At 70.5% G+C, this 44161-nt stretch carries 39 protein-coding genes and 1 riboswitch (1 of these 40 only partly in view); of the genes, 20 read left to right on the forward strand and 19 right to left on the reverse strand.

Translation table 11 applies throughout. The features are described 5' to 3' along the window. A protein-coding gene (glsA, locus tag AB0D18_RS05910) for a glutaminase A (RefSeq protein ID WP_362413333.1) crosses the window boundary here: on the reverse strand, positions 1-1122 show its 5' portion. The gene continues 213 nt to the left of window position 1, outside the view; 1122 of the gene's 1335 nt are visible here — the first part of the coding sequence; its start codon is at positions 1120-1122; the stop codon falls past the left edge of the window. Between the two features lie 267 nt (positions 1123-1389). Here glsA and AB0D18_RS05915 point away from each other — a divergent pair, with 267 nt between their 5' ends. From AB0D18_RS05915 to AB0D18_RS05930, 4 genes are all read left to right on the forward strand, one after another. Beyond that, positions 1390-1986 (forward strand): dihydrofolate reductase family protein, encoded by a 597-nt coding sequence (locus tag AB0D18_RS05915; protein WP_362413335.1) that lies wholly within the window; start codon positions 1390-1392, stop codon positions 1984-1986. Between the two features lie 123 nt (positions 1987-2109). After that, entirely contained in the window at positions 2110-3441 is a 1332-nt protein-coding gene (locus tag AB0D18_RS05920) for a MerR family transcriptional regulator (protein WP_362413337.1), read from the forward strand. Then, entirely contained in the window at positions 3374-4066 is a 693-nt protein-coding gene (locus AB0D18_RS05925; RefSeq protein WP_362413338.1) for a hypothetical protein, read from the forward strand. Before AB0D18_RS05920 ends, AB0D18_RS05925 begins: the two co-directional genes overlap by 68 nt. Positions 4067-4075: 9 nt before the next feature. Next, on the forward strand, positions 4076-5500 hold the full coding sequence (locus AB0D18_RS05930; protein WP_362413340.1) for a serine hydrolase domain-containing protein: 1425 nt from the start codon (positions 4076-4078) through the stop codon (positions 5498-5500). Positions 5501-5625: 125 nt separating this feature from the next. Here the strand turns inward: AB0D18_RS05930 and AB0D18_RS05935 are convergent, their stop codons facing one another. The 3 genes from AB0D18_RS05935 to AB0D18_RS05945 all read right to left on the reverse strand — a co-directional run bounded on the left by AB0D18_RS05935 (position 5626) and on the right by AB0D18_RS05945 (position 7709). Beyond that, positions 5626-6135, reverse strand: coding sequence for a GNAT family N-acetyltransferase (locus tag AB0D18_RS05935; RefSeq protein ID WP_362413342.1), 510 nt, complete (start codon positions 6133-6135; stop codon positions 5626-5628). 18 nt (positions 6136-6153) lie between these two features. Beyond that, positions 6154-6612, reverse strand: coding sequence for a MarR family transcriptional regulator (locus AB0D18_RS05940; RefSeq protein WP_362413344.1), 459 nt, complete (start codon positions 6610-6612; stop codon positions 6154-6156). 215 nt (positions 6613-6827) lie between these two features. Next, entirely contained in the window at positions 6828-7709 is an 882-nt protein-coding gene (locus AB0D18_RS05945; protein WP_362413346.1) for a GNAT family N-acetyltransferase, read from the reverse strand. Between the two features lie 337 nt (positions 7710-8046). On the opposite strand from AB0D18_RS05945, the gene AB0D18_RS05950 reads away from it, so the two are divergent. Continuing rightward, on the forward strand, positions 8047-9318 hold the full coding sequence (locus AB0D18_RS05950; RefSeq protein ID WP_362413348.1) for a globin domain-containing protein: 1272 nt from the start codon (positions 8047-8049) through the stop codon (positions 9316-9318). A 74-nt stretch (positions 9319-9392) separates the two neighbouring features. Here the strand turns inward: AB0D18_RS05950 and AB0D18_RS05955 are convergent, their stop codons facing one another. The 4 genes from AB0D18_RS05955 to AB0D18_RS05970 all read right to left on the reverse strand — a co-directional run bounded on the left by AB0D18_RS05955 (position 9393) and on the right by AB0D18_RS05970 (position 12652). Beyond that, positions 9393-9872 carry an NUDIX hydrolase gene (locus AB0D18_RS05955; RefSeq protein WP_362413350.1) on the reverse strand — a complete coding sequence of 160 codons (480 nt, stop codon included), beginning with the start codon at positions 9870-9872 and terminating at the stop codon, positions 9393-9395. Between the two features lie 59 nt (positions 9873-9931). After that, entirely contained in the window at positions 9932-10828 is an 897-nt protein-coding gene (locus tag AB0D18_RS05960; protein WP_362413352.1) for a LysR family transcriptional regulator, read from the reverse strand. 283 nt (positions 10829-11111) lie between these two features. Next, on the reverse strand, positions 11112-12266 hold the full coding sequence (locus AB0D18_RS05965; RefSeq protein ID WP_362413354.1) for a cystathionine gamma-lyase: 1155 nt from the start codon (positions 12264-12266) through the stop codon (positions 11112-11114). Positions 12267-12271: 5 nt separating this feature from the next. Then, complete coding sequence (locus tag AB0D18_RS05970; protein WP_362413356.1) at positions 12272-12652, reverse strand: phage holin family protein; 381 nt, start codon at positions 12650-12652, stop codon at positions 12272-12274. Between the two features lie 90 nt (positions 12653-12742). Here AB0D18_RS05970 and AB0D18_RS05975 point away from each other — a divergent pair, with 90 nt between their 5' ends. The 4 genes from AB0D18_RS05975 (at position 12743) to AB0D18_RS05990 (ending at position 15120) form a co-directional block, all read left to right on the forward strand. Beyond that, positions 12743-13060, forward strand: coding sequence for a cupin domain-containing protein (locus tag AB0D18_RS05975; protein ID WP_362413358.1), 318 nt, complete (start codon positions 12743-12745; stop codon positions 13058-13060). 184 nt (positions 13061-13244) lie between these two features. Beyond that, positions 13245-13472 carry a DUF5326 family protein gene (locus AB0D18_RS05980; protein ID WP_362413360.1) on the forward strand — a complete coding sequence of 76 codons (228 nt, stop codon included), beginning with the start codon at positions 13245-13247 and terminating at the stop codon, positions 13470-13472. Between the two features lie 161 nt (positions 13473-13633). Next, positions 13634-14587 carry a helix-turn-helix domain-containing protein gene (locus tag AB0D18_RS05985; RefSeq protein ID WP_362413362.1) on the forward strand — a complete coding sequence of 318 codons (954 nt, stop codon included), beginning with the start codon at positions 13634-13636 and terminating at the stop codon, positions 14585-14587. A 98-nt stretch (positions 14588-14685) separates the two neighbouring features. Next, positions 14686-15120, forward strand: coding sequence for an SsgA family sporulation/cell division regulator (locus AB0D18_RS05990; protein WP_362413443.1), 435 nt, complete (start codon positions 14686-14688; stop codon positions 15118-15120). Positions 15121-15221: 101 nt separating this feature from the next. Here the strand turns inward: AB0D18_RS05990 and AB0D18_RS05995 are convergent, their stop codons facing one another. After that, positions 15222-16568 (reverse strand): YibE/F family protein, encoded by a 1347-nt coding sequence (locus AB0D18_RS05995; protein WP_362413364.1) that lies wholly within the window; start codon positions 16566-16568, stop codon positions 15222-15224. 71 nt (positions 16569-16639) lie between these two features. Further along, positions 16640-16775: riboswitch (TPP riboswitch) on the forward strand. Between AB0D18_RS05995 and thiC the strand changes: the two genes are divergently transcribed. After that, positions 16768-18534: a phosphomethylpyrimidine synthase ThiC gene (thiC, locus tag AB0D18_RS06000; RefSeq protein ID WP_362413366.1), complete on the forward strand. Its 1767-nt coding sequence runs from the start codon at positions 16768-16770 to the stop codon at positions 18532-18534. It overlaps the preceding riboswitch by 8 nt. A 105-nt stretch (positions 18535-18639) precedes the next feature. Here the strand turns inward: thiC and AB0D18_RS06005 are convergent, their stop codons facing one another. The 3 genes from AB0D18_RS06005 to AB0D18_RS06015 form a co-directional block, all read right to left on the reverse strand. Further along, positions 18640-19467, reverse strand: a complete 828-nt coding sequence (locus tag AB0D18_RS06005; RefSeq protein ID WP_362413368.1) for a hypothetical protein — start codon at positions 19465-19467, stop codon at positions 18640-18642. 183 nt (positions 19468-19650) lie between these two features. Then, positions 19651-20856: a metallophosphoesterase gene (locus AB0D18_RS06010; protein WP_362413370.1), complete on the reverse strand. Its 1206-nt coding sequence runs from the start codon at positions 20854-20856 to the stop codon at positions 19651-19653. 232 nt (positions 20857-21088) lie between these two features. Next, positions 21089-22210: a LacI family DNA-binding transcriptional regulator gene (locus AB0D18_RS06015; RefSeq protein ID WP_362413372.1), complete on the reverse strand. Its 1122-nt coding sequence runs from the start codon at positions 22208-22210 to the stop codon at positions 21089-21091. Positions 22211-22579: 369 nt separating this feature from the next. Between AB0D18_RS06015 and hisC the strand changes: the two genes are divergently transcribed. The 5 genes from hisC to AB0D18_RS06040 all read left to right on the forward strand — a co-directional run bounded on the left by hisC (position 22580) and on the right by AB0D18_RS06040 (position 31869). Beyond that, entirely contained in the window at positions 22580-23686 is a 1107-nt protein-coding gene (gene hisC, locus AB0D18_RS06020; protein ID WP_362413374.1) for a histidinol-phosphate transaminase, read from the forward strand. A 244-nt stretch (positions 23687-23930) separates the two neighbouring features. Then, complete coding sequence (locus tag AB0D18_RS06025) at positions 23931-25439, forward strand: cytochrome ubiquinol oxidase subunit I (RefSeq protein ID WP_362413376.1); 1509 nt, start codon at positions 23931-23933, stop codon at positions 25437-25439. Positions 25440-25455: 16 nt separating this feature from the next. Then, the gene (gene cydB / locus AB0D18_RS06030; protein ID WP_362413378.1) at positions 25456-26457 is read left to right on the forward strand and encodes a cytochrome d ubiquinol oxidase subunit II; all 1002 of its coding nucleotides are present in this window, start codon (positions 25456-25458) and stop codon (positions 26455-26457) included. Positions 26458-26514: 57 nt separating this feature from the next. Continuing rightward, positions 26515-30006: a thiol reductant ABC exporter subunit CydD gene (gene cydD, locus AB0D18_RS06035; RefSeq protein WP_362413380.1), complete on the forward strand. Its 3492-nt coding sequence runs from the start codon at positions 26515-26517 to the stop codon at positions 30004-30006. Positions 30007-30132: 126 nt separating this feature from the next. Beyond that, positions 30133-31869 (forward strand): GAF domain-containing protein, encoded by a 1737-nt coding sequence (locus tag AB0D18_RS06040; RefSeq protein WP_362413382.1) that lies wholly within the window; start codon positions 30133-30135, stop codon positions 31867-31869. 134 nt (positions 31870-32003) lie between these two features. Here the strand turns inward: AB0D18_RS06040 and AB0D18_RS06045 are convergent, their stop codons facing one another. Next, positions 32004-32915: an HAD family hydrolase gene (locus AB0D18_RS06045; protein ID WP_362413384.1), complete on the reverse strand. Its 912-nt coding sequence runs from the start codon at positions 32913-32915 to the stop codon at positions 32004-32006. A gap of 139 nt (positions 32916-33054) precedes the next feature. Between AB0D18_RS06045 and AB0D18_RS06050 the strand changes: the two genes are divergently transcribed. After that, positions 33055-33837: a hypothetical protein gene (locus AB0D18_RS06050; RefSeq protein WP_362413386.1), complete on the forward strand. Its 783-nt coding sequence runs from the start codon at positions 33055-33057 to the stop codon at positions 33835-33837. Positions 33838-33960: 123 nt separating this feature from the next. On the opposite strand, the gene AB0D18_RS06055 is transcribed toward AB0D18_RS06050, so the two are convergent. The 6 genes from AB0D18_RS06055 to AB0D18_RS06080 all read right to left on the reverse strand — a co-directional run bounded on the left by AB0D18_RS06055 (position 33961) and on the right by AB0D18_RS06080 (position 40202). After that, positions 33961-34866 carry an LLM class flavin-dependent oxidoreductase gene (locus AB0D18_RS06055; RefSeq protein WP_362413388.1) on the reverse strand — a complete coding sequence of 302 codons (906 nt, stop codon included), beginning with the start codon at positions 34864-34866 and terminating at the stop codon, positions 33961-33963. 23 nt (positions 34867-34889) lie between these two features. After that, entirely contained in the window at positions 34890-35456 is a 567-nt protein-coding gene (locus AB0D18_RS06060) for an RNA 2'-phosphotransferase (RefSeq protein ID WP_362413390.1), read from the reverse strand. A gap of 134 nt (positions 35457-35590) precedes the next feature. Beyond that, positions 35591-36535 carry a MerR family transcriptional regulator gene (locus tag AB0D18_RS06065; RefSeq protein ID WP_362413392.1) on the reverse strand — a complete coding sequence of 315 codons (945 nt, stop codon included), beginning with the start codon at positions 36533-36535 and terminating at the stop codon, positions 35591-35593. Between the two features lie 96 nt (positions 36536-36631). Next, a complete protein-coding gene (locus AB0D18_RS06070; RefSeq protein WP_362413394.1) occupies positions 36632-37558 on the reverse strand; it encodes a metal-dependent hydrolase in 927 nt (308 codons plus the stop codon). Continuing rightward, positions 37555-39339 carry an SDR family oxidoreductase gene (locus AB0D18_RS06075; protein WP_362413395.1) on the reverse strand — a complete coding sequence of 595 codons (1785 nt, stop codon included), beginning with the start codon at positions 39337-39339 and terminating at the stop codon, positions 37555-37557. The genes AB0D18_RS06070 and AB0D18_RS06075 overlap by 4 nt, the downstream gene beginning before the upstream one ends. Then, positions 39336-40202 carry a M24 family metallopeptidase gene (locus AB0D18_RS06080; RefSeq protein ID WP_362413397.1) on the reverse strand — a complete coding sequence of 289 codons (867 nt, stop codon included), beginning with the start codon at positions 40200-40202 and terminating at the stop codon, positions 39336-39338. Before AB0D18_RS06080 ends, AB0D18_RS06075 begins: the two co-directional genes overlap by 4 nt. Positions 40203-40502: 300 nt before the next feature. Between AB0D18_RS06080 and AB0D18_RS06085 the strand changes: the two genes are divergently transcribed. Genes AB0D18_RS06085 through AB0D18_RS06100 form a run of 4 tightly spaced genes read left to right on the forward strand, consistent with a single transcriptional unit; the run spans position 40503 to position 44081 of the window. Further along, the gene (locus AB0D18_RS06085; RefSeq protein ID WP_362413445.1) at positions 40503-41537 is read left to right on the forward strand and encodes an ABC transporter ATP-binding protein; all 1035 of its coding nucleotides are present in this window, start codon (positions 40503-40505) and stop codon (positions 41535-41537) included. Further along, entirely contained in the window at positions 41527-42438 is a 912-nt protein-coding gene (locus AB0D18_RS06090; RefSeq protein WP_362413399.1) for an ABC transporter permease, read from the forward strand. Before AB0D18_RS06085 ends, AB0D18_RS06090 begins: the two co-directional genes overlap by 11 nt. Then, complete coding sequence (locus AB0D18_RS06095; RefSeq protein ID WP_362413401.1) at positions 42435-43346, forward strand: ABC transporter ATP-binding protein; 912 nt, start codon at positions 42435-42437, stop codon at positions 43344-43346. The genes AB0D18_RS06090 and AB0D18_RS06095 overlap by 4 nt, the downstream gene beginning before the upstream one ends. 15 nt (positions 43347-43361) lie before the next feature. Continuing rightward, a complete protein-coding gene (locus tag AB0D18_RS06100) occupies positions 43362-44081 on the forward strand; it encodes an ABC transporter permease subunit (protein ID WP_362413403.1) in 720 nt (239 codons plus the stop codon). Positions 44082-44161 lie beyond the last annotated feature (80 nt).

Genomic DNA, 44161 nt, shown 5'->3' on the forward strand with positions numbered 1-44161 from the left:
CAGCCCGCCGGGTGTGGCGGGGGTGGCGTGCGCCACGGCATTCAAGAGCTGTTCGGTCTCGGTGAACTCCAGATCGCCCTGGGCGCCGACGACGGCGATGCGCCGCCGGTCGCGGTCCAGGGCTGCGGCCTGTCCGGGATCGCGCACACGCGAAGACCGCGCTGCGTGCACGGTGTCGGTGACGGTGGCCGTCAGGTGCACCGGGGCGTGCATGAGGTGGAGCGCGAACCGTTCGGACATCTCGGTGAGGGCGGCCACGCCCCGTACGGAGTTGCCTTCCGCGTCCAGTGGCGGGCTGTAGAGCGCGACGCCGAAACGGCCGGGACTGCACGCGATCAGCCCGCCGGCGACGCCGCTCTTGGCAGGCAGCCCGACGTTGAGCAGCCACTGCCCGGCGCCGTCGTACATGCCGCAGGTGGCCATGATCGCCAGGGTCCGCACCGCGACGTCCTGGGTCACGACGCGTTCGCCGGTGACCGGGTTGAGGCCGCCCTTGGCCAGGGTCGCGGCCATGACCGCCAGGTCGGCCGCGGTGACCCGGACGGAGCACTGGCGGAAGTAGGTGTCGGTCACGGAGTGGGGGTCGTCGTCCAGCGATCCGGCCGAGCGCATCAGATAAGCCAGTGCGCGGTTGCGATCGCCGCTCTCGGACTCGGAGGCGTACACGTCCTCGTCGTAGTCGAGGCGGCGGCCGGCGAACGCCGACAGCCAGTCCAGGATGCGGGCGGACCGCTCTGCGGGGTCGGCTGCCTTGACCAGGGCAGTGGTGGCGATGGCCCCGGCGTTGACCATCGGGTTGGCCGGCCGGCCGGTGCCCGGCTCCAGGCTGATGGCGTTGAAGGCTTCGCCGCTGGGCTCGGCGCCGACGCGTCCGAGCATCTCGTCGGGCCCCAGGTCGGTCAGGGCCAGGGCGTAGACGAAGGGCTTGGAGACCGACTGGATGCTGAAGTGGGTGTCGGCCTTCCCGGCCTGGTAGCGGTGGCCGGCCATGCTGGTGAGGGCGATCCCGAAGTCGTCCGGGTCGGCCTGGGCGAGCTTCGGAATGTAGGAGGCGACTTCGCCGCCCTTCAGTGCGCTGATGCGCCTGTGGAGTTCGTGGAGGGAGTCCGTCACCGGATCCATGAATGCCTCGTGCTCTCTGTTCCCGCTTCACTCGCCCGGCGCGGACCGGCCGCTTCACTCGCCCGGCGCGGACCGGCCGCGACCGCCCTCAGACGGTAAGTACGGTCAGCTGGTCGTTACCGCCGGAGATGGCCCATATGGGTGTGCGGGTGCTGCGCGGTGCGTGATGTGGATCACCGTTGCTGGGCGCTGGGTGGGCGATGATTCCGGGGCGGCGCGGCAGTCTCCATTGCCGTAACCACCCAGCAGCGGAAGAGGGTCGGGACCATGCGCATCGTCATCAGTGAGTTCATCAGCCTGGACGGCGTCGTGCAGGCGCCGGGCGGCCCCGGGGAGGACGAGGACGGCGGATTCGCGCACGGTGGCTGGTCGCACCCGTTCTTCGACCCGGAGGTGGTGGGCGGCGCCTTCGACTGCGCGCTGAGCAAGGCCGAGGGGCTGCTGTTCGGGCGTCGTACGTGGCAGACGATGGCGGGGGCGTGGCCGGAGCGGGCGGGCGACCCGTTCGCCGACCGGATGAACTCCCTGCCCAAGTACGTCGTTTCGCGGACGCTGGGCAAGTCCGACCTGACCTGGGAGAACAGCAGGCTCGTACCCGGTGACGAGGCAGTCGCCCGCATCAGGGAGCTGCGTGAGTCCGAGGGCGGGGACCTTGTGGTCATGGGGAGCTCCGCGCTCGTGCGCACGCTGCTGAGCGAGGGCCTGGCCGACGAGCTGCGGCTGATAGTCATGCCGGTGCTGCTCGGCGGCGGGAAGTCGATCTTCCCGGCCGACGGCGGGCTGCGGCCGCTGGAGCTGGTTTCGACGGTGACCAGTGAGGCGGGAGTGCATGTGTGCACGTACCGGCCGGTCGCTCAGGGGTAGTCGAGGGACTGAGTGAGGAGGAGGGTCGGCGCCTGATGTGGCGTCGGCCCTCTTCTTGCGTGTGGACCGCTCTGACCTGGGGGAATTGACCTTCAGGTGGCTTGAACGTCGACAATCGCGCTCATGGGAGAGACGGAAGCGGGTGTCGGCGGTTCCGCGGCGCTGCTGAGCATCGGCGCGTTCGCGCGGCGGGTGGGACTGGCGCCGAGCGCGCTGCGGTTCTACGACGACTGCGGTGTGTTGCGCCCCGAGCGGGTGGACGGAAGTACGGGCTACCGGTTCTACGCGCCGGGGCAGGTGGGGCGCGCGGTGCTGGTGCGGCGGCTCCGGGAGGCCGGGGTGCCGCTGGTGGACGCGGCGGTGGTGCTGGACGGTGCGCCGGACGACGCGCGGGAGGTGCTGCTGGGCCATGCGCGGCGGACCCGGGACGTGGCTCGGGCGGCGGGAGCGCTGATCGAGGAGATTCTGCGGGGGCTGCCGGCGGTGGCGGAGGCCAGCACTCCGGTTGTCGGGGGCCCGGCGGGTGGAGGGGTGGCCTCCGTTCGGTTGGGTGGTGCCGAACTGGCGAGCGCGGTGCGGCAGGTGGTGCCGGCGGTTGCTACGGGGACGCTGCGGGAAGAGTTCCCGGTGCTCGGGTGCGTACTGGTCGAGTGGGACGGGGGTGGGGACGGGGAGGCGGACGAGGTGCGGCTGGTGGCGACGGACCGCTACCGGCTTGTCGTACGGGTGTTGAGGGCCACGGCGACAGGGGGTGGCCCTGGCCGGGTGCTGGTGGGCGCGGAGGAGCTCCGTGAGGTCGGGGCGTGGGCGCTGCGGGCGGCCGAGGTCGAGTGGGAGACCGGTGGTGGCGGGCGCAGTGCGCGGGCCCGGGTGGCCGGGGAGGCCGTTGGTGCCAGTGAGGTGGGTGAGGCCGGTCAGTGGCGAGAGGTGGCGCCGTATACGGGCGGGGAGTTTCCGCAGTACCGGATGGTGCTGGACGGTCTTTCCGATGTACGTCACCGGGTGATCGTCGAGAGGGCCGCGCTGCGGGGCGTTCTTGCAGGTGGGGGCGGTCCTGTGGTGCTCACATCCGGTGCGGAGGGGGAGTTGGTCTGCGAGGTGCGGGGCGCGGGCCGACGGGAGGTGCTGCGCGCGGTGGTACTGCGCGCGGTGGTGCTGGGTGCGGTCGGCGCCGGGCCGGGGGCGGTGCGGGTGGCGTTCGATGCGGAGGTGCTGCTTCAGGCGCTCGATGTCGGGGTCGGACCTGACGTACTCCTGGAGATCGCGTCGGCGGTGGAACCGGTGGTGGTGCGGTCGGCGGACCAGGGGAGCTTTACGACGCTGGTGATGCCGGTGAAGGACGAGGGCGACCAGGACGGCGACGAAAGGGCTGGTGAGGGCTGTGGACGTGGAGAATCCGGTAGTGCTGCTGTGCGTGCGGGGAATGCAGGCGGAAGCGGAGGGGCGGGCCGATGAGGCGGGCCGGCTCTTCGTGCGGGCGTGGGAGAGCGCCGGTGACGACTACGACGCCTGCGTGGCCGCGCACTACCTGGCGCGGCAGCAGTCGTCACCCGAGGAGACGCTGCGGTGGAACCGCGAGTGCCTGGAGCGGGCGGACCGGGTGGGGGACGCGCGGGTCGCGGGCTTCTACGCGTCACTGCACCTCAACATGGCCAAGTCGTACGGCGAGTTGGGTGACGGAGGTCTGGCGCACGAGCACTGTGCGCGGGCGGCGGCGCACGTCGACACGGTGCCGGAGGGGGAGTACCGGGACTGGATGCGGTTCGCGATCGCGGAGGGGCTGCGGTCGGAGGCAGCAGCGGCAGCGGAGACGGACGCAGGGAGTCCGGCGGGTGGGGCAGGCGGTCCGCTGGACGAGCTGGTGACGCTGTGGTGTGCGCGGGCGGAGCTCAAGGCGCTGGGGCTGGTGCTCCCCGCCCACCTGGGCAATCTGGGGACGGCGGCTGACCGGGAACGGCTCGTACTGGTGCTGCGGATGGTGCATGCGGGGCGGTGGTTGCCGGAGGGGGAGCAGATGCTGCTGGAGCGGGCGATAGGGGTGCTGTCGAATGTGTTCGACGAGGAGTGCGCGGAGAGGTAGTTGTTGCGTATGACCACTCGTACGAACACAGCCCCCGACGTTCTTGATCTCTTGCCCACCACCCGCCGTGCTCTGCTGCACAGCGTCGCCGCCGCTCAGGCCGCCGGCCGGGCGCCCTCCCTGGTGGCGGCCGTGCAACGGGAGGGGCAGGTGGTGTGGAGCGGTGCGCGCGGGGCGTCGGCGACCGGCCGGACGGCGGATGTGGAGACGCAGTACCGGATCGGGTCGATCACCAAGACGTTCACCGCGGTGCTGGTGATGCGGCTGCGCGACGAGGGGCTGCTGGATCTCGCGGACCCGCTGGAGAAGTACGTGCCGGACACGGGCGCGGGCGACGCCACGATCTTCCAACTGCTCGGTCACACCAGCGGTCTGGCGGCCGAGACACCCGGTCCGTGGTGGGAGCGTACGCCCGGTGACCTGCGCCCCGAGTTGGCCGACGTCCTGGGCGACGTAGGGGCGGAAGAGGCACGTCCGCATCCGGTCGGGCGGGTGCACCACTACTCCAACCCCGGTTACACGCTGCTCGGTTCGCTCGTCGAGGCGGTGCGCGGAGTGCCGTGGGCGGAGGCGGTGCGGCGGGAGATCACGGAGCCGCTGGGGCTGACACGGACGAGTGCGCAGCCGCAGGCGCCGTACGCGGAGGGGTGGGCGGTGCACCCCTGGGCGGACGTACTGCTTCCGGAACCGGTGGTGGACCTGGGACTGATGGCGTCTGCGGGGCAGCTGTGGTCGACGGCCGGGGACCTGTGCCGGTTCGGCGCCTTCCTGGCTGCGGGGGACGAGCGGGTGCTGAGCGCGGATTCCGTACGGGAGATGCGGACGCCGGCGGCACCGCTGGAGGCCGGGGGCTGGGCGGGTACGTACGGGCTCGGGCTGCAGGTGATCAACGTCGGCGGGCGTGAACTGGTGGGACACGGCGGCTCGTTGCCCGGCTTCGTGGCCGGTCTGTGGGTGAGCGTGGCGGACGGAGTAGCAGCTTCCGCGCTGACCAACGCGACGTCCGGGCTGCAGGCGGGGGCGCTGGCGGCGGAGCTCGTATGCCTGGTGGCCGAGGCGGAGCCGGGTATTGCGGAGGAGTGGCGTCCGCTGCCGGAGGCCGAGGTGGACCAGGAACTGCTGGGGCTGACCGGGGCCTGGTACTGGGGAACGCTCTCCCACGGTCTGCGGCTGCTGGCCGATCGAGGGCTTTCGCTGGCGCGGCTGGACGGCGGCGCGGGGCGCGGCTCGCGCTTCCTGGCGAGGCCGGACGGGACCTGGGTCGGGCTCGACGGGTACTACGCGGGGGAGATGCTGCGGGTGGTGCGGCGGCCGGAGGACGGGTCGGTGAGCCATCTCGACCTGGCGTCGTTCGTCTTCACGCGAGAGGCGTACGAGCCTCAGGCGCCGGTTCCGGGCGGTGTGGACGCGCGCGGGTGGCGGGGGGTCGGGTAAGGCGCGCGAAGGGCCCGACGCCGCGACTTTTTCTCGCGGTGTCGGGCCCGGTTCGCTTGCTGCGGGGGCTGGTTGAGGGACGGGAGCGCGTAGGGCGGGCGGCTCCCGTTCCCTTGTCGGACGTGTCAGAGCTGGAGCTTGAAGCCCACGTGGGAGGCGGTGAAGCCGAGCCGCTCGTAGAAGCGGTGGGCTTCCTTCCGGCTGACGTCGGAGGTGAGCTGCACCAGCTGGCAGCCCCGGGCGCGGGATTCCTCGACCGCCCACTCCATGAAGCGGGTGCCGAGGCCGCTGCCCCGCTCGTCCGCGTGGACGCGCACGGCCTCGACGACCGAGCGGGTGGAGCCCTTGCGGGACAGGCCGGGGATCAGGGTGAGCTGGAGGGTGCCGACGACGCGGCCGGCGCGTTCGGCGACGACGACGAGCTGGTTCGGATCGGCGTCGAGGCGCTTCAGGGCGTCGATGTACGGGGTGAGGTCGTCGGGGGACTCGCGCTGTGCGCCGAGCGGGTCGTCGGCGAGCATCGCGACGATCGCGGGCAGGTCGGCTTCGGTCGTCGGACGTATCACCAGGCCGTCCGCCGGGCTGTGTGCCGGGGCGTCCGCCGGATCGATCGTCCGGTTGTTCTGAGAGGTCATGGGCGAAGGTTACGCAGGTCAGGCCGGGGTGCGCAGCTCTTCCACTGTGCGTACCAGGGGGGCGAGTTCAGGGTTCTCGGCGGCGGCGTCGAGGGCTTCACGCAGGGCGGTGTCGTTGGTGGGGCGGGCCTGGGTGAGGAGAGTGTGGCCGGTGTCGGTGACATCGGTGTAGATGCCGCGGCGGTCGGTGGTGCAGAGGTACCGGGTGAGCAGGCCGCGGTCTTCGAGGCGGGTGACCAGGCGGGTGGTGGCGCTCTGGCTGAGGAGGACGGCTTCGGATACCTGGCGCATCTGGAGGTGGCCGCCGGGTCCGTTGTGCTGGCGGCTGAGGACGTCGAGGAGTGAGTACTCGCGGACGCTGAGGTCGTGGCGGGCCTGGAGGGCCTTCTCGATGTGGGCCTCGATGCGGCTGTGCAGCAGGGAGAGGGCGCACCAGCCCTGGGCGAGGGCAGTGAGTGCGGGGTCGGTCGCGGTCATCCGGTGTCTCCTCGTCCCCTTGTGAGATGGGCGGAGCGGGCGGCTCCTGCGGGCGGAGCGGGCGGCAGGGGGTGCGGCCCGCCTTCCAGGATAGGCGACGGCCGCAATATCCCGCGCGTGCAATTAGTCTCGCCCCGTCCCCGTCCCCGTCTGCCTATGTGTCTGCGTTTCCGCCTCCGTCTGTACGCATGCCGACGGGCGCCGCCGTGCGGCCGTCAGCCCGTCGCGGTCGCCAGTGGGGCGAAATGGCGGCGGAAGTCGCCCGGAAGCGCGGGGGCGCCGTACGACATCACCGTGTTGAAGAGGACCGGGGCCAGACCATGGGCGCTCAGCCAGCCGCGCAGTTCTTCGTGACGTACGTCGACGTCGATGCGCAGGGGGCGGTCGGTGCCGGTGGCGAGGGAAGCGACCAGTGCTTTCGCGGTCTCCGTGTCCTGGGCGATCAGCGGGCCCACGGTGTGGGCGTCACGGTCCGGCCAGGCGGCGGCGTAGCCGAGGAGGCCGTCCTGGTCCTCGGCTACGCGGAGCTGGTCCGCGAAGGCGGGCAGCCTCGCGAGCATGGCGGTGCGGTCGTGGCCGAACACCTCGATGTCCATCCGGATGATCGCGGCGAGGTCGCCGGGGGTGGCCGGCCGGGTGGCGACCGAGGGCGGCGGGCCCGAGGGGCGGAAGTGGCCGCGGAGCATTTCGGCGCTGCTCGCGACGGTGAAGCCCAGCTGTTCGTACAGTCCCTGTCCGGCCGGGCCGGCGGACAGGGCGACCTGGGCCCGGCCCGCCTCGGCCAGGGCGTGCCGGATCAGCCGGCGGCCGATCCCCTGCCGGCCGTACCGCTCGGCGACCAGGACCATGCCGATCACGGCGTACGAGGGGTCGTGCGGTGCACCCGTGCCGTACGAGGTGAGAGTGCAGGCGGCGATCAGGCCCTTGCCGTCGGGGGCCTCCGGGTCGTCGATGCCGTAGCCGGTGCCCGCGGTGAGCAGCAGGCCCCATTTGTGTTCCGTACGGGGCCAGTCCCGGTCCTCGCCGAGGTCGGCGCAGGCGGTGAGGTCCTGCAGCGTCAGGCGGCGGACGGGGAGTTCGGTGAGGGGCGTGGGCATGGTCGCCAGGCTGGTGTACGCGCAGAGCGTTCGTCCAGCGCTTTAACGGAAGCTGTTTCACGTGAAACATCGCGTCCGAGCTCGTGCAGGGGCCCGGAAGGAATGGTGCCCGCGTTCCTGGGAATGCGCTGCCACAGACCGCGGGGTCACAGGCATGGGGCGAAAGCAGCCTAGAGGTAAGGAGAGATCGGAAACCAGGACTTCCCGGTCTTGGCCCGTTTCGAAGGACGGGCTGACACGCTGCGGCGACGGGAACTGCGGCCGACGCGCAGCCTTTTCCGCCTTGCTCTCAATGAGGGAGAAGCGCGACCACATGACGTTCGAGGCGAGGCACACAATGGACGCTCCGACCACCACAGCCGGGAACAACGGCGCCGAGGGCAACGGCGCCCCCGATGTGGGCAACGGCTGGTTCACCCCCACGCCTCCGGCAGAGCCCGGGGAGACGCCCTCCCCTCCGCCAGGCCCCGGGGAGACGTCCTCCCCTCCGGCTGCCCAGCCCTCCCCCGACGCGCTCCGGGTCCGTCGCACGCTGGCGGCGGTCGAGCCCGTCGCTGACCGGGCGACCTCGTACTTCTACGCGCTGCTGTTCATCCGGTACCCCGACCTGCGCCCGCTGTTCCCGCCCGCGATGGACACCCAGCGCGACCGGCTGTTCAAGGCGCTGCTCACGGCTGCCGAGCACATGGACACCCCGGACGTGCTGGTGGAGTACCTGCGAAATCTCGGATCGGGCCACCGCAAGTACGGCACGCAGCCCGCGCACTACCCGGCGGTCGGCGAGGCCCTGATCGGGGCGCTGGCCCGGTACGCGGAGGCGGTCTGGGACCCGGAGACCGAGGCGGCCTGGGTGCGTACGTACACGAAGATCTCGCAGGTCATGATCGACGCGGCGGCGGAGAGCGAGCTGCGCTCCCCCGCGTGGTGGCACGCCGAGGTCGTCGCGCACGACCTGCGCACCTCCGACATAGCCGTCGTCACGCTGCGCCCGGACCAGCCGTACCCCTTCCTGGCCGGGCAGTACACCAGCCTGGAGACGCCGTGGTGGCCGCGGATATGGCGGCACTACTCGTTCGCTGCGGCCCCGCGTGCGGACGGGCTGCTGACCTTGCACGTGAAGGCGGTCCCGGCGGGCTGGGTGTCGAACGCGCTGGTGCACCGGGCCCGCCCCGGCGACGTGCTGCGCCTGGGCCCGCCGTCCGGCTCGATGACCGTCGACCACACCACCGACAGCGGGCTGCTGTGCATCGGCGGCGGCACCGGCATCGCCCCCATCAAGGCGCTGGTGGAGGACGTCGCCCAGCACGGGGCGCGGCGGCCGGTCGAGGTGTTCTACGGGGCGCGCACCGACTACGACCTGTACGACATCGACACGATGCTGCGCCTGCAGAAGTCCCACTCGTGGCTGTCGGTGCGCCCGGTGGTCGACGACCGGGCCCAGTTCCCGGACGCGGTACGGCAGTTCGGGCCCTGGAACGCGTACGACGCCTATCTGTCGGGCCCGCCCGGCATGATCCGCAGCGGCCTGGACGCGCTGCGCACGGTCGGCATACCGGGCAGCCGGATACGCCACGACTCCATCGAGGAGCTCGTCGCGGCGGCCGACTAGGACGGGGCGGGCGACCGGGCCGGGACGCGTGACCAGGCCGGGGCGAGCGACCGGGGCGGGCCCGAGCCCCGCTCCTATCCCAGGTCGGGGGCGAGCAGCGCCCGCACGCCCTCGATGTTGCCGTCCAGATAGTGCCGCAGCGACAGCGGTACGAGGTGGACGGCGGCGATGCCGACCCGGCTGAAGGGCACGCGGACGATCTCGTAGTCGCCGAGCGGTTCGTCCACCTCCGGGCCGTGCCGCAGCGCGGGGTCCATGGATGCGAGCCGGCAGACGAAGAAGTGCTGCACCTTGACGCCCGCACCCGCGTTGCCCGCGATGTGCTCGACGGTGTCGACGAAGCAGGGCACCACGTCGGTGATCTTCGCGCCGAGCTCCTCGTCCACCTCCCGGTGCAGGGCGTCGACGACGGTGTGGTCCTCGGGTTCGACTCCCCCGCCGGGGGTCACCCAGTACGGGTCGACCCCGGGCTTGGTGCGTTTGATGAGGACGAGGTGGTCGCCGTCGAGGAGGACGGCGCGTGCGGTGCGCTTGACCACGGGACGTTCGGTCATGGCAATAACGTGGCCCGCCGGAGCCTTCCCGAAACTCCCGGGCACCTGTCGGCTCTCGTTCAGCCCCAGTCACCGGCGGCGCGCAGCAGCCATTCGTGCGCCCGCGCCAGGTGCGGCTGGGAGAGCGTGCCGGTGCGTACGGCGAGGAAGTAGGTGCGCAGCGGGGGCACCGCGGGGTCGTACAGGGCCACCACGTCCCCCCGTGCGAGCTCGTCCTCGCACAGATAGCGGGGCAGTACGGCGAGACCCGCACCGGCGGTGGTGGCCTGCAGGACGGCACGCAGGTCGGGGGCGATGACGGTGCCGGCGGCGGCGGGCGGGGTGTCGAAAACGGCGGCCCAGTAGCGGGCGACGAGCGGCAGGCTCTCGTGCACCTCGACGACGGGGAGGTGCTCCAGGACGACGGCCCCTTTGTCGGCCAGGAGTTCCGGGGTGAGGTGCTTGGCCCAGCGGGGGGCGGCGACCAGGACGTGCTCCTCGTCGCAGAGGGCGGTGGCGCTGAGGAGTCCGCCGCGCGGCCGGTCGGTGGTGATGGCCAGGTCGTGGTGGCCGGCGGCGAGACCCTCCAGGGTCTCCTCGGCGCTGCCGAAGGAGACGCGCAGCGCCAGGCCGTGCGCGGTGAGCGGGGACAGGGCGGGCAGGGCGCGCAGAGAGGTGAACTCCGGCGGCCCGGCCAGGTGGAGGGTGCGTACGCCGGACTGGTCGTCGAGGCCGGTCTCGGTGATCTCGACGAGGGCGTCGAGGTGCGGGGCGGCGCGGTGGGCGAGCTCGTCCCCGATGGCGGTGGGGGTGACGCCGCGGGCCCTGCGCAGGAACAGCGGGCGGCCCAACTGCCGCTCCAGCGTGCGTATCTGGCCGGTGACGGCGGGCTGGGACAGCCCGAGGAGAGCGGCCGCCCGGGTGAACGACCCGGCCCGGTGGACGGTCACGAAGGTGCGCAGCAGGGCCAGATCCATGTCATGCCTTCCGCGTTGCGCGGTGTCCGGGCGGGCAGGTCCAGGGGCGGCCGTCCGCCTTCTGGTCCCGCCGTCCAGGAACCGTGGTCCGGTCCCCGCCGGTGTCCCCGAAGACGCAGTATAAATATGTCGATAGGTCTCTGTCGCTAGCGTGATTGGACACTGACGCAGAGTCAACTAGCCTTGTGCAGGCGGTTCTTCGCGCGCAGAACCGGGGCGGTCCGAGCCACGAGGGGGGAGGCTCGGACCGCCCGTCCTACGCCATGCGGCTACGCAAAGCTACTTATCCGGCTGCCGCATCCAGTGGTCCGCCGGCTGCTTCCAGAGCCCGCAGCACGTCGACGGTCAGGTCGTCCACGTCCTCAGCGCCCACCGACAGCCGGATGAATCCCTCCGGCACGGCGTCGCCGCCCCACCGCCCGCGTCGCTCGGCCGTGGACCGTACGCCGCCGAAGCTCGTCGCGTCGTCGACCAGCCGCAGTTCCTCCAGGAACCGCTCCGCGAACGCCTTGTCGGGCAGGGTGAAGGACACCACGCACCCGAAGCGCCGCATCTGCCGCGATGCGATCGCGTACGACGGGTCCTCGGGCAGCCCCGGGTAGCGGAGGCCGGTCACGTACGGGTGGCCGTGCAGCGCCGTCGCCAGCACCAGGGCGCTCGCGCCCTGCCGGTCGGCCCGCAGCTGCAGGGTGGCCAGGGACCGGTGCGCGAGCCAGGCCTCCATGGGGCCGGGGATCGCGCCGACGACCTTGCGCCAGCGCCGTACCCGCGCCGCGAGTTCGGCGTCGCGGCAGGTCACGTACCCGAGCAGCAGGTCGCCGTGGCCGGTGAGGCCCTTGGTGCCGCTGGCCACCGAGAAGTCGGCGCCCAGGTCGAGCGGGCGCTGCCCGAGCGGGGTGGCGAGGGTGTTGTCGACGGCGACCAGGGTGTTGCCCTCGTGCGCGGCGTCGACGAGCCGGCGTATGTCGCAGACGTCGAGCCCCGGGTTGGACGGGGACTCGATCCACAGCAGCCGCGCCCCGGCCAGCTCGGCGAGCTGCGCGTCCCCCGCGGTGGGCGCGGTGCGCACGCTCACCCCGTACGCCTCCAGCTGCTCGCGCACCAGTGGCAGCGCCTGGTAGCCGTCGTCGGGGAGGACGACGGTGTCCCCGGCCTTCGCCTGCGAGAGGAGTACGGCGGAGATCGCGGCCATCCCGGAGGCGAAGACGACCGTGTGTGCGGCGCCACCGGGGTCCTCCAGCTCGCCGATCGCCCGCTCCAGATGGGTCCAGGTGGGGTTCTCGTCGCGGCCGTAGGTGTACGGGCCCTTCGGCTCGCCCGGGAGATGGAAGTGGGCGGCGAACACCGGCCCCGGGAGGGTCGGTTCGTACGCCACGGGGTCCGGCAGCCCGGCCCGGACGGACCGGGTGCCGTCGCCGTCCTCGTCGGATATCGGCACTTGGATCAGTCCCTTCCGTCGGGGAGCAGCATGTTCAGCGCCCAGGAGACGACGCTGATGATGAGGGCGCCGAGCACGGCGGTCCAGAAGCCGTCGACGTGGAAGGCGAGGTCGAACTTGTCGGCCAGCCATGACGTCAGCAGCAGCATCAGTGCGTTCACCACGAGCGTGAACAGGCCGAGCGTGAGCACGAACAGCGGGAAGGACAGGAGCTTCACCACCGGCTTGACCAGGAAGTTCACCAGCCCGAAGAGCAGGGCTACGACGATGAGCGTGCCCACCTTGCGGCCGGTGCTGTCGCCGGTGAGGGTGATGTCCTGAACGAGCCAGACGGCTACCCAGAGGGCGACCGCGTTGGCGATCGTCTTGACTGCAAAATTCATCATGTGTCTGATCGTGGCAGACATGATCGGGGAAAACAGTGCGGACGCTGCCGGAGTGGCACGGCGTCGGCGTGCGGCGAGGAGCAAGTGGGCATGAAGGCATTCCGACTGGACGAGCTGGAGGCGGAGCGTGCCGCGAACGACGGCGCGTATCTGCAGTTCCTCAAGGAGAGGAACATGTCGGCGGGCCTGTACGCGCTCGACGCGGGCGACACCGACCCGCAGCAGCCGCACAGCGAGGACGAGATCTACTTCGTGGTGAGCGGTCGGGCGGCCATCACGGTGGGCATGGAGACGTCGCAGATCGCGCGGGGCAGCGTGGTCTACGTGCCGGCCGGGACGGCGCACAAGTTCCACCACATCTCGGAGGACCTGCGGGTGCTGGTCGTCTTCTCCCCGCCGGAGAGCTGAGCGCATATCCGGCTGGGGGTGTTTCACGTGAAACAACCCCAGCCGGGGCCCGGGGTTCCCTAGGGGGCGGATCAGGGGTCTTCAAGGGCTGTGCGGCCCCCGCTCGGGGTGGCCCGCCGCCTAGCATCGGAGGCAGGGAAACACCGCAGATCCGGTAGGAACCGGACCGAAGGAAGGCAAGAAGATGGCTGCACGAGAGATGTTCGCGAGCCTGCCGGGCTGGGTGAAGTGGGTGGCGATACCGGCCCTCGTCCTGCTGGTGTTCGGCGGCGCGATCCTGACCGCGATCGGCACACTGATCGGCCTGCTCTTCAAGCTGCTGGTGCTGGTGGCACTGGTCGGCGGACTGATCTACCTCGTACGGCGCTTCAAGTCGTCCTCGTCGGGCGACTCCTCGCGCAGCGGTTGGTAGGCACTGGTTTCCCGTGCGGGCGTTAGCCCGCCGGGGGGAATCTGACACGTGAAAGCAATTGAGGCCCCGGGCAAGGCAGTTAGGGTGAAAAACCGCTGCCGTCACCCGGGACTCCCGCTCCCCGGCGACCGCATATCCCCTCGGGACCCCGGGAGTGCCCCATGGCCACGACCCAGCCCACGGCCCGGCAGACCGCCGCACCCGCATCTGCACCTGCCGCACCTGCACCTGCATCTGCCGCACCCGCACCCGCACCTGCCGTGCCCGCCTCCGCACCGGCTGCCCCCGGAGCCGGCTCCGGTTCCACTCCCACGTCCACCCCCGCCCCCACCCTGATCGGCTCGGTACAGCGCGCCCTGCGCCTCCTCGAAGCCGTCAGCGACCACGCCGACGGCGCCCCCGCAAAGCAGCTCGCCCGCGAGGCGGGTCTGCCGCTGCCCACCGCCTACCACCTGCTGCGCACCCTGACCCACGAGGGATACCTCCGTCGTGAGCAGGGTGTTTTCGTGCTCGGGGCCGCAGCGGGGCGGCTCGGGCGCGAGGGCGCCGGAGGCGCCGGGGGTACTGGGGACAGTGGGGAGGCCAGGGATGCCGGGCGGCTCCGCCGCGAAACGATCACCGAGACGATGGAGCGCTGGCGCGACACGCTCGGCGTCGCCGTGTACTTCGCGGTCTACCGCGACGGCGAGGTCGAACTGACGGCCCTCGCCCAGAGCCCCGCTCATCCCGCCGTCGAGGAGTGGGCCGACTTCCGCGAGACGGCCCATGCGCACGCGATCGGCCAGTGCCTGCTCTCCCAGCTGGACACCGGGACCCGCCGCGACCACCTCGACCGGCACCCCGTCGAGGCCATCACGCCCTACACGGTGCGGGACGGCGCCACCCTGCTGGAGCGGCTGGCGGCGATCGAGCGGATGCAGACCGTGCGGGAATGTCAGGAGTACGGGCTCGGGACGGCATGCGCGGCGGTGCCGATCACGATCGGGCAGACGGCCGCGGTGATGGCGATCTCCGTACCCCTCGCACAGGAGGCCCGATTGGAGCCCGCTATCGAACATCTGCGCAGCGAAGTCGGTGAGGTGGTCCGTTCGCTCATGTTCTCTATCAGTATCTGAAAACTCACTCCTTGTGATCTGCTAGTGCTTCCAGCACGATGGCGTCAAGAGGGCCGGAGGGGATCGTTCCGGCCACTTCTACTACGGCAGGGTTGGCGATGCGCGAGTCGGTTCAGGCAGAGGTCATGATGAGCTTCCTCGTCTCGGAGGAGCTCTCCTTTCGTATTCCGGTGGAGCTCATGTACCAGTCGAAGGATCCCTATGCGATCCGACTGACCTTCCATTTGCCCGGCGATGCGCCTGTGAACTGGGCTTTTAGCCGCGAGCTGCTGGTCGACGGAATCAATGAGCCCTGTGGTGAGGGCGATGTGCACATCTCGCCGAGCGACCCCGACGAACTCGCCGACGTCTACATCAGGCTTCAGGTCGGAGGTGACCGCGCGCTGTTCAGGGCGAGCGCGGCGCCGCTCGTGGCGTTCCTGGACCGCACCGACAAGCTCGTACCACTCGGCCAGGAGCACACGCAGAGTGACTATGCCGGATGCCTGGAGGGTGAGCTGGGCCGCATCCTGGCGGAGGAGAACGCGGGTTGAGAACGCGGTGGCAGAAGGCGGGCTGAGAGTGCGCCCGGCGACGACACGGAGCGGCGGCAGGGGAGACCCGGCCGCCGCTCCGTCATGTGCCCCCGGCCGTCTCAGCCCTTGCGGCGCCGACCGCGGCCGGTGCGTACCGGCGCCTTGCCGGAAGCGGAACCCGAGCGGTCGGCGGAGACGACCAGGGCGGCGAGTGCGGTGGTCACCGGGACCGAGGCGACCAGCCCGATCGAGCCGACCAGGGTGCGGACGATCTCCTCCGCGACAAGCTCACTGTTGGCGACCGTACCGACGCTGCTCTGGGCGATGGAGAACAGCAGCAGCAGGGGGAGGGCGGCGCCCGCGTAGGCGAGGACGAGGGTGTTGACGACCGAGGCGATGTGGTCGCGGCCGATGCGGATGGCCGCCCGGTACAGGGCGCGCGGGCCCATCGTCGGGTCGGCCTGGTGCAGCTCCCAGACAGCGGAGGTCTGGGTGACCGTCACGTCGTCGAGGACGCCGAGCGAGCCGATGATGACGCCCGCGAGGAGCAGGCCGCTCATGTCGATGGAGGGGTAGAGGGAGTGGATGAGGCCGGTGTTGTCGTCGATGTTGCCGGACAGGAACGCCCATCCGATGAACAGCGAGCCGAGCAGCCCGATCAGCAGCAGCGAGATGAGGGTGCCGAGGACGGCGACGGAGGTGCGCGCGGTGAGCCCGTGGCAGGCGTAGAGCGCGATCAGCATGATGGCGCTGGCCCCGACCACCGCCACGACCAGCGGATTCGACCCCTGGAGGATGGCGGGCAGGATGAACAGGGTCAGGATCGCGAAGGACGCGACGAGCGCGACCAGCGCCATGACGCCCTTCAGCCGGCCGACGACGACGACCGCGAGCGCGAAGATCCCGGCGAGCAGGGTGAGCGGAAGCTTCCGGTTCACGTCGATGACGGAGTACTGGAGCTCACGGGGCGCGTCCGGGGCGTACGCGACGACGACTCCCTGCCCCTGCTTCAACTGCCGGGACGCGCCGGGCTGGACGATCTCGACGAAGGTGCGGCCCTTGTCCGCGCCGCTGACGACCTCGACCGTCGCCTTCTTGCAGTCCTTGGCGCCGCTGCCGCTCTGGGGTGACGACGGGGCGGTCTGCGACTGCGGCTGTGGCGGCTCCGTGGCGACGTTGGCGCCCTTGCAGTCGATGGTCTCGACCTTCACGACACTGCCCTGCTCGGTCTGCCGGTCGAAGCCCACTCCGGTGCGTTCGTGGGCGGGCGCACCGCCCGGCCACAGGATCGCCAGACCGACAAGTACCGCGGTGGCGAAGGGGATCAGCACTGCCGCGATCACCTTGCGCAAGTGCTTGGAGACCGGTGCCGCGGGCCCGTGACTGTGACTGTGGCCGTGCGAATGAGCAGGTGGTGGCGGGGTCTGCGGGGGCGTCGGCGGGGACGGTGGCTGTGGTGGGGTCACCGCCCGATCATCGCAAGAACGAGGGGGGCCCTCTGTTCAGCGCGCCCGGCATGGCGCTAGCGTGGGGGCACCTTTGCACACGCGGGAGCTCGGAGCACCGGGCTGAGAGGGCGCTGACCTCCGTACACATACGTACGGAAGAGGCTGCGTCGACCGCCGAACCTGTTACCGGGTAATGCCGGCGTAGGGAGTAGGTCTCATGACCACGATGGATGCACGCACGCCTGTCTCCGGCCAGGACGGGCGCACGCCCGGCTGGCACAAGGGGTACGTCGAAGGATCGCGCCCCGACATGTTGGTGCCGGTCCGTCAGGTGCACCTGACCAACGGGAAGGACGTGACGCTGTACGACACGTCCGGCCCGTACACCGACCCGTCGGTCGAGACGGACGTACGGCGGGGCCTGGCCCCGCTGCGCGAGAACTGGATCATCGGGCGCGGTGACACCGAGGAGTACGCGGGCCGCCCGGTCCGCCCCGAGGACGACGGCATCAAGCACACCTCGCCGCGCGGGGGCCTGCGGAACCTCGACGCGGTCTTCCCCGGCCGCCCCCGCCAGCCCCGCAGGGGCCGCGACGGGCAGGCGGTGACACAGCTCGCGTACGCACGGCGCGGGGAGATCACCCCGGAGATGGAGTACGTGGCGATCCGGGAGAACGTTTCGCCCGAGGTCGTACGGGAGGAGATCGCCGCCGGACGCGCGGTGCTGCCCGCGAACGTGAACCACCCGGAGATCGAGCCGATGATCATCGGCAAGCGGTTCCTGGTGAAGGTCAACGCCAACATCGGCAACTCCGCGGTCACCTCCTCCATCGAGGAGGAGGTGGACAAGATGACCTGGGCGACCAAGTGGGGTGCCGACACGGTCATGGACCTGTCCACCGGCCGCAACATCCACACCACCCGCGAGTGGATCCTGCGCAACGCGCCCGTTCCGATCGGCACCGTCCCGCTCTACCAGGCCCTGGAGAAGGTCGACGGCCGCGCCGAGGCCCTGACCTGGGAGGTCTACAAGGACACGGTCATCGAGCAGGCCGAGCAGGGCGTGGACTACATGACCGTCCACGCGGGCGTGCGCCTCGCGTACGTACCGCTGACGGCGCGCCGCAAGACGGGCATCGTCTCGCGCGGAGGCTCGATCATGGCGGCCTGGTGCCTGGCGCACCACAAGGAGTCGTTCCTGTACGAGCACTTCGAGGAGCTCTGCGAGATCCTCGCGGCCTACGACGTGACGTACTCGCTGGGCGACGGGCTGCGGCCCGGTTCGATCGCGGACGCCAACGACGAGGCGCAGTTCGCAGAGTTGAAGACGCTCGGGGAACTCAACACGATCGCCAAGCGTTTCAATGTTCAGACCATGATCGAGGGTCCGGGACACGTCCCGATGCACAAGATCAAGGAAAACATCGACCTTCAGCAGGAGATCTGCGAGGAGGCGCCGTTCTACACGCTCGGCCCGTTGACGACCGATGTGGCCCCCGCCTACGACCACATCACCTCCGGCATCGGCGCCGCGATGATCGCCTGGTGGGGCACCGCGATGCTCTGCTACGTGACCCCCAAGGAGCACCTGGGGCTGCCCAACCGGGACGACGTGAAGACCGGCGTCATCACGTACAAGATCGCTGCGCATGCGGCGGACCTCGCCAAGGGTCACCCGGGTGCGCAGGAGTGGGACGACGCGCTGAGCGACGCCCGGTTCGAGTTCCGGTGGGAGGACCAGTTCAACCTGGCCCTCGACCCGGACACGGCCCGGGAGTTCCACGACGAGACGCTCCCTGCCGAGCCGGCGAAGACGGCGCACTTCTGCTCGATGTGCGGGCCGAAGTTCTGCTCGATGAAGATCTCGCACGACATCCGGCGTGAGCACGGGGGGACGGCGGAGGAGATCGAGGCCGGCATGGCGGAGAAGTCCAAGGAGTTCGCCGAGGCCGGCAACCGGGTCTATTTGCCGATTGCTGACTGAGCAGGCCTGGCCGGGGGTCCGGGGGGTGGCCCCCGGGTGGGCACAGTCTGCCGATCGCGGACTGAGCACCCTTGCAGCGGAGTTGACGGCTCCGGATCACTCCGGTTATTCCGGTTTGTGGTCCGGGCCGCCGTAGTCGGGGCTGGAGAAGTCCGGGCTGGAGTAACTGGGGCGGGTCTTGTGGCCGTTGCCGCTGTGCTCGCTGGGACTGCCGAAGTCGGGCCGTGAGTACCCCAGGCCGGGGATGCGGTTCTGCCGGGGCGGTTCAGGGACGGCGGGCGCGGTCTCGGGCGGATTGGCGAGGGCGTCGCGCAGGAAGGGGACGACGCCCCGCTCCAGCAGGGCCTCCTTCCAGATTTCCCTGGCCCGGTCGACCTCCTCGCTGCCCGCATCCCGGTGGCCGACCTGGAAAGCGGTCGAGCCGTTGCGCAGGGCGGTGAAAAGCAGTCCGACGGCCGCGCCGAGCAGCCCCGCCACCGTGAGCGCGCCGAACACCCAGCCGGCGGTCAACAGCGCTTCGGCGACGGCCGGTTCCGGTGTGAGCATGCTCAGCAGGTAGCCGACCAGCAGCAGTACCACGGCGGCGATGCCGGCCAGTACGGGAGTGAGGACGGCGACGACGGCGACCGCCCCCGCACCGGTGGCCTCCGCGTTCTCACCGACTCCGGGTGTGAACAGGGCGCCGGGCGTCGGGACTGCGGGTGCGCGCAGTTCCTCGCGCGTTTTGACGTAGTGGTCGTACTCGGCCGACGCGTGAGCGGCGATTATCGCGCTGGCGCTGAGCGCCATGGTGCGCAACTGCTCGCTGTTCAGCCGCTGTCCCAGCGCGGCGAGATCCGGGCGTTCGGGCGCGGTGCGCAGTGCTTCGTCGAGGGTCCGCTCGAACTCCGGGCGGTCCTCGGTCAGCAGGTGCGGAGCGCTGTTCATGTGCATCCCCCGATGCTCCGTATAGGGCCGGGTTGCCCGTTTCGGTGGGCGGTTGGGCGGAAACGGAGGAGAGCCTGCTACGGATAACCCGATGGTAGAGCGGTTACGGCACGGGGTGACAGGGGGTTTGCGGAAATTGGCCCGGTGGTGGGGGCGTGCGCTCCGGGCGCACGGTCGCCCTCGTAACGCTCAGTCACCCAGCGGGAGTTGAACCACCAGCAGCTTTCCGGCCATGGTCACACCGCCGTCCATGGCGATGGCCAGGGAGTCGGCGTAGACGTGCGGACCTTCGACGACCGGCCCCGAGCTGCCCTCTCCATCCCCGGAGTCCTCGTTGCCGACCTCGCCGAGGAGGTACGGAATGGGGCTGTGACCATGCACGATGCGCTCGCCGCCATATGCGGCCAGCAGTTCCCGTACGGCGTCGGAGCCGCCTTCGTCACGGAACGCGAAACGCTTGGTGAATTTCCGGAAGACGTCCCAGCACTCGTCCGCGTCGTTACGCGTGAGGATGGCGTGCACCGTGTCGTTGACGTCCTCGATGGTGGAGCCGTAGTCGAGGTAGGCGGTGGTGTCGGAGTGGGTGAGCAGGTGCCCGTCCTCCAGGGCCACCGCGTCGAGGCGGGCCATCCACTGGAGGTGGACGTCCTGGAGGCGCTCCATGTCGTGCTTCTGCCCGCCGTTGAGCAGCCAGGCCGCCTGGAAGGTAGCGGTTCCCGCACCGGAGTTGACGGGGGTGTCGCCGAACCTGCGGGCGCCGAGCAGCAGCAGTTCGTGGTTGCCCATCAGGGCCTTGCAGTAGCCGCCGGCAGCCGCCGCCTCGGCGGACAGCCGCATCACCAGGTCGATGACCCCGATGCCGTCCGGGCCGCGGTCGGTGAAGTCGCCGAGGAACCAGAGACGGGCGTTGCCGGCCGCCCAGTGGCCCTCGTCGTCGATGAGGCCCTGCTCGTGCAGGGCGTCCAGCAGCTCCACGAGGTAGCCGTGCACGTCGCCGACGACGAACAGCGGGCCCAGGCCCTCGCCGTCAGGCCGCTCCTCGAATTCGGGCTGCGGGATGCGCTGGGTGTCGCCCGGACCGGCGCGGTCCTCCCGGCGGATCACCGGGAGGTCGCGCTGAGTGGGCGTGTAGCCGTCGGGCTCGTCGCCCTCCTCGTACCCCTGCTCGGAGTCGTACGCCTGCTCGGAGTCGTACACCTGCTCCAGGTCGCGCTTCTGCTCCGGCCCGTATGCCTGCTCCGCGTCGCGCACCTGCTTGCTGTCGAATGCCTGCTTGGCCTCGAACGCCTGCTTGGTGTCGTACGACGCGACGGGAGCCTGGGCATACGGAGGCACCCGGAAGTCCCGCAACGTCGCCGTACGCACCGCGGGTCCCTGACCGGCCCCCTGAGTCATTGACCCCTCCACCACCGTCGCACCGCCGTACACCTTGGGGCCCCACCTGGTCTCGGGTGGTCCGCCGTGTCGTGCGCCCATCATAGGAATGCGGCCCGCGCTGTGTGAGGCACCAGGGGTGGTGAATCCGGGTACACCCCCAGTTCACCGGTTGTTTCGTCCGTATTGCGGAGATCGGTCCCGGTGTTGATTTCGGGGCGGCACTCCGCTGCCGCCCCGACGGGCCCTCCCGTCAGTCCCCCGAGGGCGAGCGCGGGGCGCTCACGGTGGTGCGCGGGGGGCGTCGTTGGGAGGACGTACGGATGATGAGTTCGGTCGGTATCACCTGCTCGATGGGCTGTCCGGTGTCGAGTCCCTCGATGGCGTCGATGAGGAGCTGGACGACGGCAGTGCCGATGCGGCGGGGCTTGAGTGAGAGCGTCGTGATGGGCGGTTCGGTGCTCGCGTACACGGTCGATTCGGAGCAGCAGACGAGAAGCAGGTCCTCGGGGACCCGCAGCCCGTAGCGGCGGGCGGCGGCCAGCAGGTCGGTGCCGTTGGGGTCGAAGAGTCCGTACACGGCATCCGGGCGGTCCGGGCGGGCGAGCAGCCGGTCGGCTGCGACGGCGCCCGCGCACGGGTCGTGGGCCGGGTAGGACTCGTACACCGGATCCTGTCCGACGCGCTCGCACCAGCGCAGATAGGCGGTGGTGGAGAGCCGGGTGTACGTGTCGGTGGTGGTGCCGGTGAGCAGGCCGATGCGGCGTGCGCCGGCGTCGGCGAGGTGGTCGAGGAGTTCGAGTACGGCGGCCTCGTGGTCGTTGTCGACCCAGGCGGTGACCGGGAGGGCCCCGGACGGGCGGCCGTCGGAGACGACGGGCAGACCCTGGCGCATGAGCTCGGTGACGACCTGGTCGTCGTCGGAGGGGTCGATGACGACGGTCCCGTCGAGTGCGACGTTCTGCCACACGTCGAAGGGGCTGTGCCGGGAGGAGGCAGGGAGGATGACGAGGGCGTAGCCGCGGGCGAGCGCGGCCGAGGTCGCGGCTCTGGCCATCTCCGCGAAGTACGCGAATTCGGTGAAGGTGAAAGGTTCATCCCCGTACGTGGTGACGGTCAGGCCGATGAGGCCCGACTTACCGGTACGGAGCGTTCGGGCCGCTGCGGACGGGCGGTAGCCCAGCCGGTCGGCGACCTCGCGGACGTGGCGGCGGGTGGCGTCCGGGAGCCGGCCCTTGCCGTTGAGGGCGTCGGAGACAGTCGTGATGGAGACACCGGCCGCGGCGGCAACATCCCGGATGCCCGCACGTCCTGGCCGACTGCCTCGCCGGGGTGTCTCGGTCCGGCTCACCTGATGCTTCCCTGCTGCTGTCATGGCGACCCGATAGTAGGGCGCAGAGGGCCGGTTGGCGTCAGCGCATATGCGCGGATTGACAGGCACGTTTCTGCACTGGGGAATGTGCTCAATGACCATGAAAGCCAAGGGAATTGGGGGGAGTGGGGCCGTAGAGTCCGTCGGCTGGTGGTGTGCGTCCGGCATCTGGCCGAGGTCTCGGAGAGGTCTCAACTCACCACTTCGGGGGACGCGCGCCACGGCGTGAGCCACCGGCGCGCGCAGAAGGCAGGGGCGCGCCCCCTGTCTGTTGCGCCGCCCGGAACGGACTTCTGCGGCCCCTTCGCAGGGCCGCCCAATCCTCATAGGGTGAGCAGTATTGGCGGTACGTACGGTCGAGGAGGACCTTAAGTGAGCGAGACGAGCGGTACGAGCGCGACGAGCCCCAAGCTGCGCGCGGTGCTGGACGGCATCCCCACGTACAAGCCAGGGAAGCCGGCCGCGGCCGCCGACGCCGACGGCCCGGCGGCGTACAAGCTGTCCTCCAACGAGAACCCCTATCCCCCGCTCGCGGGCGTGATGGAGCGTGCGATCGCTGCGGCCGGTGACCTCAACCGGTACCCGGACATGGCCTGCACGGGGCTGATGGAGGAGTTGGCGAAGCGTTTCGGCGTTCCTGTTTCGCACCTGGCGACAGGTACGGGCTCGGTCGGCGTCGCGCAGTCGCTGCTGCAGGCCACCTCGGGTCCGGGCGACGAGGTGATCTACGCCTGGCGGTCCTTCGAGGCGTACCCGATCATCACGCAGATCAGCGGGGCGACGGCGGTGCGGGTGCCGCTGACCGACGGCGACGTGCACGACCTGGACGCGATGGCGGACGCGATCACCGAGAAGACCCGGCTGATCTTCGTCTGCAACCCCAACAACCCCACCGGCACCGTGGTCCGCCGGGCCGAGCTGGAGCGCTTCCTGGACCGGGTGCCGAAGGACGTCCTGGTCGTGCTGGACGAGGCGTACCGGGAGTTCATCCGCGACGAGCAGGTGCCGGACGGCATCGAGCTCTACCGGGACCGGCCGAACGTCGCGGTGCTGCGGACCTTCTCCAAGGCGTACGGACTGGCCGGGCTGCGGGTCGGCTTCGTCGTGGCGCACGAGCCGGTCGCGGCGGCGCTGCGCAAGACGGCGGTGCCCTTCGGCGTGAGCCAGATCGCGCAGGAGGCCGCCGTCGCGTCGCTGCGTGCGGAGGGCGAGCTGATGGAGCGGGTGGACGCGCTGATCACCGAGCGGGCCCGGGTGTACGAGGCGCTGGTCGGGCAGGGCTGGACGGTGCCCGTGACGCAGGCGAACTTCGTGTGGCTGCGGCTGGGGGAGCGTACGACTGACTTCGCGGCGGCCTGTGACAGGGCGGGTGTCGTGGTGCGGCCGTTCGCCGGTGAGGGCGTGCGGGTGACGATCGGTGAGACCGAGGCGAACGACCTGTTCCTGAAGGCGGCGGAGGCGTTCCGCAAGGAGCTGTAGCGCTGTCGCCGTGGTGCGCCTGGTGCCCCTGTGAGCCGTGAGTGGCTTGTGGGGGCATCGGCGTTTTTTTGGGGACCCCCCTGGATCCCTCCGAATGGACGTGCGACATAATGCTTGTGAATGTGAACGCGTTCACAAGCGTGTCCCTGTTCGTCCCCTCGTTTGTTGGATTAAAGGGGCAAACTGCCGCTGTGACCGTGCCCGTGACAGCGGATGTGGCTTCGGCGACGTAAGGAGAGACGACGTGGAGCTGGCTCTGGCGCCAGAGACCCTGGCGCGATGGCAGTTCGGTATCACCACCGTCTACCACTTCCTGTTCGTCCCCCTGACGATCTCGCTCGCCGCGCTCACCGCCGGCCTGCAGACCGCCTGGGTGCGGACCAACAAGGAGAAGTACCTCAAGGCGACCAAGTTCTGGGGAAAGCTCTTCCTCATCAACATCGCGATGGGGGTGGTCACCGGCATCGTGCAGGAGTTCCAGTTCGGCATGAACTGGTCCGACTACTCGCGCTTCGTCGGCGACATCTTCGGTGCGCCGCTGGCCTTCGAAGCACTGATCGCGTTCTTCTTCGAATCGACCTTCATCGGGCTGTGGATCTTCGGCTGGGACAAGCTGCCCAAGAAGATCCACCTCGCCTGTATCTGGCTTGTGTCGATGGGCACGATCCTCTCCGCGTACTTCATCCTGGCGGCCAACTCCTGGATGCAGCACCCGGTCGGCTACCGGATCAACAAGGAGCGCGGGCGGGCGGAGCTCACCGACTTCTGGAAGGTCCTCACCCAGGACACCGCGCTCAACCAGTTCTTCCACACCATGACCGCCGCGTTCCTGGTCGGCGGCGCGTTCCTGGTGGGCATCGCCGCCTTCCACCTGGCGCGCAAGAAGCACATCGCGGTGATGCGGACGTCGCTGCGGCTGGGCCTGGTCACCGTGGTGATCGCCGGACTGCTGACGGCGGTCAGCGGCGACCTGCTCGGCAAGGTCATGTACAAGCAGCAGCCGATGAAGATGTCGGCCGCCGAGGCCCTGTGGGAGGGCGAGGCGCCCGCGCCGTTCTCCATCTTCGCGATCGGTGACGTCGACAAGGGCCACAACCGGGTCACCGTCGAGATTCCCGGAATACTGTCCTTCCTCGCCCACGACAACTTCACCGAGTACGTCCCGGGCATCAACGAGATCAACAAGGCCGAGCAGGAGAAGTTCGGGCCCGGCGACTACCGGCCCAACATCCCCGTCGCCTACTGGGGCTTCCGCTGGATGATCGGCTTCGGCATGGCGTCCTTCGGCCTCGGTCTGCTCGGGCTGTGGCTGACCAGGAAGAAGTTCCTGCTGCCACCAGGACTGCGGACGGGCGAGGACGAAGTGCCGAACCTGGTGCTCTTCCGCAAGAAGGCACTCAGCCCACGCCTCGCCTCCCTCTACTGGGTCGTCGCCCTGTGGACCATGCTCTTCCCGCTGATCGCCAACTCGTGGGGCTGGATCTTCACCGAGATGGGCCGTCAGCCCTGGGTCGTCTACGGCGTCCTGAAGACCTCGGCGGCCGTCTCCCCCGGCGTCTCGCAGGGCGAGGTGCTCACTTCAATGATCGTGTTCACCCTGCTGTACGCGGTCCTCGCGGTGATCGAGGTCAGGCTGCTCGTGAAGTACGTCAAGGCCGGCCCCCCGGAGCTCACCGAGGCCGACCTCAACCCGCCCACGAAGATCGGCGGCGACGACCGCGATCCCGACCGGCCGATGGCCTTCTCGTACTGAGGACTGGGGAACTGCTGTGGAACTCCACGACGTCTGGTTCGTGCTCATCGCCGTCCTGTGGATCGGCTACTTCTTCCTGGAGGGCTTCGACTTCGGGATCGGCGTACTGACCAAGCTGCTCGCCAAGGACCGCAAGGAACGACGGGTCCTGATCAACACCATCGGGCCCGTCTGGGACGGCAACGAGGTGTGGCTGCTGACCGCGGGCGGCGCGACCTTCGCCGCCTTCCCCGAGTGGTACGCCACTCTCTTCAGCGGGTTCTACCTGCCGCTGCTACTCATCCTGGTCTGCCTGATCGTGCGCGGAGTCGCCTTCGAGTACCGGCACAAGCGGGACGAGGAGCGCTGGCAGACCAACTGGGAGCACGCGATCTTCTGGACCTCGCTGCTGCCGGCCTTCCTCTGGGGCGTGGCCTTCGGGAACATCGTGCGGGGCGTGAAGATCGACGGGGACATGGAGTACGTCGGGACCTTCCTCGACCTGCTCAACCCGTACGCGCTCCTCGGCGGACTGGTCACGCTGACGCTGTTCACCTTCCACGGTGCGGTGTTCGCGGCACTCAAGACGCTCGGCGACATCCGGACGCGGGCGCGGGCACTGGCACTGCGACTGGGGGTGCTGGCCGCCGCACTGGCGCTGGTCTTCCTGATCTGGACCCAGGCCGACAAGGGCGACACCAGCAGCCTCGTCGCACTGGTGGTGGCGGCCCTGGCACTGGTCGTGGCCATTGCCTGCACGGCCGCCGGGCGGGAAGGCTGGGCGTTCGCGCTCTCGGGCGTGACCATCGCGGCCGCGTTCGCGATGCTCTTCCTCACGCTCTTCCCGAACGTCATGCCGTCCTCGCTGAACGAAGCCTGGAACCTCACCGTCACCAACGCCTCGTCCAGCCCGTACACCCTGAAGATCATGACCTGGTGCGCCGGGATCGCCACTCCGGTGGTGCTCCTCTACCAGAGCTGGACGTACTGGGTGTTCCGCAAGCGGATCGGCACGCAGCACATCGCCGACTCGCACTGACGTCGTTCCCGTTCCTTAGTGGTCTTCCTTAGTGGTCCCTAGTGGGGGATGTTTCACGTGAAACCGATCGACCCGCGTCTGCTCCGGTACGCCCGTGCCACCCGCTTCTTCCTCGGGGCGGTGGTGGTCCTCGGGCTCGCCGGGGCGGGCCTGGTCGTCGCCCAGGCGATGCTCATCGCAGAGGTGGTGGTCGGGGCCTTCGAGGACGGGCTGGGGTCCGGTGGGCTGCGGACTCCCCTGATCCTGCTGGCAGTTGTCGCCCTCGGGCGGGCGCTGGTGGCCTGGCTGACCGAGCTCGCCGCACACCGGGCGAGCGCGGCGGTCAAGTCCGAGCTGCGGGGGCGGCTGCTGGAGCGGGCGGCCGGGCTCGGTCCCGGGTGGCTCGGCGGACAGCGGGTGGGCTCGCTCATCGCGCTGGCGACGCGCGGTGTGGACGCGCTGGACGACTACTTCTCGCGCTATCTGCCGCAGTTGGGGCTCGCGGTCGTCGTGCCCGTCGCGGTGCTCGCGCGGATCGTCACCGAGGACTGGGTGTCGGCGGCGATCATCGTGGTGACGCTGCCGCTGATCCCGCTCTTCATGATCCTCATCGGGTGGGCCACCCAGTCCCGGATGGACCGGCAGTGGCAGCTGCTGTCGCGGCTCTCCGGGCACTTCCTGGACGTGGTCGCCGGGCTGCCGACGCTCAAGGTGTTCGGGCGGGCCAAGGCGCAGGCCGAGTCGATCCGGGTCATCACCGGTGAGTACCGGCGGGCCACCATGAAGACGCTGCGGATCGCCTTCCTGTCGTCGTTCGCCCTGGAACTGCTGGCCACCCTCTCGGTGGCCCTGGTCGCGGTCACCATCGGCATGCGGCTCGTACACGGTGAACTCGACCTGTACACCGGGCTGGTCATCCTGATCCTGGCGCCGGAGGCGTATCTGCCGCTGCGACAGGTCGGGGCGCAGTACCACGCAGCCGCGGAAGGGCTGTCGGCCGCCGAGGAGATCTTCGCGGTACTGGAGACCGAGCTGCCGGCGGGCGGCTCGGCGGACCTGCCGGTCTCCGGTGCGCTGCGGGTGGAGGGCGTGACCGTACGGCACGAAGGGCGTGCGGCGGCCTCGCTGGAAGCGGCGTCGCTGGAGGTCGGGGAGGGCGAGACCGTCGCCCTCGTCGGGCCGAGCGGTGTCGGCAAGTCGACGCTGCTGAACGCGGTGCTGGGGTTCGTACCGCTGGAACAGGGGCGGGTACTGGTCGGGGACATCGACCTGGCGACCGTGGACCCGGAGAAGTGGCGGGAGCGGGTGGCATGGGTGCCGCAGAAGCCGCACCTCTTCGCCGGGACCGTCGCCGAGAACGTACGGCTGGCGCGCCCCGAGGCCGATGACGCGGCCGTGCTGGAGGCGCTGCGGGACGCCGGGGCGTACGACTTCGTGGCCGCGCTGCCGCAGGGCGCCGAGACCCTCCTCGGCGAGGACGGGGCCGGGATCTCCGCCGGTCAGCGCCAACGGCTCGCGTTGGCGCGGGCGTTCCTCGCCGACCGGCCCGTACTGCTGCTCGACGAGCCGACGGCCGCGCTGGACGGTGAGACCGAGGCGGGCATCGTCGAGGCGGTACGACGCCTCGCGGTGGGGCGGACCGTGCTGCTGGTCGTGCACCGGCCGGCGCTGCTGGCGGTGGCGGACCGAGTGGTGGAGCTGGGGGCGGCGGGTGCCGCTCCGGGCGGCTCCGTGCCTTCTCCGCGTGCTGCGGAGGTGCGGTCGTGGGAGGCCGTGGCGCAGAGCGGCGACGTTTCACGTGAAACATCGCCGAGGCCCGGTGGGGCGGCAGGCAGTGCGCTGCGCCGGGTGCGGCTGGACGCGGGCGAGCAGCGCGGGCGGCTCGGACTCGCGCTGCTCCTCGGGAGCCTGGCGCTCGGGTCGGCCGTGGGGCTCATGGCGGTGTCCGGATGGCTGATCTCGCGGGCCTCGGAGCAGCCGCCGGTGCTGTATCTGATGGTGGCGGTCACCGCGACCAGGGCGTTCGGCATCGGGCGGGCAGTGTTCCGGTACGCGGAGCGGCTGGTGTCGCACGACGCGGTGCTGCGGATGCTGGCGGACATGCGGGTCGCCGTGTACCGGCGGCTGGAGCGGATCGCGCCCGCCGGGCTGCGCGAGGCCCGGCGCGGGGACTTGCTGTCGCGGCTGGTCGCCGACGTGGACGCGCTGCAGGACTACTGGCTGAGGTGGGCGCTGCCCGCCGGGGCAGCCGTCGTGGTGAGTGCGGCGGCCGTCGGATTCACTGCCTGGATGCTGCCGGGGGCCGGTGCGGTGCTGGCTGTCGGGCTGCTGGCTGCCGGAGTGGTGGTGCCGATGGCGAGTGGTGCGGCGGCGCGGCGGGCGGAGCGGCAGCTGGCTCCGGCGCGGGGTGCGCTGGCCGTACGGGTGGCCGATCTGCTCGGCGGAGTGGGTGAGTTGACGGTGGCGGGAGCGCTGCGGCGTCGCCTCGATGCCGTACGGGACGCGGATGTGGTGCTGACGCGGATTGCTTCACGCGGGGCTTCGGCGACTGCGCTCGGCGGCGGTCTTTCGGCGCTGGTGTGCGGGCTGACCGTGGTCGGGGCCGCATGGGTGGGCGCGCAGGCCGTGGCGGACGGGCGGCTGGCCGGGGTGCAGCTCGCGGTGGTGGTGCTGACGCCGCTGGCCGCGTTCGAGGCGGTGACCGGGCTGCCGCTGGCCGTGCAGTACCGGCAGCGGGTGCGGCGCAGTGCGGAGCGGGTGTACGAGGTGCTGGACGCGCCCGTCCCCGTACGGGAGCCGGAGGAGGCCGCGGCGGCGCCCGCGTCGCCCTTCCCGGTGGAGGTACGGGGGCTGTCCGCCCGGTACGCGGGGCAGGAGCGGGACGCACTGACCGGGGTGGACCTGACGCTGGAGGCCGGGAAGCGGATCGCGGTCGTCGGGGCGAGCGGGGCCGGGAAGACGACCCTCGCGCAGGTGCTGCTGCGGTTCCTGGACGCGACGGAGGGCACGTACTCGATCGGCGGCGTGGCAGCCGACTCCCTCGACGGGGACGACGTACGGCGGATCGTGGGGCTGTGTGCGCAGGACGCGCACCTCTTCGACAGTTCCGTACGGGAGAACCTGCGGCTGGCCAGGACCGATGCCGACGACGCGCAACTGCTGGACGCGCTCGGGCGGGCCCGGCTGCGGGACTGGGTCGAGGCCCTGCCCGAGGGGCTCGACACCCTGGTCGGCGAGCACGGAGCGCGACTGTCCGGCGGGCAGCGGCAGCGGCTCGCGCTGGCCAGGGCGCTGCTGGCCGACTTCCCCGTCCTCGTACTGGACGAACCGGCGGAGCACCTGGACCTGGCGACGGCCGACGCGCTGACGGCGGACCTCCTGTCCGCCACTGAGGGCCGGACGACGGTGCTGATCACGCACCGGCTGCAGGGCCTGGAGGACGTGGACGAGGTGGTCGTGCTGGACGGGGGCCGCGTGGTGCAGCGGGGCGCCTTCGCGGCACTGGCTGGGGAGGAAGGGGCGCTGCGGCGGATGCTGGAGCGGGAGAGGGCGGCGGAGCCGGTGGCGTAAGGCGCGGGGTTCCGCCGGTGGCGTGAGCGGTTCTGCCGGCGGCTTGAGCGCCCTCGGCGGCGTAAGCGGTCCAACCGCCCGCTGGTCGACTTTCCCCTTTAAATAGGACTAACTAGTCTCAAGGGCATGTCAGTGCAGCAGGACCCGCCCGCCGCCCAAGACCCGCCCGCTCCACAGGACCCCCTGGACGCAGCGACGGAGGCGACCCGCAGTCTGCAGGGGCTGTCGACCGAGCTCACCGCGCGTGTGCCGCAGCTGCTGGAGGCGATGCGGTCGGTGGGCTCCGGCCTCGAACTGCACTCCACCCTGGACCGGATCTGCGAGACCGCGGCCGAGCTGGCCGACGCCAAGTACGCGGCGATCGGGGTCGTCGACGACGAGGGCGACGGGCTCTCCGACTTCGTGACGTACGGCGTGTCCGTGGAGGAGGCGACGGCCATCGGGCAGCTGCCCGGCGGCCACAAGGGGCTGCTCGGGGCGCTGATCATGGATCCGGAGCCGGTACGGCTCGCGGATCTGACGGCGGATTCCCGGTTCGAGGGCTTCCCCGCGCACCACCCGGCGATGCGGACTTTCCTCGGCGTACCGATCCGGGTGCAGGGCGAGATCTTCGGCAACCTCTACCTCGCCGAGAAGAACGGCGGCGGCGAGTTCAACGACTACGACCTGCACATGTTGCGGGTACTGGCCACCGAGGCCGGGATCGCCATCGGCAACGCCAGGCTGTACGAGGCGGCCCGCCAGCGGGAGCGGTGGATCGACGGGTCGGTGGCCGTGACGACGGCGCTACTGTCCGGGGGCGACGTGGACGACGCGCTGACCGTGGTCGCCGAGCAGGCGCGGCGGCTGGCGGACTCGGCGGCCGGCATGGTGCTGCTGCCTGTCGAGGAGGGCGGCCTGGAGATCGCGGCGGTGTCCGCCGACAACCCCGCGGACTCGCTGGGCAAGGTGATTCCGGCGGAGAGTCCGATCGTGGCGCTGCTGCTGTGCGGCGAATCGGTGTTCGTCACCGACGCCGCCACCGATCCACGCATGATCACCGACATGTCCGGGCGGTACGGGCCGAGCATGCTGCTGCCGCTGCGCAGCGGCGGCCGGGTGCTGGGCGCCCTGGCCACGCCGCGTGCCCGGGGCGGGAAGCCGTTCACCGAGGCGGAGCGGATCCTGGCCACCCAGTTCGCCTCGCAGGCGGCGCTGGCGCTGATGATGGCCGAGTCGCAGCGCGACCGCGAACGCCTCGCGGTGTACGAGGACCGCGACCGCATCGCCCGTGACCTGCACGATCTCGTCATCCAGCGGCTGTTCGCGACGGGGATGATGCTGGAGGGTGCGCAGCGCAGATCGGTCGTGCCGGAGGTGCAGGCGGGTGTCGGCAAGGCCGTGGACGAGCTGGACGTGACGATCCAGGAGATCCGAACGGCGATCTTCGCTCTCCAGCAGGGGCCGGCCGAGGCACCGTCCGGGCTGCGCACCAGGGTGCTGCGGGAGATCAACATGGCGGCGGTGCCGCTGGGCTTCAAGCCCTCGCACCACTTCGTCGGGCCGGTGGACGCGCTGGTCGGCGAACTGACCGGCAAGAACCTGATCGCGGCGCTGCGGGAGGCGCTGTCGAACGCGTTCCGGCACGCCGTGGCTTCGCGGATCGAGGTCGTCGTCGACGCCACGGTCACCCTGGAGGACGGCCGGCGCGCGGTACGGCTCACGGTGGCGGACGACGGGGTTGGCATCCCGGAGGGCGGGCGCCGCAGCGGGCTGCGCAACCTGGGCCGGCGGGCGGAGGCACTGGGCGGCTCCAGCTCGTACGGGCCTGGGCTGGGCGACGGGGGCGGAGGGACGGCGGTGGTGTGGGAGGCGCCGCTCTAGGGGGAGGCGGGTGTGGGTAAGGGGCGTGCTCCAGGAGTGCGCCCCTTACCTGTGCGTGCCGTACTGCCGGTCATGCCGGGCCTGTGCGTGCCGTACTGGCCGTACTGCCAATTATGCCGGGCACGTGCGTGGTCCTACTGCCGGTGTTCCGCCAGGATCTGCTCGATGACGGCCGCGACGCCGTCCTCCTCGTTGGGGGAGGTACGGCCCGTGGCGACGGCCAGGACCGCGGGGTGGGCGTTGCCCATGGCGTACGAACGTCCGGCCCAGGCCAGCATTTCGATGTCGTTCGGCATGTCGCCGAAGGCCACGACCTCCTCGGGTGCGATGCCGCGCTCGGCGCAGCAGCGGGCCAGGGTGCTCGCCTTGGAGACGCCCGGTCCGCTGATCTCCAGGAGCGCGGTCGGGCTGGAGCGGGTGACCGAGCCGAGTTCGCCGACCGTCGCTCGGGCCAGGTCGAGGAAGTCGTCCGGGGCCAGCGAGGGGTGGTGCACCAGCAGCTTGATGACGGGGTCGCCGCTGCCCGGGACCTCCTCGTGCAGCAGCTCCTCGGCGGAGGCGATGCCCGCAGCCGGGTCGAACTGGAACGGCGGGTAGGCAGGCTCGTAGTGGATTCCGGTGGTCAGCTCCACGGCGAAGGAGCTGCCCGGAACGGCGGCGCGCAGCGCGGCCACGGTGGCGCGGGCGTCGGCGCGCTCCAGGGGGCGGACCTCGATCAGTTCGCCGCCCGCGTGCAGGTCGACGACGGCGGCGCCGTTGGCGCAGATCGCCAGGCCATGGCCGTGCACGTGCGCACTGACGACATCCATCCAGCGGGCCGGCCGGCCGGTCACGAAGAAGACCTCGATGCCGGCTGCTTCGGCGGCGGCGAGGGCGGCGACGGTGCGCGGCGAGACGGACTTGTCGTCGCGCAGGAGGGTGCCGTCCAGGTCGGTGGCGATCAGGCGCACGGGAGTGGTCGCACCTGCGCCGGGGCCGTTACCGGCGCCGTCGGCCGGGCGGGGGCGGGGGTCGGTAGCTGAGGTCACCGCTTCATCCTCTCGCATGAAACGCACGGACGTGCGAAAGGGTGCACATCTGAGAGCGCACATCTGGAGTGGCCGGCTCCGCTCGGAGGCCCGTCAGCGTGCAGGTCCGTGCCCCGGTCCGTGCCCCGGTCCGTGCCCCGGTTCGTGCGCCGGTTCGTTGGCGGAAGCGCTCTACCAGCAGGACGGCAAGGAACCCGAAGCTGCGACGCACGCCCTGGAGGCGGCGCACTGGTACGACGCGGCGGGCGAAGGTGCAGGGGCGGGCGCCTACGCGCGGCTGATCCTGGCGCAGGCGTACGGCGCGAGCGACCGGGCGGCGGAGGGCGCCGAGATCCTGGAGTCGGCGTTGCCCGACCTGCTGGCGCACGGCGACGAGCAGGCCGTACGCGCCCGTGACACTCTCGGGCGCCTGCTGCGGGAACTGGGTGAAGAGAAGGCGGCGGCGGAGCAGTACCTGCTCGCTGCGGAGATCGCCGATGGCTGGGACCACCCGGCGCCCAAGGCCCGGCTGGCGATGCTGGCCGGCGAGTGCCTGGCAGGCCAGGAGGGCCTGGAGGTGCAGGCCGAGCAGGCGTACCTACGGGCTGCTGAGCTGTGGCAGCAGGCCGGTGAGACCTTCGGGTACGTACGGGCACTGCGGGCCCGCACCTGGTCGCAGCTGTCGCAGCTGCTCTACTCCGAGGACGGGCAGGGGGACGAGGTTGTCGAGCTGAGCGTGCGGGCTTCCGAGGCCCTGCGCGAGTTCGGCCCGGACGAGTTGGGCGAGCGCGCGTCCTGCGTCCTGCGCGTGGCTTGGACCGAACAGGGGCGGGGCCGCAAGGACGAGGGAAGGGCCGCACTCGCCGCCTTCGTCGAGGAACTCAGGCCCATGGCGCAGGAGTCGGAGACGGCGGCGGACATGCTGGAGGGGTTGGAAAAGCGCCTGAAGCACTTCGGGTGAGGGGAGCGACAGGCGCGGGGCTGGGTTGAGGCGGGGGCGAGGGGGCGAGGGGGCGAGGGGGCGAGACTGAGGATCCCGCTCCCTCGCCCCGGCCCCCCACCAGTCACCCCATCACCCCACCAGTCACCCCAGCTGTGCGAGCCCCTCCCCCGCGATCTGCTCGAACACCTTCTCGTCCGCCGCGAACTGCGTGTCCGCGATCGGCCAGTGCAGCACGATCTCGTCGATGCCCAGCTCCGCATGGAGCCCAGCGAAGTCCACGAACGCGTCGAGAGAGTCCAGCGGCCGGTCCGGCGTGAACCCGGTCAGCAAGGTCTTGCCCAGCTCCCCCGCGTCCCGCCCGATCGCCTCGCACGCCGCACCCAGCTTCGCGACCTGCCCCCGGATCGCCTCCAGGGACTCGGCCGGGGTGCCGTTCTCGAAGAGCTTGGGGTCACCGGTGGTCACCCACGCCTGCCCGTGCTTCGCGGCGAGCTTCAACCCGCGCGGCCCTGTCGCCGCCACCGCGAACGGCAGCCGCGGCCGCTGTACGCACCCGGGGATGTTCCGTACGTCCCCCGCCGACCAGAATTTGCCGTCGTAGGACACGGCCTCCTCGCTCAGCAGCCGGTCCAGCAGCGGCACGAATTCGGCGAACCGGTCCGCCCGCTCCCGGGGCGTCCACGGCTGTGCCCCCTCGGGCAGGAGCGCCGTCGCGTCGAAGCCGCCCGCACTGCCCGCGCCGATGCCCAGCGTGACCCGGCCGCCGCTGATGTCGTCGAGTGAGATCAGCTCCTTGGCGAGGGTCACCGGGTGGCGGAAGTTCGGCGAGGTCACCAGCGTGCCCAGCCGCAGCCGCTCGGTGGCGGACGCGGCGGCCGTCAGTGTGGGCAGTGCCCCGAACCACGGGCCCTCCCGGAACGGCACCCGCCACGACAGGTGGTCGTAGGTGTACGCGGTGTGGAAACCGAGCTCCTCGGCCCGTTGCCACACCTCCTTGCCGCCCACGTTCCAGCGACGGATCGGCAGAATCACAGTGCTCAGACGCATGAGTCCGACTGTACGGGGCCTGCTCACGCCCCCGGGAAGCGCAGAAACTCCGTCGGCACGTGTGCCGTGAGCCAGACCCCGTTGGCGCTGACCCGGAAGACATGCCCGGCGCGGTGCATCGCCCCGGCGTCCACGGACAGCACCACCGGCCGGCCCCGGCGGGCCCCGACACGGGTGGCGGTCTCCCGGTCGGGTGACAGGTGGACGTCGTGCCGGTTCATGGGGCGCAGGCCCTCGGTGCGGATCGCCGCCACGGCCCGGGGGTGCGTGCCGTGGAAGAGGTAGGCGGGCGGCTCGGCCGGAGGAAGGGCCAGGTCGATGCCGGTGACCGTGTGCCCCTGGCTGGCGCGGATCAGGGTGCCGCGCAGCGGGTCGTCGTTCCGTACCGCGAAGCGCTGCTTGTCGTTGGTGGCGACGACGTGGTCCAGCTCGGCGCGGGTGAAGCGGAAGCCGTGCTCGGCGGCGGCCCGGATCAGCGTCTCGACCTCCACCCAGCCGTGGTCGTCGAGGATGAGCCCGATGCGCTCGGGCTGGTGCCGCAGATGTTTCGAGAGGTACTTCGACACCTTGATGATGCGGTGTTCGTTCATCCGGTCAGGATTTCCGAACCGGTGCGCGGCCGCACCTTAATTCGCCCTGGCAGCCCGGCAGTTCGACGTAATCCACAGCCAACTGGGCTTTTCCACAGCGGAAATGAAGGATCTGTGGATAACTCGTGCCCGCTTTAGGGTAGTTCGTCAACGTTCGCACGATTGAGTCGTCTTGAGGAGAGTGCGTCCAAGGTCCGTGCCTGGAGCTCTCGTTCTGTGGCCGCTACGACGAATGCCGAAGCGTTCTCTGCCCCAACCAACGCCTGGACCGCGGCAATCGTGCCCGCCGGAAGTGCGAGTGCGCGGGGCTGGCCGTCCGGTTCCGGGGCGGGTGCCGAGCCGAGGTGCTGCTGAAGGTGCCGGGTGGCGAACAGCCTCATGGCCCGTGCCAGTTCGGCATCCACGCTCTGCTGCGCGAGCGGGCGCAGCCGTCGTACAAGAGCAGCCGCCTCCGCCGCGTCCGAGTCCGTCGGCGGCCGGTGCCCGAGGTAGCGGGCGAAGACGTGCTCGGTGGTGAACTCCAGGAATCGTGCCGCTATGTGCTCCACCTGCCCGCGCAGTTCCCACAGGTGCCCGGAGATCGCCTTGAGCGGCACCCCTGCCGCGTACAGCTCGGCGGCCACCGCCAGCTCCTGCGGAGACGGCACCAGGAACTCGTCGTCGCGCCCCGGAACCCTTTCCAGCACGCCCAGTTCGACCGCCTCCGCCACCGCCGCGTCGTCCGGCCGGCCACCGAACCGTTCGTCCAGCTCGGCCCGTGTGATCCGGGCGGACTCCTCGTCGGTCCAGGGCCCGCCCACCTCGGCGACCAGCCCGAGCACCCCGCCCAGGCCCCGGCCCGCGTCCCACGCCTCCAGCAGCTCCTTGATGCTTGCCAGCGTGTAGCCGCGGTCCAGGAGGTCGGCGATCTGCCGCAGCCGGGCCAGGTGCGCGTCCCCGTACACATTGGCCCGGCCACGCCGCTCGGGCCTGGGGAGCAGGCCCCGGTCCTGGTAGGCGCGGATCGTACGGACCGTGGCACCGCTGCGGTGCGCGAGGTCCTCGATCCGGTACTCGGCCTCCGCCTGCTGTCCGGACATGGTCACTTCCTTCCCCGGGTGGACCGGCGTCGGCCGGCGTGGACGGCGTTTGGCCGGTGCCCCCGGTGTCAGCCGTTTCGGCCGGCGTCGGCCGGTTCAGGACCGCAGCGCCGCCCGGCCCACCGCCCCCGCCGCAGCACGCGCCGCCGGCGAGGTCGACAGGTACTCGACGGCCTTGCGCAGCGAGCCCTCCTGCGAGGGATGGTACGACCGCCGGAAGTACCGGGGTATCGCCGTACCCAGCTCCCGCCAGGTCGGCAGAAGCCCCTTGGCGACCGCCTTGTTGTGCTCCCGCAGCGAATAGCGCACCCGCCCCGCGAGCTGCGGGTCGTGCCGTACGAGGTACGAAGCCCCCCACGCCCACAGCCACAGCATCACCGGCGCGACCACGATCATGCCCTCGATCCGGCGGGCGTACCGGGGCAGGCCCTCGCCGCCGCAGTGCTGGTACATGTCGAAGGCCACCGACCGGTGTTCGACTTCCTCCGCACCGTGCCAACGCAGCAGGTCGAGCATCACCGCGTCGGGATCCGCCCGGTCCAGGCCCTCCGCATGCAGCACCCAGTCGCCGAGCACCGCCGTGAACTGCTCGATCGCGGCGACGACCGAGAGCCGGAAGCGAAGCCACTCCTGGGTCGGTATCGGAGCCCCCAACGGCGGGGTCTCGCCGAGGAGTTTCTCGAAGAGGAAGTCGACGTGCCTGGTGTACGCACCGGTGTCCAAGTCCTGGTCGGCAAGGTGGTCCAGGACGTAGCTGTGCTGCACGCTGTGCGTGGCTTCCTGGCCCATGAACCCCTTGACCTGCTTGAGGAGTTCGGGGTCGCGGACCAGCGGAAGCGCCTCCTTGAAGACCTTCACGAACCAGCGCTCACCGGCCGGCAGCAGCAGGTGCAGCACGTTGATGACATGCGTGGCGGTCGGCTCGTCCGGTATCCAGTGCAGCGGCGTCTCGTGCCAGTCGAAGGAGACCCGGCGGGGTGCGATGACATAGCCGTCGTCGAGGGGCTCGGGGTCGGTGCTCACAGCGGCGGCTCCAATCGGGCGATGGCGCGCAGCGTCTTCGGCATGAAGCGGGACATGAGGTGGGCGCCGCGTGCCTCCGGCGTCACCGGGACGACGGCCTGGTTCTTCACCACCGCGCGAAGGACGGCCTCGGCGACCTTCTCCGGGGGGTAGTTGCGCAGCCCGTACAGCCGCGACGACCGCTTCTGCTTGCGCTTCTCCTCTTCCTCCGACACCCCGGTGAAGCGCGAGGTGGCGGTGATGTTGGTGTTGACCAGGCCGGGGCAGATCGCGCTGACGCCGATTCCCTGGCCCGCCAGTTCGGCACGCAGGCACTCGCTGAGCATCAGCACCGCCGCCTTCGACGTGCTGTAGGCGGGCAGCGCCTTGGAGGGCTGGTACGCGGCGGCGGACGCGGTGTTGACGATGTGGCCGCCCTGGCCGCGCTCGGCCATCTGCTTGCCGAAGGTGCGGCAGCCGTGGATGACGCCCCACAGATTGACGTCCAGGACCTTCTTCCAGTCCTCGGCCGAGGTGTTCATGAAGGAGCCGGACATGCCGATCCCGGCGTTGTTGACCAGCACGTCCACGATGCCGTAGTCGGCGGCGACCTTCTCCGCCAGCTTCTCCATGGCCTGCGCGTCACTGACGTCGACGACCTCGGGCCAGGCGTCCGGAGCCCCGATCAGCCGGGCCAGTTCGGCGGTCCGGGACGCGCCTTCGGCATCCCGGTCCACGGCCACGATGCGCGCCCCCGCCTCGGCGAACGCGAAGGCGGTGGCGCGCCCGATGCCGCTGGCCGCACCGGTCACCAGGACCAGCTGTCCGCCGAACCGGTCGGCGAACTTCCCGGTCGCCACCGACGCGCGCGGCGCCACCCCGGCGGTGCTGTCCTCGTTCGCCGTCACGAATTCGGTTATCCATGAGGCAAGTTGGTCCGGCCGGGTGCGCGGCACCCAGTGCTTGGCCGGAAGGGTGCGGCGCACCAACTGCGGAGCCCACAGCTCCAGTTCGTCGTAGAGCCGTTCCGAGAGGAAGATGTCACCAGTCGGTGTGATCAGCTGGACGGGCGCGTGTGCGTACGCGTCCTCGCGCGGCCTGCGCAGCCGGGCGCGGATGTTGTCGCGGTAGAGCCAGGCGCCGTGCGCCGCGTCCTGCGGCAGCGATGACGTCGGGTACCCACCGGCCGGGATCTTCTCGATCCGCTGGAGGATCTTCGGCCACTGCTTGCCGAGCGGCCCGCGCCAGGCCAGTTCCGGCAGCACGGGGGTGTGCAGCATGTACACGTACCAGGACTTGGCGCCCTGGCCGAGGAGCTGGGCAGCGCGGCGCGGGGTCGGCCGGGACATCCGCTTCTTGATCCAGTGCCCGAAGTGGTCCAGCGAGGGCCCGGACATGGAGGTGAAGGACGCGATCCGCCCCTGCGTGCGCTTGACGGTGGCGAACTCCCAGCCCTGCACGGAACCCCAGTCGTGCCCCACCAGGTGCACCGGCCGGTCCGGACTGACCGCGTCCGCGACCGCCAGGAAGTCGTCGGTCAGCTTCTCCAGCGTGAACCCGCCGCGCAACGGCTTGGGCGCCGACGACCTGCCGTGCCCGCGCACGTCGTACAGCACCACGTGGAAGCGCTCCGCCAGCCGCGTCGCGACCTCGGTCCACACCTCTTTGCTGTCGGGGTATCCGTGCACCAGCAGTACGGTCGGCTGCGCCGTGTCGCCCAGCTCGGCGACGCACAGCTCGATCCCGCCGGTCCGCACCCGGCGCTCGCGCGCCCCTTCCAGCCCGGTCGTCCCCATCGTCATGCCGCCTTCTCCTCGGCCCAGCGCCGCACATGCGGCAGGTCGTCGTCCAGCCAGAACGCGCTCTGCTCGGGATCCCGGGAGTCGGTGACGACCAGGATCTCCTCGAACTTCGCGCCCGTACCCCGGAATCCGAGATGCGGTTCCACCGCCCACAGGCCCGGCTGAGGCAGATGGTCGGAGAACTTGTACGGACTCCACAGCGGCGACCAGCCGTCCCGGTGCCCGTGCAGCACGTCGCCGGCCAGCCCCTTCAGCGACTGCGTACCGAACCCGAACACATGCGGTGACCAGCGTCGTTCCTTCACCCGGTCGACCTTGTGGGCGATCACGCCGAACGGGTACGCACGGTGCCGGTTGGCGTATCCCTGCCGGACCATCAGCCGCTCGACGTTCTCGTATATCTCCCGCAGGGTGCGTTTCTCGCGCACCTGCTCCAGGATCAGCGCGCGATGCGCCTCCAAGTCGGCCAGCAGCCGGTTGTGCACGGGGTTGAGGCCCAGGCAGCCGGAGTACCCGATGTCTGCGGTGAAGCCCTTGTAGACGGGCGCCATGTCGAGGATGAACGGCATGCCGGCCTCCAGCTTCCGGTTCGTCGGGAAGAACTGGAGCGGTATCCGGAATCCGGTGAACGCCGTACGGTCCCCGAACCACGCGAACGGCAGGTGGAACCAGTCGCGCACCCCGCGCTCGTGCAGCCACACCCGCTGCATCCGGGCTGCCTCGCGCTCCGTCACCCCCGGCTTGAGCTGCGCGGAGACGGCCTCGGCGCACTCGTAGGCCAGGCGCTGCACTTCTCTGAACCCCCGCAGTTCCGCGGTCGGTTCGCCCTGCGTGCTGGAGACTTCTGAGATTGCTGAGGTCATGCCACCCGTCCGTCCCGTGTAGCGGTACGCGCCCGTAACTTGACACTGACGAATGTGACAATGCCTGGCGGCTACGTCAAGGGGTGTGCACACGGACCTGTGGATAACCCCGCACAATCCACCCGTGGTTCGACCCAGGGCCCTTCGTCGGCCCTCCCCTCAACCCCTGGTACTGCTCCCCCCTACGGGTCCGTACAACCAGAGGCGGAGGCGGGAACAGCCGCCAGGGCTGACGTCTGATGTGGCCCCCGCCACTACCTTCGAAGTGTGACCAATGTGATCGCGACCGAATCCCTGAGCATGCGGTACCCCCGGGTGACCGCACTTGACCGGCTCTCCCTGGACATCGGGCCCGGAGTAACGGGCCTGGTGGGTGCCAACGGAGCCGGCAAGTCCACGTTGATCAAGATCCTGCTGGGTCTGAACCCCGCCACGGAGGGCCGGGCAGCGGTGCTCGGCCTCGACGTGGCCACCAGCGGCGCCGAGATCCGCGAGCGCGTCGGGTACATGCCCGAGCACGACTGCCTGCCGCCGGACGTCTCGGCCACCGAGTTCGTCGTCCACATGGCACGCATGTCCGGGCTCCCCCCGACCGCCGCCCGCGAGAGGACCGCCGACACCCTGCGCCACGTCGGCCTCTATGAGGAGCGCTACCGTCCCATCGGCGGCTACTCGACCGGCATGAAGCAGCGCGTAAAGCTGGCCCAGGCACTGGTCCACGACCCACAGTTGGTGCTCCTCGACGAGCCGACCAACGGCCTTGACCCGGTCGGCCGCGACGAGATGCTCGGCCTGATCCGCCGCGTGTACACCGACTTCGGGATCTCGGTCCTGGTCACCTCGCACCTCCTGGGCGAGCTGGAGCGCACCTGCGACCACGTCGTCGTCATCGACGGTGGCGCGCTGCTGCGGTCCAGTTCGACCAGTGACTTCACCCAGACCACCACGACCCTCGCGGTCGAGGTCACCGACTCCGACACCCACCCCGACGGCACGTACGCGCTGCGCGAGGCGCTTACCGCGGCAGGCGCCAAGCTGCATGCCGCCGAGGAGCAGGGCCTGCCCGGCGCCGGCCACATCCTCCTCGTCGAGGGCGACGGCGACGCCACGTACGACCTGGTCCGCGACACGGTCGCCGACCTGGGCATCGGCCTGGTGCGGATGGAACAGCGGCGCCACCACATCGCCGAGGTCTTCCGCACCGAGCAGTCCGCCGACGCGGTACTGGAGCCGTCCGGAGCAGCATCCGGAGCAGGAAACGCAACCCCCGCAGGCACCCCCAGGGACGCCCAGCGGGCCGAAATGCAGAAGGGAGGCGGCCACGATGGCAACTGAACTCACGCCGCCGGGCGCCGACCCGACGCGCATCCACAACATCGGCTACCGCAAGTACGACGGCCCCCGCCTCGGCCGCGCGTACGCCCGCCGGTCGCTCTACTCGCAGTCCCTGCGAGGGGCTTACGGACTGGGCCGCAGCGCCAAGTCCAAGGTGCTGCCGATGATCCTGTTCGGCGTGATGATCCTGGTCGCGGCGATCATCGTCGCGGTGGCGGTGGCCGCGCCCGCAGGCACCATCACCGCACTGCCGGTGTCCTACACAGCGTTCGCGATCTTCCTCCAGCCCGTCATCAGCCTTTATCTGGCGGCGCAGGCCCCCCAGACCGTCTCGCGCGACCTGCGCTTCAAGGCGGTACCGCTGTACTTCTCCCGGCCGATCGAGCGCAGGGACTACGTCCTCGCCAAGTTCGGTGCGATGATCTCCGCGCTGTTCATCCTGACCGCGGCCCCGCTGGTGGTCCTCTATGCGGGCGCGCTCCTCGCCAAGTTCGACTTCGGAGCCGAGACCAAGGGCTTCGGGCAGGGGCTGGTGGCCGTGGCACTGCTGTCCGTCCTGTTCGCCGGGCTCGGCCTGGTGATGGCCGCACTGACGCCGCGCCGCGGCTTCGGCGTCGCCGCCGTCATCGCCGTGCTGACCATTTCGTACGGTGCGGTCTCGACCGTCCAGGCCATCGCTTACACCCAGGAGGCGACGGGCGCGGTCGAATGGCTCGGCCTGTTCTCGCCCATCACCCTCATCGACGGCGTCCAGACCGCCTTCCTCGGCGCCACCTCCGCCTTCCCCGGCGGAACCGGCCCCGGCGCCGGAGCGGGCGTGGTCTATCTGCTGGTCGTCCTCTCGCTCGTCGCCGGCTCGTACGCCGTCCTGATGCGCCGCTACCGGAAGGTCGGACTGTGACGACCATCGAGATCACCAAGGCCTCCCGCTGGTTCGGGAACGTGGTCGCCGTCAACGACGTGACCATGACCGTCGGTCCCGGCGTCACCGGCCTCCTCGGCCCCAACGGCGCCGGAAAGTCCACCCTGATCAACATGATGGGCGGCTTCCTCGCCCCCTCCAACGGCACCGTCACCCTCGACGGCAAGCCGATCTGGCGCAACGAGAGCGTCTACCAGGAGATCGGCGTCGTCCCCGAGCGGGAGGCGATGTACGACTTCCTCACCGGCCGTGAATTCGTCGTCGCCAACGCAGAGCTGCACGGCCTGGACGACCGGGCGGCCCAGCACGCGATGGCCACGGTCGAGATGGAGTACGCCCAGGACCGCAAGATCGCTACGTACAGCAAGGGCATGCGCCAGCGTGTGAAGATGGCGTCCGCCCTGGTCCACAACCCGTCGGTGCTGCTGCTCGACGAGCCGTTCAACGGCATGGACCCGCGCCAGCGCATGCAGCTGATGGACCTGCTGCGGCGGATGGGCGCCGAGGGACGCACCGTGCTGTTCTCCTCGCACATCCTGGAGGAGGTCGAGCAGCTCGCCTCGCACATCGAGGTGATCGTCGCCGGACGGCACGCCGCCTCGGGCGACTTCCGCAAGATCCGCCGACTGATGACCGACCGCCCGCACCGCTATCTCGTACGGTCCGGCGACGACCGGGCCCTGGCCGCCGCCCTCATCGCGGACCCGTCCACGGCCGGCATCGAAGTCGACTACACGGAACGGGCGCTGCGCATCCAGGCCGTCGACTTCGGCCGCTTCACCGAGCTGCTCCCGAAGGTCGCCCGCGAGCACGGCATCCGCCTGTTCACGGTGCAGCCCTCCGACGAGTCCCTCGAATCGGTCTTCTCCTACCTCGTCACGGCCTGAAAGGAGCTTGCTGCGATGTACGAACCCACCGTCGCCCGGCTCACCTACCGGGCCCTCCTCGGCCGCCGCCGGGCGGCCATCCTCTTCATCCTGCCCGCCCTGCTCATCGTCATCGCGGTCGCGGTGCGGCTGCTCGTCGGCGTGGACGACCGCGTCGCCGCCGACGTCCTGGGCGGCTTCGCGCTCGCCACGATGGTCCCGCTGATCGGCGTCATCGCCGGTACGGGCGCGATCGGCCCGGAGATCGACGACGGCTCGATCGTCTATCTGCTGTCCAAGCCGGTGAAGCGGCCCACGATCATCTCCACCAAACTGATCGTCGCCATCGCCGTCACCATGGCCTTCTCCGCGATCCCCACCCTCATCGCCGGTTTCATCCTCAACGGCAACGGCGGCCAGATCGCGATCGCCTACACGATCGCCGCCCTCGTCGCCTCCGTCGCCTACAGCGCGGTCTTCCTGCTGCTCGGCACCGTCTCCCGGCACGCGGTGGTCTTCGGCCTGGTGTACGCGCTGGTGTGGGAGGCCCTGTTCGGCAGCCTGGTGCCCGGAGCGCGGACCCTCAGCATCCAGCAGTGGGCCCTCTCGCTGGCCGAGAAGATCGGCACGAACGGCACGATCACCTCGGACGTCGGGCTTCCCACGGCGGTGATCCTGCTGGTCGTGGTCACCGGCCTGGCCACCTGGTACGCGGGCCAGAAGCTGCGTTCGCTCACTCTTGCGGGTGATGAATAGCCGAAAGCGGCTCTTTCAGGAACGGGGAGCGGCCCCCGGGAGGATTGACCAAAACAAACCCGGGGGCGCCCCCGGTGACC

The organism is Streptomyces sp. NPDC048442 (assembly GCF_040651475.1).
Classification (GTDB): domain Bacteria; phylum Actinomycetota; class Actinomycetes; order Streptomycetales; family Streptomycetaceae; genus Streptomyces.

Coding starts and splice junctions, on each gene's coding strand:
- AB0D18_RS06060 (WP_362413390.1), bottom strand. CDS start 35,456: ATGAACGAACACCGCATCATCAAGGTGTCGAAGTACCTCTCGAAACAT.
- AB0D18_RS05975 (WP_362413358.1), top strand. CDS start 12,743: ATGAAGGCATTCCGACTGGACGAGCTGGAGGCGGAGCGTGCCGCGAAC.
- AB0D18_RS06100 (WP_362413403.1), top strand. CDS start 43,362: ATGTACGAACCCACCGTCGCCCGGCTCACCTACCGGGCCCTCCTCGGC.
- AB0D18_RS06005 (WP_362413368.1), bottom strand. CDS start 19,467: ATGCACATGAACAGCGCTCCGCACCTGCTGACCGAGGACCGCCCGGAG.
- AB0D18_RS05960 (WP_362413352.1), bottom strand. CDS start 10,828: ATGGATCTGGCCCTGCTGCGCACCTTCGTGACCGTCCACCGGGCCGGG.
- AB0D18_RS05945 (WP_362413346.1), bottom strand. CDS start 7,709: ATGCCCACGCCCCTCACCGAACTCCCCGTCCGCCGCCTGACGCTGCAG.
- AB0D18_RS05970 (WP_362413356.1), bottom strand. CDS start 12,652: ATGATGAATTTTGCAGTCAAGACGATCGCCAACGCGGTCGCCCTCTGG.
- AB0D18_RS05915 (WP_362413335.1), top strand. CDS start 1,390: ATGCGCATCGTCATCAGTGAGTTCATCAGCCTGGACGGCGTCGTGCAG.
- AB0D18_RS06015 (WP_362413372.1), bottom strand. CDS start 22,210: ATGACAGCAGCAGGGAAGCATCAGGTGAGCCGGACCGAGACACCCCGG.
- thiC (WP_362413366.1), top strand. CDS start 16,768: ATGACCACGATGGATGCACGCACGCCTGTCTCCGGCCAGGACGGGCGC.
- AB0D18_RS06010 (WP_362413370.1), bottom strand. CDS start 20,856: ATGACTCAGGGGGCCGGTCAGGGACCCGCGGTGCGTACGGCGACGTTG.
- AB0D18_RS06055 (WP_362413388.1), bottom strand. CDS start 34,866: ATGCGTCTGAGCACTGTGATTCTGCCGATCCGTCGCTGGAACGTGGGC.
- AB0D18_RS05940 (WP_362413344.1), bottom strand. CDS start 6,612: ATGACCGCGACCGACCCCGCACTCACTGCCCTCGCCCAGGGCTGGTGC.
- AB0D18_RS05950 (WP_362413348.1), top strand. CDS start 8,047: ATGGACGCTCCGACCACCACAGCCGGGAACAACGGCGCCGAGGGCAAC.
- AB0D18_RS05980 (WP_362413360.1), top strand. CDS start 13,245: ATGGCTGCACGAGAGATGTTCGCGAGCCTGCCGGGCTGGGTGAAGTGG.
- AB0D18_RS05920 (WP_362413337.1), top strand. CDS start 2,110: ATGGGAGAGACGGAAGCGGGTGTCGGCGGTTCCGCGGCGCTGCTGAGC.
- AB0D18_RS06045 (WP_362413384.1), bottom strand. CDS start 32,915: ATGCGAGAGGATGAAGCGGTGACCTCAGCTACCGACCCCCGCCCCCGC.
- AB0D18_RS06065 (WP_362413392.1), bottom strand. CDS start 36,535: ATGTCCGGACAGCAGGCGGAGGCCGAGTACCGGATCGAGGACCTCGCG.
- AB0D18_RS05990 (WP_362413443.1), top strand. CDS start 14,686: ATGCGCGAGTCGGTTCAGGCAGAGGTCATGATGAGCTTCCTCGTCTCG.
- AB0D18_RS06080 (WP_362413397.1), bottom strand. CDS start 40,202: ATGACCTCAGCAATCTCAGAAGTCTCCAGCACGCAGGGCGAACCGACC.
- AB0D18_RS06040 (WP_362413382.1), top strand. CDS start 30,133: ATGTCAGTGCAGCAGGACCCGCCCGCCGCCCAAGACCCGCCCGCTCCA.
- AB0D18_RS06090 (WP_362413399.1), top strand. CDS start 41,527: ATGGCAACTGAACTCACGCCGCCGGGCGCCGACCCGACGCGCATCCAC.
- AB0D18_RS06075 (WP_362413395.1), bottom strand. CDS start 39,339: ATGACGATGGGGACGACCGGGCTGGAAGGGGCGCGCGAGCGCCGGGTG.
- AB0D18_RS05930 (WP_362413340.1), top strand. CDS start 4,076: ATGACCACTCGTACGAACACAGCCCCCGACGTTCTTGATCTCTTGCCC.
- AB0D18_RS06085 (WP_362413445.1), top strand. CDS start 40,503: ATGCGGTACCCCCGGGTGACCGCACTTGACCGGCTCTCCCTGGACATC.
- AB0D18_RS05935 (WP_362413342.1), bottom strand. CDS start 6,135: ATGACCTCTCAGAACAACCGGACGATCGATCCGGCGGACGCCCCGGCA.
- AB0D18_RS05985 (WP_362413362.1), top strand. CDS start 13,634: ATGGCCACGACCCAGCCCACGGCCCGGCAGACCGCCGCACCCGCATCT.
- AB0D18_RS05955 (WP_362413350.1), bottom strand. CDS start 9,872: ATGACCGAACGTCCCGTGGTCAAGCGCACCGCACGCGCCGTCCTCCTC.